The 56,016-nt window shown below is 62.6% G+C and carries 53 protein-coding genes (2 of these 53 only partly in view); 25 read left to right on the plus strand and 28 right to left on the minus strand.

What is annotated here, in order from left to right; genetic code table 11:
- Together QMA15_RS20565 and QMA15_RS20570 are read right to left on the minus strand one after the other, a co-directional pair.
- Window positions 1-933, minus strand: partial view of a hypothetical protein gene (locus QMA15_RS20565; RefSeq protein WP_290286182.1) — the 5' portion only. It extends 219 nt beyond the left edge of the window; only the first 933 of its 1,152 coding nucleotides appear in the window; its start codon is at window positions 931-933; its stop codon lies beyond the left edge, outside the window.
- A gap of 181 nt (window positions 934-1,114) precedes the next feature.
- Window positions 1,115-2,047 carry a GTPase domain-containing protein gene (locus tag QMA15_RS20570; protein WP_279163140.1) on the minus strand — a complete coding sequence of 311 codons (933 nt, stop codon included), beginning with the start codon at window positions 2,045-2,047 and terminating at the stop codon, window positions 1,115-1,117.
- Between the two features lie 163 nt (window positions 2,048-2,210).
- Here QMA15_RS20570 and trmB point away from each other — a divergent pair, with 163 nt between their 5' ends.
- From trmB to QMA15_RS20585, 3 genes are read left to right on the plus strand one after another with little or no spacing between them, the layout of a single operon-like run.
- Window positions 2,211-2,969: a tRNA (guanosine(46)-N7)-methyltransferase TrmB gene (gene trmB, locus QMA15_RS20575; protein WP_019747110.1), complete on the plus strand. Its 759-nt coding sequence runs from the start codon at window positions 2,211-2,213 to the stop codon at window positions 2,967-2,969.
- On the plus strand, window positions 2,966-3,673 hold the full coding sequence (locus QMA15_RS20580) for an NYN domain-containing protein (protein ID WP_003945733.1): 708 nt from the start codon (window positions 2,966-2,968) through the stop codon (window positions 3,671-3,673). Before trmB ends, QMA15_RS20580 begins: the two co-directional genes overlap by 4 nt.
- A gap of 10 nt (window positions 3,674-3,683) precedes the next feature.
- A complete protein-coding gene (locus QMA15_RS20585) occupies window positions 3,684-6,590 on the plus strand; it encodes an MMPL family transporter (RefSeq protein WP_020906407.1) in 2,907 nt (968 codons plus the stop codon).
- A 1-nt stretch (window position 6,591) separates the two neighbouring features.
- Here QMA15_RS20585 and QMA15_RS20590 read toward each other — a convergent pair whose 3' ends face one another.
- Both QMA15_RS20590 and QMA15_RS20595 read right to left on the minus strand, forming a co-directional pair.
- Window positions 6,592-8,436, minus strand: coding sequence for a DUF2339 domain-containing protein (locus tag QMA15_RS20590; RefSeq protein WP_279163139.1), 1,845 nt, complete (start codon window positions 8,434-8,436; stop codon window positions 6,592-6,594).
- A 169-nt stretch (window positions 8,437-8,605) separates the two neighbouring features.
- Window positions 8,606-9,178: a TetR/AcrR family transcriptional regulator gene (locus tag QMA15_RS20595; protein WP_019747106.1), complete on the minus strand. Its 573-nt coding sequence runs from the start codon at window positions 9,176-9,178 to the stop codon at window positions 8,606-8,608.
- A gap of 150 nt (window positions 9,179-9,328) precedes the next feature.
- Between QMA15_RS20595 and QMA15_RS20600 the strand changes: the two genes are divergently transcribed.
- Window positions 9,329-9,856, plus strand: a complete 528-nt coding sequence (locus QMA15_RS20600; protein ID WP_020968577.1) for a cupin domain-containing protein — start codon at window positions 9,329-9,331, stop codon at window positions 9,854-9,856.
- A gap of 35 nt (window positions 9,857-9,891) precedes the next feature.
- Window positions 9,892-10,344, plus strand: a complete 453-nt coding sequence (locus QMA15_RS20605; RefSeq protein WP_019747104.1) for a MaoC family dehydratase — start codon at window positions 9,892-9,894, stop codon at window positions 10,342-10,344.
- Window positions 10,345-10,348: 4 nt separating this feature from the next.
- On the opposite strand, the gene QMA15_RS20610 is transcribed toward QMA15_RS20605, so the two are convergent.
- Genes QMA15_RS20610 through QMA15_RS20625 form a run of 4 tightly spaced genes read right to left on the minus strand, consistent with a single transcriptional unit; the run spans window position 10,349 to window position 14,141 of the window.
- Window positions 10,349-11,068, minus strand: coding sequence for a DUF1707 domain-containing protein (locus QMA15_RS20610; RefSeq protein WP_029254571.1), 720 nt, complete (start codon window positions 11,066-11,068; stop codon window positions 10,349-10,351).
- Window positions 11,069-11,085: 17 nt separating this feature from the next.
- The gene (locus QMA15_RS20615) at window positions 11,086-11,718 is read right to left on the minus strand and encodes a response regulator transcription factor (protein WP_047269712.1); all 633 of its coding nucleotides are present in this window, start codon (window positions 11,716-11,718) and stop codon (window positions 11,086-11,088) included.
- 28 nt (window positions 11,719-11,746) lie between these two features.
- Window positions 11,747-12,970: a DUF5931 domain-containing protein gene (locus QMA15_RS20620; protein WP_003945490.1), complete on the minus strand. Its 1,224-nt coding sequence runs from the start codon at window positions 12,968-12,970 to the stop codon at window positions 11,747-11,749.
- A complete protein-coding gene (locus tag QMA15_RS20625; RefSeq protein ID WP_019747101.1) occupies window positions 12,963-14,141 on the minus strand; it encodes an AI-2E family transporter in 1,179 nt (392 codons plus the stop codon). Before QMA15_RS20625 ends, QMA15_RS20620 begins: the two co-directional genes overlap by 8 nt.
- Window positions 14,142-14,333: 192 nt before the next feature.
- Between QMA15_RS20625 and QMA15_RS20630 the strand changes: the two genes are divergently transcribed.
- Together QMA15_RS20630 and QMA15_RS20635 are read left to right on the plus strand one after the other, a co-directional pair.
- Window positions 14,334-15,812 (plus strand): adenylate/guanylate cyclase domain-containing protein, encoded by a 1,479-nt coding sequence (locus tag QMA15_RS20630; RefSeq protein ID WP_021343017.1) that lies wholly within the window; start codon window positions 14,334-14,336, stop codon window positions 15,810-15,812.
- Between the two features lie 9 nt (window positions 15,813-15,821).
- Window positions 15,822-16,928: a TIGR00374 family protein gene (locus QMA15_RS20635; protein WP_069147045.1), complete on the plus strand. Its 1,107-nt coding sequence runs from the start codon at window positions 15,822-15,824 to the stop codon at window positions 16,926-16,928.
- Here the strand turns inward: QMA15_RS20635 and QMA15_RS20640 are convergent.
- A complete protein-coding gene (locus QMA15_RS20640; RefSeq protein ID WP_007734477.1) occupies window positions 16,925-17,605 on the minus strand; it encodes a FadR/GntR family transcriptional regulator in 681 nt (226 codons plus the stop codon). The genes QMA15_RS20635 and QMA15_RS20640 overlap by 4 nt on opposite strands.
- Window positions 17,606-17,768: 163 nt before the next feature.
- On the opposite strand from QMA15_RS20640, the gene QMA15_RS20645 reads away from it, so the two are divergent.
- The 4 genes from QMA15_RS20645 (at window position 17,769) to QMA15_RS20660 (ending at window position 22,104) form a co-directional block, all read left to right on the plus strand.
- Window positions 17,769-19,505: a 2-isopropylmalate synthase gene (locus QMA15_RS20645; RefSeq protein ID WP_269577657.1), complete on the plus strand. Its 1,737-nt coding sequence runs from the start codon at window positions 17,769-17,771 to the stop codon at window positions 19,503-19,505.
- Between the two features lie 78 nt (window positions 19,506-19,583).
- Window positions 19,584-20,132, plus strand: a complete 549-nt coding sequence (locus QMA15_RS20650; protein ID WP_019747097.1) for a YceI family protein — start codon at window positions 19,584-19,586, stop codon at window positions 20,130-20,132.
- A 64-nt stretch (window positions 20,133-20,196) separates the two neighbouring features.
- Complete coding sequence (locus QMA15_RS20655) at window positions 20,197-20,574, plus strand: DUF3054 domain-containing protein (protein WP_030534655.1); 378 nt, start codon at window positions 20,197-20,199, stop codon at window positions 20,572-20,574.
- Between the two features lie 57 nt (window positions 20,575-20,631).
- Window positions 20,632-22,104, plus strand: a complete 1,473-nt coding sequence (locus QMA15_RS20660; RefSeq protein ID WP_019747095.1) for an oligopeptide:H+ symporter — start codon at window positions 20,632-20,634, stop codon at window positions 22,102-22,104.
- A gap of 6 nt (window positions 22,105-22,110) precedes the next feature.
- Here QMA15_RS20660 and QMA15_RS20665 read toward each other — a convergent pair whose 3' ends face one another.
- The 3 genes from QMA15_RS20665 to QMA15_RS20675 all read right to left on the minus strand — a co-directional run bounded on the left by QMA15_RS20665 (window position 22,111) and on the right by QMA15_RS20675 (window position 26,483).
- Window positions 22,111-22,848, minus strand: a complete 738-nt coding sequence (locus QMA15_RS20665) for a sulfite exporter TauE/SafE family protein (RefSeq protein WP_279163137.1) — start codon at window positions 22,846-22,848, stop codon at window positions 22,111-22,113.
- Between the two features lie 30 nt (window positions 22,849-22,878).
- Window positions 22,879-24,558 (minus strand): NTF2-like N-terminal transpeptidase domain-containing protein, encoded by a 1,680-nt coding sequence (locus QMA15_RS20670; protein WP_279163136.1) that lies wholly within the window; start codon window positions 24,556-24,558, stop codon window positions 22,879-22,881.
- Between the two features lie 107 nt (window positions 24,559-24,665).
- Window positions 24,666-26,483 carry a penicillin-binding transpeptidase domain-containing protein gene (locus QMA15_RS20675; protein WP_060938347.1) on the minus strand — a complete coding sequence of 606 codons (1,818 nt, stop codon included), beginning with the start codon at window positions 26,481-26,483 and terminating at the stop codon, window positions 24,666-24,668.
- A 96-nt stretch (window positions 26,484-26,579) separates the two neighbouring features.
- Here QMA15_RS20675 and QMA15_RS20680 point away from each other — a divergent pair, with 96 nt between their 5' ends.
- Complete coding sequence (locus tag QMA15_RS20680) at window positions 26,580-27,134, plus strand: hypothetical protein (RefSeq protein ID WP_238054137.1); 555 nt, start codon at window positions 26,580-26,582, stop codon at window positions 27,132-27,134.
- A gap of 14 nt (window positions 27,135-27,148) precedes the next feature.
- Here the strand turns inward: QMA15_RS20680 and QMA15_RS20685 are convergent, their stop codons facing one another.
- Together QMA15_RS20685 and hpaH are read right to left on the minus strand one after the other, a co-directional pair.
- Window positions 27,149-27,949, minus strand: a complete 801-nt coding sequence (locus QMA15_RS20685) for an HpcH/HpaI aldolase/citrate lyase family protein (protein WP_290286201.1) — start codon at window positions 27,947-27,949, stop codon at window positions 27,149-27,151.
- Window positions 27,946-28,770, minus strand: coding sequence for a 2-oxo-hept-4-ene-1,7-dioate hydratase (hpaH, locus tag QMA15_RS20690; RefSeq protein WP_279163135.1), 825 nt, complete (start codon window positions 28,768-28,770; stop codon window positions 27,946-27,948). Before hpaH ends, QMA15_RS20685 begins: the two co-directional genes overlap by 4 nt.
- A gap of 107 nt (window positions 28,771-28,877) precedes the next feature.
- Here hpaH and QMA15_RS20695 point away from each other — a divergent pair, with 107 nt between their 5' ends.
- A complete protein-coding gene (locus QMA15_RS20695) occupies window positions 28,878-29,474 on the plus strand; it encodes a MarR family transcriptional regulator (RefSeq protein WP_097387812.1) in 597 nt (198 codons plus the stop codon).
- Here the strand turns inward: QMA15_RS20695 and QMA15_RS20700 are convergent.
- Window positions 29,441-30,076: a flavin reductase family protein gene (locus QMA15_RS20700; RefSeq protein WP_070386319.1), complete on the minus strand. Its 636-nt coding sequence runs from the start codon at window positions 30,074-30,076 to the stop codon at window positions 29,441-29,443. The genes QMA15_RS20695 and QMA15_RS20700 overlap by 34 nt on opposite strands.
- Entirely contained in the window at window positions 30,073-30,528 is a 456-nt protein-coding gene (locus QMA15_RS20705; protein ID WP_019747088.1) for a VOC family protein, read from the minus strand. Before QMA15_RS20705 ends, QMA15_RS20700 begins: the two co-directional genes overlap by 4 nt.
- Window positions 30,529-30,809: 281 nt before the next feature.
- Here QMA15_RS20705 and QMA15_RS20710 point away from each other — a divergent pair, with 281 nt between their 5' ends.
- From QMA15_RS20710 to QMA15_RS20720, 3 genes are all read left to right on the plus strand, one after another.
- Window positions 30,810-32,411, plus strand: coding sequence for an ABC-F family ATP-binding cassette domain-containing protein (locus tag QMA15_RS20710; RefSeq protein WP_020968570.1), 1,602 nt, complete (start codon window positions 30,810-30,812; stop codon window positions 32,409-32,411).
- Window positions 32,412-32,462: 51 nt separating this feature from the next.
- Entirely contained in the window at window positions 32,463-33,002 is a 540-nt protein-coding gene (locus QMA15_RS20715) for a hypothetical protein (RefSeq protein WP_020906386.1), read from the plus strand.
- A gap of 143 nt (window positions 33,003-33,145) precedes the next feature.
- The gene (locus QMA15_RS20720) at window positions 33,146-33,916 is read left to right on the plus strand and encodes an alpha/beta fold hydrolase (protein ID WP_024487536.1); all 771 of its coding nucleotides are present in this window, start codon (window positions 33,146-33,148) and stop codon (window positions 33,914-33,916) included.
- An 18-nt stretch (window positions 33,917-33,934) separates the two neighbouring features.
- On the opposite strand, the gene QMA15_RS20725 is transcribed toward QMA15_RS20720, so the two are convergent.
- Both QMA15_RS20725 and QMA15_RS20730 read right to left on the minus strand, forming a co-directional pair.
- Window positions 33,935-35,968 (minus strand): heavy metal translocating P-type ATPase, encoded by a 2,034-nt coding sequence (locus tag QMA15_RS20725; RefSeq protein ID WP_290286207.1) that lies wholly within the window; start codon window positions 35,966-35,968, stop codon window positions 33,935-33,937.
- 157 nt (window positions 35,969-36,125) lie between these two features.
- Complete coding sequence (locus QMA15_RS20730; RefSeq protein ID WP_019747083.1) at window positions 36,126-36,776, minus strand: DUF305 domain-containing protein; 651 nt, start codon at window positions 36,774-36,776, stop codon at window positions 36,126-36,128.
- Window positions 36,777-36,991: 215 nt separating this feature from the next.
- Here QMA15_RS20730 and QMA15_RS20735 point away from each other — a divergent pair, with 215 nt between their 5' ends.
- Together QMA15_RS20735 and QMA15_RS20740 are read left to right on the plus strand one after the other, a co-directional pair.
- Window positions 36,992-37,705, plus strand: a complete 714-nt coding sequence (locus QMA15_RS20735; RefSeq protein WP_030534660.1) for a response regulator transcription factor — start codon at window positions 36,992-36,994, stop codon at window positions 37,703-37,705.
- On the plus strand, window positions 37,702-38,823 hold the full coding sequence (locus QMA15_RS20740; protein ID WP_141487729.1) for an ATP-binding protein: 1,122 nt from the start codon (window positions 37,702-37,704) through the stop codon (window positions 38,821-38,823). The genes QMA15_RS20735 and QMA15_RS20740 overlap by 4 nt, the downstream gene beginning before the upstream one ends.
- Here QMA15_RS20740 and QMA15_RS20745 read toward each other — a convergent pair.
- Complete coding sequence (locus tag QMA15_RS20745) at window positions 38,807-39,097, minus strand: YiaA/YiaB family inner membrane protein (RefSeq protein ID WP_003945505.1); 291 nt, start codon at window positions 39,095-39,097, stop codon at window positions 38,807-38,809. The two genes, QMA15_RS20740 and QMA15_RS20745, sit on opposite strands and share 17 nt — an antisense overlap.
- 180 nt (window positions 39,098-39,277) lie before the next feature.
- Here QMA15_RS20745 and QMA15_RS20750 point away from each other — a divergent pair, with 180 nt between their 5' ends.
- The gene (locus QMA15_RS20750) at window positions 39,278-40,486 is read left to right on the plus strand and encodes a macrolide family glycosyltransferase (RefSeq protein ID WP_290286213.1); all 1,209 of its coding nucleotides are present in this window, start codon (window positions 39,278-39,280) and stop codon (window positions 40,484-40,486) included.
- Window positions 40,487-40,492: 6 nt separating this feature from the next.
- Here the strand turns inward: QMA15_RS20750 and QMA15_RS20755 are convergent, their stop codons facing one another.
- Together QMA15_RS20755 and QMA15_RS20760 are read right to left on the minus strand one after the other, a co-directional pair.
- Entirely contained in the window at window positions 40,493-40,939 is a 447-nt protein-coding gene (locus QMA15_RS20755; protein ID WP_290286215.1) for a hypothetical protein, read from the minus strand.
- Window positions 40,940-40,996: 57 nt separating this feature from the next.
- Complete coding sequence (locus QMA15_RS20760; protein ID WP_019747079.1) at window positions 40,997-42,403, minus strand: PLP-dependent aminotransferase family protein; 1,407 nt, start codon at window positions 42,401-42,403, stop codon at window positions 40,997-40,999.
- A gap of 138 nt (window positions 42,404-42,541) precedes the next feature.
- Between QMA15_RS20760 and QMA15_RS20765 the strand changes: the two genes are divergently transcribed.
- Window positions 42,542-43,762: a pyridoxal phosphate-dependent aminotransferase gene (locus QMA15_RS20765; RefSeq protein WP_290286219.1), complete on the plus strand. Its 1,221-nt coding sequence runs from the start codon at window positions 42,542-42,544 to the stop codon at window positions 43,760-43,762.
- 83 nt (window positions 43,763-43,845) lie between these two features.
- On the opposite strand, the gene purQ is transcribed toward QMA15_RS20765, so the two are convergent.
- Both purQ and purS read right to left on the minus strand, forming a co-directional pair.
- Window positions 43,846-44,523 (minus strand): phosphoribosylformylglycinamidine synthase subunit PurQ, encoded by a 678-nt coding sequence (gene purQ / locus QMA15_RS20770; protein WP_019747077.1) that lies wholly within the window; start codon window positions 44,521-44,523, stop codon window positions 43,846-43,848.
- Window positions 44,520-44,759, minus strand: a complete 240-nt coding sequence (gene purS, locus QMA15_RS20775) for a phosphoribosylformylglycinamidine synthase subunit PurS (protein WP_003945817.1) — start codon at window positions 44,757-44,759, stop codon at window positions 44,520-44,522. Before purS ends, purQ begins: the two co-directional genes overlap by 4 nt.
- 165 nt (window positions 44,760-44,924) lie before the next feature.
- Between purS and QMA15_RS20780 the strand changes: the two genes are divergently transcribed.
- Window positions 44,925-45,572, plus strand: coding sequence for an MBL fold metallo-hydrolase (locus QMA15_RS20780; RefSeq protein ID WP_029537604.1), 648 nt, complete (start codon window positions 44,925-44,927; stop codon window positions 45,570-45,572).
- An 8-nt stretch (window positions 45,573-45,580) separates the two neighbouring features.
- On the opposite strand, the gene QMA15_RS20785 is transcribed toward QMA15_RS20780, so the two are convergent.
- From QMA15_RS20785 to QMA15_RS20800, 4 genes are all read right to left on the minus strand, one after another.
- Window positions 45,581-46,942 (minus strand): Ig-like domain-containing protein, encoded by a 1,362-nt coding sequence (locus tag QMA15_RS20785; protein WP_290286223.1) that lies wholly within the window; start codon window positions 46,940-46,942, stop codon window positions 45,581-45,583.
- A gap of 226 nt (window positions 46,943-47,168) precedes the next feature.
- On the minus strand, window positions 47,169-47,873 hold the full coding sequence (locus QMA15_RS20790; RefSeq protein WP_019747074.1) for a DUF2334 domain-containing protein: 705 nt from the start codon (window positions 47,871-47,873) through the stop codon (window positions 47,169-47,171).
- A gap of 100 nt (window positions 47,874-47,973) precedes the next feature.
- A complete protein-coding gene (locus tag QMA15_RS20795) occupies window positions 47,974-48,471 on the minus strand; it encodes a glutathione peroxidase (protein WP_003945816.1) in 498 nt (165 codons plus the stop codon).
- Between the two features lie 63 nt (window positions 48,472-48,534).
- On the minus strand, window positions 48,535-49,473 hold the full coding sequence (locus QMA15_RS20800; protein WP_020906375.1) for an iron-siderophore ABC transporter substrate-binding protein: 939 nt from the start codon (window positions 49,471-49,473) through the stop codon (window positions 48,535-48,537).
- 122 nt (window positions 49,474-49,595) lie between these two features.
- On the opposite strand from QMA15_RS20800, the gene QMA15_RS20805 reads away from it, so the two are divergent.
- The 3 genes from QMA15_RS20805 to QMA15_RS20815 all read left to right on the plus strand — a co-directional run bounded on the left by QMA15_RS20805 (window position 49,596) and on the right by QMA15_RS20815 (window position 53,205).
- On the plus strand, window positions 49,596-50,582 hold the full coding sequence (locus QMA15_RS20805) for a sucrase ferredoxin (protein WP_250885132.1): 987 nt from the start codon (window positions 49,596-49,598) through the stop codon (window positions 50,580-50,582).
- A 125-nt stretch (window positions 50,583-50,707) separates the two neighbouring features.
- On the plus strand, window positions 50,708-51,985 hold the full coding sequence (locus QMA15_RS20810) for an acyl-CoA dehydrogenase family protein (protein ID WP_020968556.1): 1,278 nt from the start codon (window positions 50,708-50,710) through the stop codon (window positions 51,983-51,985).
- The gene (locus tag QMA15_RS20815) at window positions 51,982-53,205 is read left to right on the plus strand and encodes an acyl-CoA dehydrogenase family protein (protein ID WP_029254554.1); all 1,224 of its coding nucleotides are present in this window, start codon (window positions 51,982-51,984) and stop codon (window positions 53,203-53,205) included. Before QMA15_RS20810 ends, QMA15_RS20815 begins: the two co-directional genes overlap by 4 nt.
- A 131-nt stretch (window positions 53,206-53,336) precedes the next feature.
- Here QMA15_RS20815 and QMA15_RS20820 read toward each other — a convergent pair whose 3' ends face one another.
- The gene (locus QMA15_RS20820; RefSeq protein WP_003945501.1) at window positions 53,337-54,749 is read right to left on the minus strand and encodes a C4-dicarboxylate transporter DctA; all 1,413 of its coding nucleotides are present in this window, start codon (window positions 54,747-54,749) and stop codon (window positions 53,337-53,339) included.
- Window positions 54,750-54,868: 119 nt separating this feature from the next.
- Here QMA15_RS20820 and QMA15_RS20825 point away from each other — a divergent pair, with 119 nt between their 5' ends.
- Window positions 54,869-56,016, plus strand: partial view of a sensor histidine kinase gene (locus QMA15_RS20825; protein WP_019747069.1) — the 5' portion only. Its footprint extends 439 nt past the window's final position; 1,148 of the gene's 1,587 nt are visible here — the first part of the coding sequence; it begins with the start codon at window positions 54,869-54,871; its stop codon lies off the right edge, out of view.

Genomic DNA, 56,016 nt, shown 5'->3' on the forward strand with positions numbered 1-56,016 from the left:
CGACATCGATTCGACGATCCACGACCTGGAGTAGGCACGATCCGCCGTCAGCCCGCGAGTTCGCGCCAACCACCAGGCCGCGGCGCCACCCAGAACCAACGTCACGGGGATACTTGCGAACTCCAAGGCCGGAATCATTTCCAGCGGAGTCACCGCGATACGGCCGAGGCCGAGACCCGCGGACGCGCCGACAAGAATTGTCACCCGGTCCTCGTTTCCGCGCTGGCGGCCCGGCGGGCCCTCCGGAATCCGTGGGGAAGGCATGTATCCGGTCGTGCCCGCCACTTCCACCGCTGCCGCCGTCGCGGCATCGAACACCCGGGTGTGATGGTCGACTTCGTGCTGCAGTCGCGTCGGCACGCTGCCCAATTCGGCTCGCGAGGCCGCATCGACCCAGGCACGTGCCCCGGCGACCGTCGCCCGGGTTGCCTCGGCGATTTGTTGTGACAGATCCCCGCGCGCTCGTTGCAGTCGGCTTCGCACCTGCACCAGGCGTTCGCCTCGCCGGCCGTCGCGGTCTGCGAGCAACTGTGATCGCTCGGCCCGCAGTTCGGCACCAGAAACGCTGTCACGCAGATTCCGGATCTCTATCTCGATCATCCGGCGCGTCTGCGCGATGACACCGGAATCCGAACCGCCTGCTTCCCTCTCCCGTGCCGCCCGGCTCACGACCGCAACGAGCGACTGCTCTTGACCAGGCGCAATCGGGACCACCGAGGCCTGAGCAAAAGCGGTGCAGTGCGAAGCAAGAATCTCGGCATCACGCCGGCGCACCGCCTGCCAGTCTCGGTAGACGTCGACGCGGGTCAGCGCGACCACCACCGGGATTCCGCTCTCTGCAGCGTCGTCGAGAAGAAGAAGATCCTCGCGTCCGATCACACTGGCGGCGTCGACGACCAGAAGTACGACGTCGGCGTCCACCTCGCGTGTCACTGTCGAACAGTCATCAGAAGCATTGAACATCCGGGCGACGTCTTCCCGTCCACACCTCGGTGGGCCGACAACGTAAATTCTAGTGCCACTGGATGTTTCGGCGGCAACCTGGCGACCCGGATCGGATGCCGGATTCCATCGCTGCACCACGCGCAGCACCGAATCCGGAAGTAACGAAACGCTATCCATCGGTCACCGCCGGAGCGGAGCGATCGCCCCCGAGCTGCGCCCACCGACGCACATACCCGCGGCGAATCAGTGAGACCCTTTGTTGCGGAGCCTGTTCCGACTCGTCCACGAGCTCGCCCCACCACCGGCTGCATGTGCCCGCGTCGTCGGCGGTACGAGGATCGGGAGGCTCGCCTTGACGCAGGGCTCGAATTTCGGGGCTCATCATCGCCGCCGCGGCGCCGAACAGCACCGCGGAGTCCGAACTCAGATACAACTCGATCTCGTCCCTGCCCGCAGCGCTGCGCGAGGCAGACCGCCTCAGCGCCGGGCCGATCTGCTCGACCCGGCCCCACCACTGCGCCTCCAGAACAGGTCCGAGAGCCTCGAACAATTCTTCGACGCCGCGCCCGGTCAGTGTCTCCACCGGAACCGTGGGCACGCCGACGTTCTCGGAGATTTCCGCGGCCCGTCCCAGCGCCTCGTCCCAGCGCGGACCGAACAAGTCAGCCTTGTTCGCAGCGACGACCACACGATCGGAAACTCGGGCAATGGCTCGGCGGTCGACGTCGCGGACCGCGTCGACCACCACGTAGACAACGCAACGACGACCCAGATCGGGGTTCGACGTTCCAGGGACGTCGAACGCGCGCGACTCGGTCACCACAACCGGTGCGCCGACGACTCTGCGCGAGAACCGGTCGTCGCGCCCCAGGATCCGCGCCAACGACGACCGCCCCACCCCGGCTCGCCCGGCGACCACCAATTCGAGCGGCGCGCTCAGCGATCCGAGCACCGAGTGAACCGCCTCTGCGGCTCCCGAATCGATCGACGTCAGCCGATATGCCAGAGCGCGCAAGTGGTCGATCGGCTCCGCGCAGGCGTCGTCGATCGATTCTGCGGGCAACATTCGTGACCAATTACTGCATGCAAATCCTGTGTTCATCCCCACCCCACGTCCCCATCGTGTCGGTGAGATTCTGTCAGGTTCTCGGCAAGGACGGCAGGTGACACCACTCTTTCGCTGACTGTCCGAAGTCGGCTGTTTCAGGACTTTCCGCAGAAAGTCTCAACTCAAACTTCAGACCCGTCTGCGCTAAACGGGGGTCATGCGTGACAATGGGTTCGTGAACGAAGCCGATCAGCATGCACCGCAGACCCCTGACACGGGGCAGACGGACCACGCCAAGGGGTCCCGTCTCCATCCGAGAGTGACCAGCTTTCGCTCTCGCCGGGGTGCGCTGACCGACGCGCAGCAGCAGGCTTGGGACCGTCAGTGGCCGCTCATCGGCGCCGACGTCTCGGACACACCGCTCGACGCGAACGCCTGGTTCGGACGCGAGGCACCCCTGATCATCGAGATCGGTTCGGGTACCGGCACCGCGACGGCCGCTATGGCCAAGGCGGAACCGCACGTGAACCTGATCGCGATCGAGGTGTACCGCCCGGGGCTCGCGCAACTTCTCCAGCAGGTCGAGCGTGAAGAGATTCCCAACGTCCGCGTACTACGCGGTGACGCGATGGACGTACTCGAGAACATGGTCGCCCCCGAGTCCCTGACGGGCGTCCGGGTGTTCTTCCCGGACCCGTGGCCCAAGGCTCGCCATCACAAGCGTCGCCTCCTGCAGGGGCCGACGTTCGCGCTGATCGCCAACCGCCTCAAGCCCGGCGGAGTCCTGCACGTGGCAACCGATCACGCCGAGTACGCCGAATGGATCGAAGAAGCCGGCAATGCCGAGCCACTGCTGACCGCACTCGACTGGGAGTCTCCGATGACCCACGAGCGTCCGGTCACCAAGTTCGAGGACAAAGCCCATAAGGTCGGTAGTGCAATCACCGAGCTTATATGGGGGAAGATCAGAGCATGAGCGTCAGCGAACAGCTATCCGACGACGTGACGTCGTCGGAATCTCCTCTCGACTTCGGTCGTGACTCCCGCCACCCCAAGCGGGTGCTTCTGGTCTGGGACGCCCCCAACCTCGACATGGGCCTCGGCGCCATCCTCGGTGGCCGGCCTACCGCCGCCTACCGGCCACGATTCGACGCTTTGGGTCGTTGGCTGCTCTCTCGCACCGCCGAACTGTCCGCACAGAACAGCGGCACGCTCGAGCCTGAAGCGACCGTCTTCACCAACATCGCTTCCGGCAGCGCCGACGTCGTTCGTCCTTGGGTCGAAGCCTTGCGTAACGTGGGTTTCGCGGTGTTCGCCAAGCCGAAGGTCGATGAAGACAGCGATGTCGATTCGGACATGCTCGAGCACATCGCGCTCCGGTACGGCGAGGGCCTCGCCGGAATCATGGTCGCGTCCGCCGACGGCCAAGCGTTCCGCGAACCTCTCGAGGACATCGCAGCAACCGGTATCCCGGTCCAGGTTCTCGGGTTCCGTGAACACGCCAGCTGGGCTGTGTCGTCCGATATCTTGGACTTCGTCGATCTCGAGGACATCCCAGGTGTCTTCCGTGAGCCTCTGCCACGGGTAAGCCTGGACACCCTGCCCGACGAGGGCGCCTGGTTGCAGCCGTTCCGACCGCTTTCTGCCCTGCTCATCGGGCGAAAAAGTGTTGCCGAGTAGGAGTTGATCAGTGTTCGCCAGCTGGGGAAGCATCGTCTATCGAGCCCGCTTCACCGTCATCGCTGTCATGGTGGCGGGGCTCCTCGGGCTCGCTGCGTACGGCCTGAGCCTGCAGGATCATCTCAGCCAGAGCGGCTGGGACGATCCGGGGTCGGAATCGGTAGAGGCTGCAAAACTCGCTGACGGCACGTTCGGACGCAGCACGACGGGTGACGTTCTGGCGCTGTACACGGCGCCGGAGGGCAAGACCGTCGACGACCCCGAGTTCCAAGCGAAGGTCATCGACAATCTGCAGCGGCTCGTCGCCGACAACCCCGACCAGATCATGAAGATCAACGGCTCGTACTTCAAGGTCGACAACGGTCTCTCGGTGGCGGCCCTGGCGGACAAGACCAAGCAACACGCGGTCACCAGCATCGCGATCGCCGGCGACAACGACACCGCGGTGTCCAACAACTTCCGCGACGTCGAGTCGCAGTTCTACATCGACGGCGTCGACGTGCAACTCGCCGGCCTGCAACCTGTCGCGAATTCGCTCAACGACACGATGGCCAACGACATCAAGCGCATGGAAATGCTCGCAATTCCCGCCGTCGGTGTCCTGCTGTTCTTCGTCTTCGGTGGCGTCGTCGCTGCAGCCCTCCCGTTGATCGTCGGCGGTCTGACCGTCATCGGCGCCAACGGCATCATTCGACTGATCACCAACTTCACCGAGGTCAACGCGTTTGTTGCGCCCGTGGTCTCTCTGGTCGGCCTGGGTCTCGCGATCGACTACGGACTGTTCATCGTCAGCCGTTTCCGAGAAGAGATAGCCGAGGGGTACGACACCCCGACCGCAGTACGCCGAACGGTCATGACGGCGGGTAGAACGGTCATGTTCTCGGCGACCATGGTTGCCGTCAGCCTCGGCGGTCTGCTGTTGTTCCCGCAGGGCTTCCTCAAATCGGTGGCTTACGGCGCCATTGCTGCCGTGATGCTTGCCGCGATCTCGTCCATCACGATTCTTCCCGCTATTCTCGGCATTCTCGGCAAGCGGATCGACGCGCTGACCTTCAAGAAGCTGCGCCAGACCAAGACCAACGAGGAAATCGAGAACGGTTTCTGGGGCAAGCTCACCCGCTGGGTCATGCAGCATCCGCTCAAGGTCGCGGTCCCGATCGTCGCGGCTCTACTGCTGATGATCATTCCGCTGACGGGCATCAAGTTCGGCGGTATCAACGAGACGTACCTGCCCCCGGACAGCCCCACGCGTGTCGCGCAGGCGCAGTTCGACGAACTCTTCCCAGGTAATCGCACCGAGCCCGTTCGACTCGTCATCGAGGGAGCGGACAACACCACTCTCGGTCAGATTTCCAAGACCGCAAACGCTGCGCCGGGTCTGGTCGAGAAGTTCACCCCGGAGGTTGCGACCAAGGACGGGGTCAACGTCCTCAAAGCCGGTCTGACCGAGCGCAACGAGGCACGGCCCACCATCGACTATCTTCGATCCGCGGATTGGCCCGAGGGCACAACTGTGCTCGTCGGCGGTACTCCGGCCATCGAGCAGGACAGCGTCGACGCGTTGCTCGACCGTCTGCCGCTGATGGTCGTATCCGTCATCCTGCTGACGACGCTGCTGATGTTCTTGACGTTCGGTTCGCTCGTCCTGCCCATCAAGGCTGCGTTGATGAGCGCGCTCGGCCTGGGTTCGACGCTCGGAATCTTGACCTGGATCTTCATCGACGGGCACGGTTCCGGTCTCTTGAACTTCACGCCGGGACCGATCATGTCTCCCGTCCTGGTGTTGATCATCGCGATCGTCTACGGCCTGTCGACCGACTACGAAGTGTTCCTGCTCTCCCGCATGGTCGAAGCGCGAGCGCAGGGCGCGAGTACTACCGAATCCATCCGAATCGGCACGGCACATACCGGCCGGATCATCACCGCTGCCGCACTGATTCTGATCGTGGTCACCGGTGCATTCGGCCTGTCCGATCTGGTGATGATGAAGTACATCTCGTACGGCATGATCTCCGCGCTGATCATCGACGCCACGCTGATCCGAATGTTCCTGGTCCCCGCGACCATGAAACTGCTCGGCGACGACTGCTGGTGGGCCCCGGCCTGGATGAAGCGGATCCAGCAGAAGATCGGGCTGGGTGAGCCGATCCTCGACAACGAACTTGTGCTCGCAAACGTCCCGCAGATCGCGCCCGTCGGTGCGATCGCCGGACCGGGTCAGCCGCGCAAGATCGAAGCGGCCTCGCGGGTCATGCCGCCGCCTGCCCCGGCTGCACAGCCGGAAAGCGGACCTCGTGTTCCCGATCCTCTCACCGAGCCCATTCCGCTCAGCGAAATGACGATCAAGGCACCGAACACGGATGCACCTGCCGCGGAGAAGCCGGCACCGCGACGTCGTCTCGATATCGGGAGTGCAGCCAGCGCGCCCCAGAACTTGATCGAGGCACCGGTCCCCAATCCTTCGTACCGACCGCAACCGAACACCACCGACAAGCGGAGAAACCCGACGCCCGCTGCGCCGGCCGAGCGTCCCATCGAGAGTTGGTTGTCGGACCTGCGGGCTCGGGAACAGACTCCCCCGGCCTCACGGCCGCTGCCGGTGGTCCGGACGCCTTCGCGTACTAACGGTTCGGCAAGCAGCGGTTCAGGTACCAACGGCTCGAGCCGGAATGGCTCTGCAAACGGTGCTACCAACGGTTCTGCAACAAATGGCGCTGCAACAAACGGCTCGGCCCCGACCTCGGTGGAGGCGACCCCCCAGTCGCCGCCTCCACCGATCGCTCCGGAGCGTCGTCCCACCGAGCCCCGAGTCTCGGATGCCTCTGACGGCGACGACAACGCCACCGGCAGGCACCGACCTGACGACGCAGGCGCCATCAGTGTCAGCGAGCTCATCGCTCGCCAGAAGCGAAGCTGACTCATGATCCAGAAGCGGAGCTGACCTGCTCCTGCTTGGCGAAGGCTCGTGCATAACGAGTCCCGACCAGCAGGAGCAGCAAGCCGACCACCAGGAAGGCAGCGCTGCGCACCAGCCCACTGAGCGTGGCCAGGTCGAAGAGGAACAGCTTGGCCACTGCCGCGCTGGTGAGAGCAAGACCAGCTCCGAGCAAAACGCGAGCATGCTGACGGTTGTTCAGGCCGAGCACCAGCGCTGACGTGGCGGCAAGCATCCAGACGATGGTTGCAACGCTGTGCCCGGCAACAAATCCGGTTGCACTGTCGAAGATTTCGACGCCGGATGAGACGAGCGCACACGTCACCGCGTAGAGGACACCAAACCCTGCGGCCGCCCATAGAACCGCTGCATTCGAATCGGCGATCAACTTCAGTCGGTGAATCGCCCACACCAGCATCACCAGTGCACCTATCGCCGTCAGGCTCGAGAGTGCCGTGATCGCACCGAGTTGCATGGATGCGGCACGGGCAGTCGTCAACGCTTCCGGCGGAACCGTCGTGAGGTATCCGATCGATCCGATTGCCGCAAAGGCGGTTCCGAGGGCGAAGACGAAGCGCGAACCCGCATACAGCGAGACTCCGAGGAAGATCATGCCGACGGTGAGGACCAGCGGTACGACCAGAGATTCCGTCGCCCCGGACAAGCAGCACAGCAACAATGCAAGAGCGCCGGTTGCGCCCAGTCCGAATCGCAGTTGCGTCGGCAAAGGCTTGGCTGCCGCTGCAGCGGAAAGTAGTAGTAGCGCTGCAATTCCGTACAGCACTGCGGATTCGGTGCGCCCGAGCACGGCCCCGACGCTCATCAGCGGAAGGGACGAGACAACAAAGGTAGCGGTGGACCACGCCCCTGCAACTCCGCCGCGCGAGGGCGAACCCGTCCACTGCATAGCCATCGCGCAGCCCGCGCCCACTATTGCAACCACGCCGGCACTGATCACCAATTGCACTGCACTGTTACCGGATTCGCTGAAGATTGCATTCGACGCTACCGCTACGAGCAGCGCGAGAACCACGGGTACGGTGCGCGCCATACCCAGGTACTTCCAGTCACGACCGAGCTGGGCGGAGAATGTCGCCGACTGGATCGCGAAGAGGAAACCGATGAGGGTCAACGATATTCCCGACGTCAACACGGGAGCCAGCACCGCTGCGCCCAGAACGATCATGAGTGCCAGTGATTCGGAATCCCATTTCACCGCCAAAGCAACCCCGGCCGCGGCAATCCCGAAGGCAATCACCACCGCGAGCGGCGTCGTCACCCAGCCGTAGAGAACCGAGGCCGCGACGACGTCGAGGTACATTCCCGCAAAACCGGTGGCGGCCAGAGCAATCGCTCCCACTTTGCCGCCTGGTCGTCCGTGGACCCGCACCCCGGCAAACACCAAGGCGCCGGAAAGGAGTGCGCCACCGAGCACCCGCAGCGGCGGTCCGAAGAATCCGGCCTGCGCTGCAAGTACCAGCAGCATCACGACGCCGATCAGTGTGACGGCAACACCGGCCGCGGCCAGGAGTCGACTGATGACACCGTCGCGTTGCCACCAGGGCTGGCGAGGTGCGGCAACCGGATACGTCGGCGGCTGCCAGGTGGGCACGTTCTGCTGAGGACGCATTGGCGGCATCTGTGGCGCCGGAGCTGCGGGTGCCGGAACTACCGGCATGGGCGGGGGAACAGTAGCCGAGGCCAGCTGAGTCTGCAGGATCGACAGGTTCTGGCCCATGTGACGCAACTGCCGGCCGATGCTGTCGCACTCGGCCGAGAGGGCGGTCACCAGTCGCGGATCGACGGCGGGAGAGCTCGGTGTGGTCATGGCTACGAGCTTGCTGCGTGGCCGAGCCGATCAGATGAGTAGTACTACTCGATCAGCCTGGGGAGTTCTCGTATTCAACTGAGGACACCTTCGACTGACGGCACCATCGACCGACTGCACCATCGACCGACTGCATCATCGACCGACTGCATCATCGACCGACAGGGAACTATCGCCGAGGCGCTGCATTCCGCAATCGTTCGGAGAGCAACCGACCCGAAGTGTGAAGCGGAGCGGGATCCTGACGCGCCCGAGCGAGGACAAGCGCGCCCTCGAGTGCGGACAAAGCGAGAATTGCCTCGGACTCTGCGTCTTCGCGGGACCAACCGTCGGCTTCGAGGCGCTGAGCCAGCAGCCCCAGCCACGAGTTGTACCCGTCCGCACAAGCACCACGGATGACCTCGGATTCGGTTGCGGCATCCAGTGTTGCCGTAGCCAGGGCGCATCCACGTTCGTAGTCCGAATCCGACAAACGTGCAGCCAGTGCGGCAGCAAATGCGGAGATCGCGGTGGCGGCATCGGGTGAGCTCTCCAGGAGATGCCGGATGAAATCGGCCATTGCCTCACCGCGTCGCCTCAGAGCCTCGCCTGCGAGTTCTTCCTTGCCACCGGGAAAGTGAAAGTACAAGGACCCCTTGGTGGTCGCGCTCGCCGAGAGCACTTCCGACACACCCGTTCCCGCGTACCCCTTCCGCTGCAACAAGTCAGCAGCGGCATCGACCAACAAATCCCTCGTAGACATAAGTTCAACATACCGATCAGTACACATATCAACAACACTTGAAGTGCATAAATCGCCAAAACCTTGCATCACTAGACCGATTGGTACATGATTCGAGAATTGAAACCGGAGCGCAGCCAACGACGCTCACGACGGCAAAGGACCAAATCGATGTCACCGAATTCCGCAAACCACACCACGACGACCGTCCTCGGACCGGACGTAGATCTTGCCGGGACTCTCGCGGCCACCGGCGTCCGGATGATGGTTCGAAGCAAACAAACCGAGGGAGGATTCTCTCTTGTACAACACCGCATCGCTCCGCATTCGATGACCTCACCGGTCCATCGCCACAGCCGCGAAGACGAGTACACGGTGGTTCAAAGTGGCCGCGTCGCAGCGATGGTCGGAGACGAGGTCGTCTACGCGGAGACTGGCGCCATGATCTTCAAACCGCGTGGCCAGTGGCACGCCGTGTGGAATCCCGACGACGCTCCAGCACGGATTCTCGAAATCATCACGCCCGGAGGGATGGAAGACCTGTTCGAACTGATGCCGAAACTACTGGCCGAAGCAGGTTCCGCCGCGGAATCGGTTGCAGCGCGGGTAGAAGCAGATTTCGGGATCGAATTCGATCTCGTTGCCACCGCCGAGATCGCACAGACGCACGGTGTGGGATTCGGCATCGAAAGTCACTGACCGACTGCCAGCACCTACCGATCAAAGGAAGATTCATGCTTGTACTCACCGGAGCAGAAGACCTCAGCGCCAACCTGAACCAAGAGTTGGGCGTCAGCGACTGGCACGATGTCACGCAGGAGTCCATCGACGAGTTCGCCCGGGTCACCGGCGACGATCAGTGGATTCACGTCGATGTGGATCGCGCGAAGGAGTCACCGTTCGGTGGAACGATCGCGCACGGCAACTACACGCTCTCACTCGGCCCCATGTTCTCGTATGCGATGTTCTCGCTCGAGGGTTTTGCGTTTGCTCTCAACTGCGGATTCGACAAGGTCAGGTTGCCTGCTCCGCTTCCGGTTGGCTCTCGCGTTCGCATGCGTGCGACGTTGAGCAAAGTCGAACCGATCAATGGCGGCGTCCAGATCACGGTGACCCAGACATTCGAACGAGAACACGGTGACAAACCCGTGTGCGTCGCCGAGATGTTGACCCGCGCGTATCACTGAAAGGTCAGGAGCCGAACATCTTTCGGATCGTGGTACCGAAGGGATGCTTCGCGGTGACACTGCCGAATCGCACCTTGCCGTGCACCACCAGGTGCAGGGGACCCATCTGCGGGCCGGAACGAACCTTGTTCGACGCGCTTCCCCCGACTGCCTCGACACCGTTCATGTCCACCGTCGCCTCTTCAGGAACGATCAGTGAGATCGAACTGGCGTAGTCGTCGATCGAGATGTTCACGACCTGCGTCTGCATCACAGCGCGCGTGAAATCGATAGTCACACTGGACATTCTGGTATCGACCACGACAGCGGGAGGAACGATCCATGCGCCGTTCCGCGTCACCGTCGCCATTCGTCCACGAATCACGGCAGCATTTGCCGTTCCGTAGTTACCGACAACCGGAGCGCCGACGGGAGCGCGGTAAGGCGGGCTCGGGTGAACCGGCGGCGGTTGGGGTTGGTACGTCGGCGCAGGATACGGCTGGCCTTGGTACATCGGCTGACCTGCATTGGGATACGCGGGTGGGTCGTAGTCGGAGATCAGCGTGATGCCCGGAAGGTCGGCGAGAACCGAGTTGAGCTCACCTCGCGTCTTTGCAGCCAAGGCAGTGTCCATGCGCTCGGTGAACTCACCGAGCGAGAGCATCCCTTGACCGACAGCTTTCTGCAGCAGCTCGCCGACGTGCTCTCGTTCGGCATCGGATACGCGTAGATTCCTGGCCTCCATGATTTCCAGGATAAACGTTATTCGAGACCTTGTTCTATCGCGTATCGCGTGAGCTCGACGCGATTGGCCAACTGAAGTTTCCGCAGCGTCGCCTGGACGTGGTTTTCGACGGTCCGGTGGCTGAGCGAGAGCCTCGTGGCGATCTGTTTTGCGCTCAGCCCCTTGGCGACAAGACGGAGCACTTCGGTCTCACGGTCGGTGAGCCGAGGCAGCTCGGGTGCGCGATCGTCGGCCGGTGCCGTCGACATCCGGCGGTACTCGCCGAGCACCAATCCGGCGAGGCCGGGTGTGAAGACGGCTTGTCCGTCGAAAGTCGCTCGCACGGCCTCGAGAAGTTCCGCCACCGAAGCACTCTTGACCAGGTAACCCGACGCTCCGGCTTTGACCGCGTCGAGGACGTCGTCACGCTCGGCGGAGGCCGAAAGCACCAGTACCTTGCTCTTCGGCGAAACCTCGAGCACCGCGGTGGTGGCGTCGGCACCGTTTCCGTCCGGCAGGTTCATGTCCATCAGAACCACGGCCGGTTGCACGGCGGCGGCTCGGCGGCGCGCACTCTCGACACCCTCCGCCGTGGCGCTCACGGTGAAGCCCGCGGCTTCGAGGTCCCGGGAGACACCGTCGCGCCACATCGGGTGATCGTCGACGACCATCACCGTCACCGGATTCTCGCCCTTTTCGTCAGCCACGCTCACTCTTCCCCTTCGGAACGTTGATCTCCCATTCGGTGCCCTCCCCCGGCCCCGTTTGCAGGACTGCAGTTCCGCCGAGCACCTGTACTCGACCGAGAATGGACTTCGATACTCCCATGCGGCCTTCGGCCTCGGCCTGCGCCAAGCGACCTTCGGGGATTCCGACGCCGTCGTCGCGGACACTGACGATCACCTCGTCCGGCAGATCTTCGAGCAATACGTACGCCTTCGCCGCAGGACCGGCGTGCAGCCCGACATTGGACAGGGCATTGTCGACGATGGCTGCCAGTTCGATGGCTCGATCGCGCTCGATCACGACCGGGTGCGCGGGCGTCGACACCGACACCGACGTGCTGGCCTGCGTGGTCAGCAGCGGACACAGATCCACTGTCTGTCCGCCGACATCTGCCGCGGCACCCGAAACCTGCTCGGAAATCAGCATTCTCAACGCGACCTCCTGCTCGCCGGCCAGCGCGGCCAGCTCAGCTGCCTCGCCGCCGAGTGCGGCTCCTCGCCGGCGCACCATCGCCAGCACCTGCAGAACGCCGTCGTGCACTTCGCGTGCCAATCGTTCGCGCTCTTCGGTAGCCGCCGCCAGACGTACGGCCTGCTCGAGTTGTCGATGCGAGCGCCGAGCGGTGGTGGTGGCCAAGCCCAACGCCAGGCCGACCGATACGAGCACGGGAGCCGTCGCATCGCGCCAGAGGTCCAGGTTGACCTGGTCGCGGATGATCGCGCTGGCCGCCGAGATGACAACTCCGGACGCCATACCGAGCCACGGCCCGCCGAGAATTGCCGCGGAGATTACCGCGTTGGTGGCCCACAGCGTGGTGGGGAGCGTCTGGTGATTCTGATACCACTCGTGGTCGGAGACCAGCCTCGTCGACGCCATCAGCAAGATGACGACAACCTGATCGGCGATCACCACCTGGTACCGCGGCAGCTTCTTCCCGAACAACGCACCGGAGGTCCCGAGCAACAGTGCCGACACCCCGGTCCACACGGCCATCAGAGCGACGAAGAACCAGCTGAGCCGGGAGTTGGTGTAGTCGGAGGCCGAAGCGAACTGGTAGCTGATCGCGTACACCAGCGTGACGAGCCGAAATGCCTGCGCCGCCCGCCACAGCGGGGCATCAGGGTCGGTGTCAACGCCCGACGCCTCGCGAACGGTCGGCTGATAGTGCAGCCGACGACGGCGGGTGGGCTCAGTCATCGGGAGGAGTGGGGTTCACGATGCGAGGCTCGGCGCGCGGCTCGTCGGGTTCGGCGGGGAACAGTGGGGTCTCCGGATCTTCGACGTGCAGTTCGGCGTACGCGATGTCCGGGTCGTCGGCGAGGAGGGAACGAATGGCGGTATTCAGGACCGCGACGATCGGAACAGCCAAGAGCCCGCCGACGATTCCGGCGAGGACGATGCCCGTTGTAATGGCGAGAACGACTGCCAGCGGATGCAGGCGAACAGCGCGACCCAACAACAGCGGTTGCATCACGTGCGCTTCGAGCTGCATGACGCCGATGATGATGCCGAGGACGATCAGTGCCGTCAGGAAACCCTTCGTGACCAGAGCGACAAGCACCGCGAGAAAACCGGTCAGAAATGCACCGACGATCGGGATGAACGCGCCGATGAACACCAACGACGCCAGCGGCAGGGCGAGCGGCACGCCGAGAATCGCCAGGCCTGCACCGATACCGATCGCGTCGGCGGCGGCAACCGCGACCGTGGCGCGCACGTAACCGATCAGCGACCCGAAACCTGCAGAACCGGCGATCCGCACGCGACGACGAGCGTCGGTGGGAACGATCCGGGTGACGAACTGCCAGATCTGGTCGCCGCCGTAGAGGAAGAAGATGAGAGTGAACAGCGTCAGCAATGCCCCGGTGAAAATCTCGCCGATGACCGTCGCCGTGGTCAAGGCGCCGCTGGTCAGGGACTCACGATTGGATTGCACCGACTTGACGACCGAATCACCAGCCTGGCGGATCTGGTCCTCGCTGAAGTGCAGCGGTCCGCTGGTGAGCCAGTTCTGAATCTGCGTGACGCTGGCCGTGAACTGGTCGGTGAGCTGGGGCAACCCGTCGATGAACTGCTCGACGACAAACGTCATGATTCCCGCGACCAGTCCGATCGAGGCAAGCAGAACGACGATCACGGCTGCCGAGCGGGGAACTCCCCACACCTGTAGCCGATCGACAACCGGAATCAGCAGAGCCGATGCCAGTAGAGCCAGCCCCACCGGGATGAGCACGGTCTCGAGGCGCAGAACCACGTATCCGAGAACCAGTAGCCCGGCAAAGATCACGATGAGGCGCCACGACCATTCCGCCGCGATGCGCACGCCCGGGTGCACCGCCCGAGCGTCGGCGGAGATGGGTTTGTTCATCCTCGAAGCTCGCTCCGCACGCCCCCTGTTTGCGTTCACCTCGCGAGCCTAACCGGACCGGCCGACACAGGTGAGCGGACCAATAATCGGACGCGCGTACCAACACTTCGAGCTCTGCCAGCTAAATTGAACCCTGTGCGGGCCTCATACAGAGCAATAGCGGTGACCATCCGCAGCCGGTGGCCCCTCTATATGCTCTCCATGCTCGCAGCCAATCTGATCGGCGCGGTGCTGGTCTTTGCCTTCGTCCGGTACGGCGTTCCGATCCAGGAGTCCGACGCGATAGTTGCCGACCGTGTCCGCAACTTCGCGATCTTCGGCGTTTACCTGGCATTCGCCGGTGCCGTCAGCCTCACCGCGGCGGCCATGATGTTGAAATCGGTCATCCGTTGGCGGCTGCGCGGGGGTCCGCCGACGAGGTCCGAGCAGATGGCGGCACTTCACGCGCCGCTTCGCCAGGCCATCGTTCACCTGGTGCTGTGGATTCTGGGCGGCATCATCTTCGTGTTCCTGACCATCACCGAGATGCCCGGACTCGCGATCGCGGTGATCGTGACGGTCTGTATGGCCGCGACCACGACCTTCGGGTTCACCTACATGCTCGGTGAGCGCATTTTGCGTCCGGTCGCCGCCCAGGCCTTGAGTGAGGGCGAATTCGATCGGACCATGGCGCCGGGCGTCGGAACCCGGCTGGCGATGACCTGGGGTCTCGGCACGCTGATGCCCGTCGCCGGCATCATCTTGCTGTGCTCGACGCAGCTCACGACGAATCTCGAGTTCTCCCCCGACTCGCTCGCGTGGGCGATCCTGCTCATCTCGATCATGGCGATCGTGCAGGCCTTTGCACTGTCGATGCTGACGGCTACTCAGATCTCCGATCCGATCCGACAACTGCGACGCGCCATCGAGCGAGTGCAGCGCGGCGCCACCGACGTACGCGTCGAGGTGTTCGACGGCAGTGAGATCGGCCGGCTGCAGGTCGGCTTCAACCGCATGATGAAAGAGTCCGACGAGCGTCGCTTGCTGCGTGAGCTCTTCGGCCAGCACGTCGGCGAGGACGTGGCCCGCCGCGCGCTGAAGTTCGGTACCGAACTGGGCGGCGAAACTCGATTCGTGGCAGTTCTGTTCGTCGACATGGTCGGATCAACCGGTGCCGCGGCCGAGCGCCCGCCGGGCGAAGTGGTCGAGCTGCTCAACGAGTTCTTCCGTGTGGTCGTCGACGTCATCGATCGCCACCACGGTTTTGTCAACAAGTTCATGGGTGATGCGGCGCTCGCCATCTTCGGTGCACCACTCGATCGACCCGACGCTCCGACGGCAGCCCTCGCTGCGGCTCGCGAGCTGCGGTTCAAGCTCAACGACATCACCGGCCTCGACGTCGGAATCGGTGTGAGCGCGGGGCTCGCGGTCGCCGGCAACATCGGTGCTGCCGAACGTTTCGAGTACACCGTGATCGGCGATCCGGTCAACGAAGCATCACGGCTCACCGAGCTCGCGAAACTTCGGCCCAGCCGGGTGCTGGCGTCGACGAGCGCGCTGTATTTCGCCGACGAAGAGGAACAGGCCGAGTGGGAACTCGGCGAGCAAGTCCAACTGCGTGGACGCCGACGACTGACGCATCTGGCGTGGCCCGAAAAGTATCCAGAGGTCGATCCGGATCAAATTGGTTAGGGTGAGTCGATGGCTCAGCCTGGAAACACCCCACGGCGACTGAGACGACCACGCTCGCCCGTGGCCGAGACCAGTCGGGCCAGAGGGCGCTACTGGTGGCTGAAGTGGGTGCTCGGGATAGCGCTCATCGCCCTCCTGATAGCCGAAGGCGCATATCTCTGGCCCAGGCTAAGTGAGGCCTGGCGGGTCCTGACCGAAATCCATTGGGGTTGGGTGGCCGCGTGCGTCGCGGCCCAACTCATTTCACTCAGCGGTTACGCGTCCGTTCAACAACGTCTGCTCAACGCCGCTGGTGTAGTTGCCGGTCACCTCAAGAACCTCTCGGTCATCTATGCCAGTACGGCAATGGCGCTGACGTTGCCTGCCGGCCAGGTCTTCTCCACTGCATTCACGTACAAACAGACTCGAAAGTGGGGCGCTACCCCGGTTGTCGCATCCTGGCAGTTGGCGATGTGCGGTGTCATCGCCGCCGCGACGCTGGCACTACTCGGCGCTACCGGCGCAGCGGCGTTCGGCACCAAGGTCAGCCCGGTGACGCTCACAATTTCGATCGTGGGCATGGCAGCACTGTTTCTGGCGTTGCGATACATAGCCCAGAATCCCGGCAGCATCGAGCGCATCGGACACCGAGTTCTGGCGCTGTACAACCGTTCTCGCAATAACCCGACCGGACGCGGTATGCACCGTTGGTCCGAAATCCTCAAGCAACTGGATTCGGTCGAGCTCAGCCGCACCGACTCGGTCATCGCATTCGGGTGGTCGGCCATCCATCGTGTCGCCGATGTCGCTTGTTTGGGTTTCGCATGCTGGGCGGTGGGCGCGGAACCCTCCTTCGCGGGGCTCCTGATTGCCTTTACCGCCGCCAAAGCAGTCGGCAGCATTCCGCTGCTTCCCGGCGGGCTGGGCTACGTGGACACCGCACTGATCACCGCGCTGACGATCGCCGGTGCCAGTGGACCGCAGGCGATTGCGGCATGGCTTGTATATCGGTTGGTCAGCTTCATCATGGTCGCTGTCGCCGGTTGGATCGTCTTCTTGATCACGTTCCGTGCAACCCACCACGAAGACCTCGAGATGGACCTCGAGTTCGAACGCCGCGAACAACCCGGCGTCTAGCGTCGCAACGCTGCCGCCATGTCGTCGAGGTGTGCCCGGCTGATCCGTACCGCTGCCTCCGCGTCGCCGGCTTCGATGGCGTCCACCAACATTCGATGCTCGTCCGCATCCGGCTGACTGTGTGGATGCAGGTCCAGAACCGCGATCAACTCGATCAACGCGGCCCGCAGACGCGGCACAAAAGTCTCGAAGAGTTCCGACAGCACGGGATTGTGGGCCGCATCCACCACTGCCCGGTGGACGGCGATATCGGCGTCGACAAACGCTGCGTCTCCAGAGTGCGCGGCGGCAGTTCTACCGTCCAACGCCTGCCGCAGAGCCGCGACGTCAACGGCATCGCGGCGCTGCGCCGCCAGCCGAGCCGCTTCGATCTCGACCGCATTTCGCACCTCGACGACATGAAGAATCGCCTCGGCTTCGAGCACGCGCGGCCACTGATCCGGAGGCGTCGTACTCCGTAGGAAGACGCCGGCACCCTGTCTCGATTCGAGCATGCCGAGGCCCGCGAGGGTCCGCACCGCTTCCCTGATGGTGGACCGACCGATACCCAACTGCGCAGCCAAAGTGGTTTCACCTGGAAGTTTGGCGCCGACTTCCCATTCACCGCTCACGATCCGCGCTCGCAGCAACTCCGCAGCCTGGTCGGTGAGCAGCCGACGCTCGACGATCGGTGACACGTGAACTCCTCAGGTTGTCTGATAAGTGATTTCGTTCTAGTGTAGCCCGCATGGCTACAGGAGCACTCCTTCTCGACTGCCGCGGCGGGGCCTGACAGACCGGCACCCCTCCGCGGGGTTTCGCCATGCCGGTCTCTCGACTCGACCGCAGGAGAAACCGAAGATGAGTACTACCCGCGCCAACCGCTGGAACAACCAGAAGCCGTCACCCATGCCGTCCGAGCGCTATCGCGCCGCGTGGGATCGCGTCGACATTCCGACCTTCGACCGAACGTGGCCGTCCAATCGCACCACCGCGGCGCCCCTGTGGGTGCCCGTCGATCTGCGTGACGGCAATCAAGCCCTCGCAGAACCGATGGACCCCGAACGCAAGCGCCGAATGTTCGAACTGATGGTGGCGATCGGCTACAAGGAAATCGAGGTCGGCTACCCCTCTGCGAGCCAGACCGATTTCGATTTCGTTCGCGACCTGGTGCGGTTCGATCTCGTTCCCGACGACGTCACCATCGTCGTATTCACCGCCGCGCGTACGGATTTGATCGAACGGACGTACCAGTCGATCGAGGGACTGCCGAACGCGGTCGTCCACATGTACACCGCGACTGCGCCGACGTGGCGAAACGTGGTTCTCGGCAAAGAGCGAGAAGAGTTGCACGACATGATTTTCCGCGCGGCACAGGACGTGGCCCGTGGCGGCGAAGGCCACGACGGGTGGCGATTCGAGTTCTCCCCCGAGGTCTTCAACCTCACCGAACCCGATTACATCCTGCAGGTCTGCAACAGCCTCACCGAACTCTGGGACGCCAGTCCCGATCGCCCGGTCATCCACAACCTGCCTGCCACAGTCGAAATCGCCACCCCAAACATCTATGCCGACCAGATCGAATACATGCACCAGAACCTGGCCCGACGCGATTCGGTGATTCTCTCGGTCCACCCGCACAACGACCGCGGCACCGGGGTTGCATGTGCCGAACTGGCAGTACTGGCCGGCGCGCAGCGCGTCGAGGGATGCCTGTTCGGCAACGGCGAGCGCACGGGCAACGTCGACCTGGTCACACTGGGGCTGAATCTGCATGCACAGGGCGTCGATCCGGAAATCGACTTCTCCGACATCGACAAGATCCGTCGAACGGTGGAGTACTGCAACCGAATTCCCGTCCACGAGCGCCACCCGTACGGCGGAGATCTCGTGTACACGGCATTTTCCGGAACCCACCAGGATGCGATCAAGAAGGGCTTCGCCCATCACTACGAGAGTGCGGAGGCTGCCGGCGTCGATCCGGGATCGGCGCCGTGGGCAGTCCCCTATCTGCCGATCGACCCCGCCGACGTCGGCCGCGATTACCAGGCGGTGATTCGTGTGAACAGCCAGTCGGGCAAAGGCGGAATCGCTTATCTGTTGCAGACCGAGTACGGGGTCGAACTCCCCCGGCGCCTGCAAATCGACTTCGCCTCGCGGGTGCAGCTCGAAACCGACGACTCGGGCACCGAAATGACCGCCGACCAGCTGTGGAAACTGCTGCTGCGCGAGTACGGGTACAACGGAGGAGTGCGTCGGTACTCACTGGAACACACCGCCGACGGTGATCAGTTGTTCGTCGCCATTGATCGCGACGGACGCGAGGTCACCGCCGCCGCGAGTGCGTCCGGGCCGGTCGAGGCATTGAGCAAGATCCTGACGGAACAGGGCTCGGCCGTCGAGGTCGTCTCGCTCACCCAGCATTCACTGCCCCGCAACCCGGAGTCTTCCGGTAGTGCGAATTCGGCAGTCACCATCGCAGAATGCGTGGTGAACAGCGAAGGGCGCTGGGGCATTGCGGTGCATCAGTCGGTGACAGCGTCGGCGCTTCACGCCGTCTATGCCGCAAGCACAAACACTGTGATGCAGCTCACATGATCTTGCGGAAGGATTTCCTGGGGTCCATAGTTGAAGCTACAAGAACTTGAACATTCAACTACTTATTCAGGAGCTTCCATGACCACCGCAACCTTGCCCACATTGACCGCCGGAACCTGGGTCATCGACACCGTCCACTCCACTGTCGGATTCTCGGTTCGCCACCTCATGGTTTCCAAGGTTCGTGGAACGTTCGACGAGTTCTCGGGAACGATCACCGTTGCCGAAGACGGAACCCCCGCCGTCGAGGCCGAGATCTCCGTGGACTCCATCAACACCAAGAACGAGCAGCGCGACGGCCACATCAAGTCCGCTGACTTCTTCGACGTCGAGAAGTTCCCGAAGGCCACCTTCAAGTCCACCGCAGTGCGCTCCAAGGGCAGCGACTTCGTCCTCGCCGGCGACTTCACGCTCCACGGCGTCACCCGCGAGGTCGAGCTGAACCTCGAGTTCAACGGCGTCAACCCGGGCATGGGCCAGGGCCCCGTCGCCGGATTCGAAGCCACCACCGTCATCAACCGCAAGGACTTCGACATCTCCATCGAGATGCCCCTCGAAGGCGGCGGAGCAGTTGTCGGCGACAAGATCACGATCACCCTCGAGATCGAAGCCGGCCTCCAGGCCTAACAGCACTGTGCGCCCTTATTAACCGCCCGCGGTTAATAAAGGCGCACAGTCGTATGGTGTGAGCGTGAAGAAGTACGCACCATTCCTGCTGATCGACGCCATTCTTGTCATAATCTTCTGCGCGATAGGGCGCCGTACCCACGAAGAAGCCAATGCGCTCGCCGGTCTGGCGAAGACATCGTGGCCCTTCCTGACCGGCCTGGTGATCGGATGGGCTGCCACGTTCGCGCTGTACCGCGACAAGTTCAACGCCGTTCTCCTTCTTCCCACCGGCATTGTCGTTTGGCTCGGCGCCGTCGTCATCGGCATGATCCTGCGAGTGTTGAGCGGCCAGGGCACCCAGTTCAGCTTCATCGTCGTCGCGACGCTGGTCCTCGGCGCGTTCCTTCTCGGTTGGCGCGCACTCGCTCCGCTGGTAGCGAGGATCCGCACCAAGTCGTAACCAAACTCCACGGCTCGGAACCACCCGAAATGCCCGAGCACGTAGGACACTTTTCGAATGAGCAACACTACGGAGCCCGTCGAACGTAGCGAGAAAGAAGACCGGGGGTTCTTCGGCCAACCCTTTGCGCTGGCGAACCTGTTCGGCGTCGAGATGTGGGAGAGATTCTCCTTCTACGGGATGCAAGGCATCCTCATCTACTACCTGTACTACAGCGTCAGCGACGGCGGCCTCGGCATCAGTCAGGCGGCAGCGACCAGCATCGTCGGCGCATACGGCGGCACCGTCTATCTGTCGACGATTCTCGGCGCGTGGGTGGCCGACCGACTTCTCGGCTCCGAGCGCACGCTCTTCTACAGCGCTTCGCTGGTGATGGCCGGCCACATCGCCTTGTCGGTTCTTCCTGGCATGTGGGGTGTGGGTGTCGGCCTGGTCATGGTCGCCTTCGGCAGCGGCGGCTTGAAGGCCAATGCGACCTCTCTGGTCGGAGACCTATATTCCGAACAGGACAATCGCCGCGACGCCGGATTCTCCATCTTCTACATGGGCATCAACATCGGCGGTCTTGTCGGTCCACTGCTCACCGGAGCCGTCCAGGACGCCTGGGGATTCCACGCCGGTTTTGCTCTCGCCGCCGTCGGCATGGCTCTCGGCCTGATCCAGTACACGCTGGGTCGGAAGCATCTTCATGGAATCGGAGCCGAGCCCGGCAACCCGTTGCCTGCAGACAAGCGCGCGCTCTACATCGGGATCGGCATTGCCGCGATCGTCGTAGTCGCAGTTGCCTCGATCACCGGTTTGATCACCGCGGACAACATGTCCGACGTCGTTGTCGGACTCACGATCGTCGCTTCGGTCGGTTACTTCCTCCTCATGCTCACCAGCAAGAAGGTAACCAAGGTCGAACGCAGTCGAGTCTTTGCATTCATCCCGATGTTCATTGCGAGCGCGGCCTTCTGGTCGCTGTTTCAGCAGCAGTTCACCACCGTGCCGGTGATCTCCGACAAACTCCTGGACCGCAATCTCTTCGGTTGGGACTTCCCGCCGACGTGGGTGCAGTCGATCAATCCGGTGTTCATCATCATCTTTGCCGGTGTGTTTGCAGCGATGTGGACAAAACTCGGTGACCGTCAGCCGTCGTCGCCGATCAAGTTCGCGCTCGGTACCGGCACGATGGGTCTGGCGTTCCTGGCATTCATCCCGATCACCGGTGGCGGACCGAACAGTGCACCGCTCCTCGGCCTTGCCGGAGTGCTTCTGCTCTTCACCTTCGCGGAACTCTTCCTGTCCCCCGTCGGCCTTTCCCTTGCAACCAAACTCGCGCCCGAGCATTTCCACACCCAGATGGTGGCGTTGTTCTTCTTGTCCGTTGCATTGGGTTCTTCGATGGCGGGAACCTTGGCCGGTTACTTCGACATCGACGACAGTCGTCCGTTCTTCCTGATCATCGGTTTCTCGTCAATCGGAATCGGAGTACTTCTTGCTCTTGCCTCGCCCTGGATCAAGAAGCTGATGCAGGGCGTGAAGTAGGCGGTCTCACTTCACCCACAACCACAGAGCCAGCACGAATCCCGCTATCGCTACTGCCACACGCAGTACCGATGGCGGGATTTTCTTGACTACGGGCGGGCCACACCAACCTCCGGCCAACGCTCCGAGCGCCATCGCCAACGCGGCCACCCAATGCACCTGTCCGGAGAAGGCGAAGATGAGTGCAGCCACAAGATTGGCAATGCCGAGAAAGAAGCTCTTCAGGATCGTTGCACGCCACACCGTTTCGGAAGTGAGGATGAGCGTCGCGGCCAGGAAGATGACGCCGGCACCAGCACCGAAATAGCCGCCGTAGACCGCGACGGCAAACAGTGCGGCCGAGTAGATTCCGGGACGGTCACCGCCGCCGGACAACTCACGAATCTTCGGTTGCAGTAGCAGCGCGAGCGAGGCGAACACAACCATCGCCGGCACAACGGATTCGAACGAACCTTCCGGTGCCAGCCACAGAATCAGGGCACCGGTGATGCCACCGGCAGCCGAATAGAGAGACCAGCGAACAAGTTTCGGACCGGTGTCGGCAACTTCACGGGACGAGTTCGCCAATGCGCCGACGCCGACGGCCACCAACGCGACGGTATTGGTCATGTTCGCGCTGACCGGCGAAAGCCCGACGCTCAGCAGCGCCGGATACGAAACAATCGATGCGAGACCGGTAACAAAACCGACTAGACCGCTGAAGAATCCCGCTACGACGAGGAAAAGGAAATCGAGCAGGTTCACGAACCAGGAATCTACCCGCGGTGCCTGGTACTACTTGTCGGCAGGCTTGCCGAGTTCCTGGAAGAGCTTGTCCGTCATCTGCATTGCTCGATCGCCGCCGTCGGCGTCTGCGACGAACACTGCAAACGCGAAGTCTCCGCGCGATCCGTAGAACCAGCGATCGTCACCGCTCGCTGCACCGGCCGCCATCATGTCCGGGTACCCAGCCAGTCCGCCGGCCCCTCGCATGGCGTCGCGCAGACGATTGTTGACGTCGCCGGGCAATGCCGTCGGCGTGACGTCGGCGGTAGCCGGTTGTCCGAAGACCATCATCGGCAGCGGGGCACTGCCGCGGGCGATCGATGCCGCGAGCATCGCCATTCCGAACGGAGTCACTGTCGGCGCGTCCGAGTCGTTGGACGTCTTGTTGGCCATGACGTTGTTCATCGCCTGGTCCACGCCGGGGCGGTTCGCGGCAAGTACTGCCGTCTGCTGATCGAGTCCCTGAATGTGGAAGCCGTTGCCGAGTCCGAGTTGCTGCCCGGTGTCGGCCAACTGTTCGGGGGACACAGATCCGGGGTCGACGCCGTTCTGCATCGACGATGCGAGGCGGACCAGATCGAGGGCGCCGCCGGCCGGGCGCAACCCGGTGAATGCGATCGGGCCCTGTTCGATGGCCTGATTGTTCTGTGCTGCAGCCAGAATGGCGCCGTCCGACGGGCGGATCGCGACGATGGCGGCGGGAGTACCTGCACTGACGACGGCTTCGATCGCAGCGAGTTGAGCGTGCGAGTCGAGGGTTGCGGCGACGTCGGGGCCGGGAGGTCCTTGGAAGCCGGCTTGTTTGATCGGGAATCCGTTGGACTCCACCAGGTTGACCGCCCAGCCGGCGGTGGCGTCGCGATTGGCCTGCCACACGGCCCGCAGCGGGTCCAGGAGCGGCGAGTTGATACGACGATCGGAGGCGATCAGCTTGGGTGTCTTGACCACGACGACGCCGGGGATCGCAAAATCGCTTTCCAGGTACGCGTAGTCGGGATCGCGGAGCAGTACGGCGGTGACGGGCTTGCCCGGGTTGGCCGCGAGGTCGGCCAGCATCGACTCCGAGGTCACCAACGGTGCGACGGGCTCGAGAACTGCGGCGAGGCGACGAGTGGTGTCGACGGGGTCCGGCATGGTCGTCGGGTCGAGAGTGATCGCGTTGATGGTCTGCTCGTTCATGAGCAGGGTGCCCGTGCTGTCGACCACCTTCGGGGGCGCTGCGTCGGTGCGGGTGTACGAGACGGTGCGCCCGTTTCCGAGGTCGGGAACCAGGACTGACGGGTCCCAGGACACCCGCCAGCCGACGGAAAGATCGCGAACCTCGCCCTGTGACTGGTAGCTCCAGTCCTTGCCTTCGCCGAAGTTCCAGGACGCGTCGAGTGTGAAGAGTCCGGAGTCGCTACCCAGATCCATGACCTGAGCGACGTCGAAGTCGGTGGACTTGGCGGCCAGTCCGTCGAACATCTGCTGGATCGAGGGGCGGGCTGCGTTGGGGTACGACGTGAGCGCCGCAGCAGCTTCGGCGTCGTGGTTGTTGAGGGCGGTGACGAAGTCTTCCACCACCGAAGCGGCGTCGGTTTTCTTCTCCCCACCGATGACACATGACGCGAGCGCCACTGTCAGAATGACAGCAGTTATCGAAGCAACGACATATTTTCCACGACGGTTGTGCTGTCCTCCGGGCCCCATGCATGTAACTCTTTACTTCTGTCACACGAGTAACAAGCACGGGATGCCTACGAACGTGTCACGGTTGAGCTACGACGGCGTGATCCAACTGCAACGGAAAACAGGTTTCAGCGCAGAAAAGTGCCCGCTACCTGCACCGCAGGCGAAGAGCTGTCCGCGCCGGCAATGAACACCGCAAATGCGAGATCTCCCTTGATTCCGACAAACCACCCGTGTGCTGGACCACCTTCGGTTTCGGCCGTACCGGTCTTGCCCAGAAGCCCCGGAATGTCCTGCAACGACGTTGCCGTACCGCCTGTGACGGTCTCGCGCATCATCACCCGCAACTGTTCGGTCACCTCGGTGGGCGCCGGTGCCACGGTCTGATCTGCCACGCCGGGCTGTCCCTTGACCAACATCGGCGCGGGTGTCGTCCCGTTGGCGATCGAGGCCGCCACGAGAGCCATCCCGAAAGGCGTGGCGGTCACCGTGCCCTGTCCGATCGCGGACTCGACGCGTTCGGCGGGCGTGTTCGCGTCGGGGACGTTGCCCGTCACCGTCGTGAGGCCCGGGGTGACGTAGTCGACGCCCAGCCCGAACTGCAGAGCCGCGTTGTGCAGAGCATCGGCAGGCAGACCCACGGCCATCCTGGCCATGGTGGTGTTGCACGACTTCGCGAACGCGGTGTGCAGCGGAACCGATCCGAGGTCGAACTCGTCGTCGTTGGGGATCTGACGGCCCTCGATGTTCTCGGTACCCGGGCACGCCAGAACGGTGTCCGGTGTAGCGACGCCGGCTTGCAGCGCCGCGGAGGTCGTCACGGTCTTGAACGTGGACCCCGGTGGGTACAGGCCGGTCAACGCAATGGGGCCCTGTGCGTCGGCGGGGGCATTCTGGGCCACCGCCAACACCGCTCCGGTCGACGGCTGTAGCGCTACGATCGCCGCCTGTTGCGTCACCCCGGCGAGCGCGTTCTCGGCGGCGAGTTGCAGTGGTCGGTCGATGGTGGTCGCGATGTTCGGAGCGACCGGCCCGTCTTGGCCGGCGACGGTGGTGACGGTTCCGTTCTGCTTCACCTGCTGCACCGCCCAGCCTGCGGATTTGTCCTGCCCCTCCTGCCACAGATCGGACAGCCCACTGAACGTCGGCGACGCCAAAGTTTTGTCCACCGAGAGCAACCGCGCTTGCGGCGCCAAGCTCACTCCGGGAATCGCCGCCAACCGCTCTTCGATCGGTGCAAGATCCTCGGCACGCAAAGTGATTGCGGTGACCGGCTTCCCGTTCGCCGACGCAAGGTCGCCGCTGAGCGATGTCGCCGTGATCGTCGGCGCGACGGGCGAGAGCAGGGCGGCCACGGCTGCCGTGTCCACCGGAGGAACCGCAGCGGAATCCAGATTGACCAGCGTCACCACCTGCTGCTCCATGATCGGCTGACCCGCCGCGTCCAGCACGGACGGCGGCGCACCGGTCGTGGGCGTGTAGCGCAGAGTGGTCGAGGAGGTCAGGTCCGGGGCCAGCAGCGCCGGGTCCCACTGGATCAGCCAGTTGTCCCCGCTTTTCGACGCGTTTCCCTGCGTCGAGTAGTTCCAGTCCTGACCTTCACCGAACTTCCACGCCGCATCGAGTGTGAACGTCCCCGCAGAATCACCGGACTCGGTGGCGTCGGAGACGGTGAATGTTCCCTCGTCCTTGCCCAGCCCGTCGATCAGAGCCGAAATCGCAGTCGAGGCCGCCGCCGGATCGGTGGTCAGGGCTGCCGCCGCTTGCACGTCATCCGACGTGAGCGCGGAGGCGAACTCCTCTGCCACTGATTTCGGCTGGTCAGGGCCAGAACTGCAGGCAACTACCGATCCTGCGGCCAATACCCCCAGAGCCACGGCAGCCACGGGACGACGGAAAGTTCGGAAGCTCTGACGAGCGTGTGAAAGGCGCACGACTCCGATCATGCCCGAATTTGTGGCGCCGGTTCGACTAACGGTGTAATCATGTAATCAGTGCAATAAACGCAAGTCATGCTCCACCAGGTTTCCGAGGAGAACGCCATGAAGAACTCACAAAGCTCCGGCGACCGCAGGTTCGGCCGTCCCGGAGGTTGGCAACAAGCATCGGTTCCCGACGCGAGTGATGCGTCCGACTGGTTTGCCGGTCGACTTCCAGATGACTGGTTCACCGGGACCGCCGACGTCCAGGTCGACCGCGAAGAAATCGTCGTGATCGGCGAACTCCCGGCAGTCGACGGTGGCGAGGCCGCCGCGGACGGAAGGATCTCGCGCTTTCGCGAAACCACGCGCGCCGACCGGATGCGCATCGCCGACGAGGCCGAGGCTCGCTACGGACGCAAGGTCGCCTGGGGTGTACGCCTGGACGAAAAGACCGTCCTGTTCACACATCTCTCAGTTCCGGTGATGACACGACTACGTCAGCCCGAACGCAAGGTTCTCGACACCTTGGTGGACGCGGGAGTTGCTCGCTCGCGAGCGGACGCTCTCATGTGGACAGTCCGGTTGGCGGGCAAGCACAGCGAACAATGGCTCACGGAACTCCGCGAAGCAATGTCGAAGGTCGACGATCTTCGGTCCGAAGGCCCGAAAATCTGAGGACCGTGTGATTTTCAGTAGACCGAGACTTCAACTCCACGAGTAGCTTTCGGAGCACGATACCTTTCCAACAAGGTCTCACAGCCTCGAACCAGCACCGCGACGTCGGTCCCGATTGCCACGAATCGACAACCGAGACCGATCGCGAAGTCGGCCACGGCGTCCGACCCCGCCAAAGTTCCCACCGGAACTCCGATTCGTGTGCACTCGTCCACCACGAATCGAAATGCCTCCTGCACCTGCGGATGCAGCGGCTGTCCGAGATGACCCGACGTCGCAGCGAGGTCCGACAAGCCCACAAAGACAGCGTCGATACCGGCTGTGCCCGCAATATCGCCGATGTTCGCCACAGCGCCGGGGGTTTCGATCTGCGCGACGAGAGTTATTCCGTCCGCGGAATTTTCGAGGTAGTCGACATCTCTGTTCCATCGTGAGGCGCGAGCGAGGGCGCTACCGACGCCGCGGTTCCCGAACGGCGGATATCGTGTTGCGGCAACGGCATCCCTCGCCGCTGAACCGGATTCGACCATCGGCAGCAGTAGCGTTCTCACGCCGATGTCCAGAAGTCTCTTGATATCAACGGCGTCGGTGCTCGGCGGGCGCACGATCGGTTCGACCGCATCAGCTGCAACAGCTCGCAACTGATCCGCCACCGACCGGAGGTCGTTCGGACCGTGCTCGGAGTCGATCAACACCCAGTCGAATCCGGCCCCGGCGCATATCTCGGCAGTGACCGCTTCACCGAGCCCGAGCCACAAACCGAGGGCGGGAGCAGTATCGGACCGAAGCGCGACCTTGAACGGCTTGGTTGTCATTGTTCCCCTTGTCCGGTCTCGGCGAACCGACACGAGACGGTGCCGAGCGAGCCGTAGTCGATGTGAAAGGTGTCCCCCGGCTGCGCCTGGATCGGACGGGTGAACGAGCCGGCAAGAATCACGTGGCCGGCTTTCAGTCCGACACCGAGACGTCCGAGTTTGTTCGCGAGCCACGCAACACCGATTGCCGGATGATTCAGGACCGCGGCAGCTACTCCGCTTTCCTCGACAACTGCGTTTCGATAACAGAGCGCTGACACCCAGCGCAGATCGGTCTCGCTCGGTACCACCGGACGCCCACCGAGAATGATTCCGGCGTTCGCTGCATTGTCCGAGATGGTGTCGAACACTGTTCGTGTTCGACCTGATCCCGGGTCGACCTGCACGATCCGCGCGTCGATGATCTCCACCGCCGGAACGACATACCGCGTCGCGTCGAGTACGTCGTACAGTGTGACGCCGGGGCCACTGAGGTCCCGATCGAGGACAAACGCCAGCTCCACCTCCACCCGCGGAACAATGAAGCGCCCATGCGGTATCTCGGAACCGTCGGCAAAGAGCATGTCGTCGAGCAGTACCCCGTGGTCCGGTTCGGTGATGTTCGACGCCCGCTGCATCACCTTCGAAGTCAACCCGATCTTGTGGCCGATGATCGTCCTGCCCCTGGCAAGCTTTCTCGCGACCCATGCGGTCTGAATTGCATAGGCGTCGTCGAGGTCCATCTTCGGATATCCGAGTGAGAGCTGTCCGACCTGCACACCGGACAGCTCTGCTTGGTCGAGTTCTTCGGCGGCGGTCCGTATTTGACGTTCAGTCAGCATGACGCTCCTGCTGTCGAGATTTCTGGGGGAGGTGAGTGCAGCGATCCGCGCGCGAGACGCTTCCGCCGCATTGCCGCGGTCGGCCTGCAGACTTGTAAGCTCGATTCGTGGAAGCGACGGGAACAAATGCCGATCGGCGCGGCGCGACAGGAACAAATGCCGAGCGCAGCAAACGGACCGCTGATGAAGCTATGGAACCCGTCCTGGCAATGTTCGACCAGTACGGATCTGCCGACGACCCTGCCGCTGCTCGACTGGGGCTGCTCGCGCTGTGGCTGGCCGACGACATCATCGGTTCGGTGAACCGAAGCCTCGAACCGTTCGAGATTTCCGAACGAAAGCTCGACGTTCTGCTCATCTTTGCCGCTCAGGCGATCAGCGACACAGACGAGCCATACATGCGGCAGACACCGAGCGGCATCTCGGATTACTTCGGGATCTCCCGTGCCAGTGCAACCGGCGTCCTCGACTGGCTCGAGAAGCGCGAATTTGTCGAGCGCACTCGGACCGGGACCGACCGCCGGTCCACTCCCATCCAGATCACGGAAATCGGGAAAGGCACTGTCGCGGAGACGGTTCCTGCCTTCGAAGAGGCTTGCCGTGACCTCCTCGCTCCTCTGTCCGATCGAGACCGAAAAGACCTCGGCCGAATCCTCGGCAAGTGGTGGACTCATTTCAAAGATCCGGACACGACTGAAGGCTGATCGACCCGAGCGAGTCTGAACGGGTCGGAAGTGGTTGTGTACCAACCGCCACCGTGCATTCGCCCCACGAGATCGAGCGAAGCACCGTCGATGTGGCCTCGGCTCGGATCCAACACATGCTCGTCGTCGACATGTGCGGTCGTGATCTCGCCGACCACGATCGATCGCCCGTAGCCGATCGACAACGTCTGTTGTTCCACGCATTCCAACGAAACTGGTGCTCTTGCCAACCGAGGGGGCGCAATGCTCTGTGAAGCAACCAGTTCCAGACCCGCGACAGCCGTTTCGTCGACTGCGGCTGGATAGTCTCCGGCGGTGATATTCATACTCTCGACAGACTCGAGATCTACAAGATTGATCACGAACTCACCTGTGTCGCCGATATTTCGAGCAGTATCCTTCGGAATTCCCTCACGAGCGCCGATCCCGATGCACACGAGCGGTGGCGTTCCCGACATCAGATTGAAGAACGAGAACGGGGCGGCGTTCACCAAGCCCCTGACGTCCACCGTCGTGATCCAGGCTATCGGTCTCGGAACGATGAGGGAGGCGAGGAGGTTGTAGCGAGACTTCGGTGCCATCTCCCCCACGTCGAAAATCATTCGTTCGCACCGGCCGCAGGCTGGGCGCGCAGGCTCTTACGGCATCTGCACAATCCGACCTGGTGGAGTTCGACGAGGTTGCCGGCCGGGTCACGCACGAACAACTGCTTGAGGTCGGGCGAGGCGACGTTGTCCAGAGCAAAGTATTCAACACCGAGCTTGTCCAGTTCACGTTCGGCGGCCCCGATGTCAGCGACCGCGAGCGCTATGTGGTTTTCCACCGGATCCTTGCCCGGCCCCTTGCTGTAGGGCGAAGGTCCGTCGCTACCGAGAAGATGAATCTGCACGTCACTCGGAATATCGAGGAAGTAGCCATGAATACCGGGAATGTGCCAGCGTCCCGCATCCTGGGTCAAATTGAGAACGTCCCGGTAGTAGTCGCGGGTTCGGTCGGCGATGTCATTCCCCATTCCCAACCCGATGTGATGCAACTCGAGTACCTCTACGGCCATGATTTCCTCCCTGATACTTGCTCGAATATTTAGTATGGCAGCCATACCATCTGGCAGGCGTAACAATGCCGATGCGTTTGCCCATTGTCAAGATCACAAGGAGCCGGACTCGAATAACCCATTGCACCGCCAGGTCGACCGCGTTAGCCTGGAACACGAATCATTCCCGACAGAACAGGAAACGGGCCGTTGCTCCTCTAGAGGTTCATCACGCGAAGGCACTCGCACCCATCAGCAATTGCTGAGCCGGGCGCACAGTCCAAGCACCCTCTGGAGTACTCATGACCCAATCCCATCCTTCTCTGTCGCTCTCGGATCTCACCTTCATCTGGCCGGACGGCGAATCAGTCTTTTCCCGCACCAATTTTGTATTCCCCAGTGGCCGTGTCGGTCTCGTGGGACTTAACGGATCGGGAAAGTCGACTCTGCTGCGATTGATCGCGGGAGAGCTCTCACCGGAATCCGGATCCGTGACCGCTTCCGGCGAGGTCGGCTACCTCCGCCAAGACATCACACTCGATCCGAGTGTTCGGGTGGACGGCATCCTCGGTATCCACGAACTACGAAACGCATTGCACCGCATCGAAACCGGCGACGGATCCGAGTCCGATTTTGCACTCGTCGACAACAACTGGGATATCGAGGAGAGCGCTCTCTCCACCTTGCATCGACTCGGCCTCGAGAAGGTAGTTCCGGATACCGCAGCATTGAGCCGAACCGTCGGCACCCTCTCCGGCGGGGAGACCGTCCTACTCGGCCTGACCGCAACACTGCTGAAGAATCCGCAGGTGCTACTCCTCGACGAGCCGACCAACAACCTGGACCGCGACGCTCGATCACGAGTTCATGCTGCAGTCCAACAGTTTCCGGGAACCGTACTGATCGTCAGCCACGACCGGGAACTGCTCGACACCGCGGAGTACACGGTCGAACTACGTCGGGGGGATCTACGCGTGTTCGGCGGCAACTACTCGCACTACCAGGAGGTCGTGACCGCTGAGCAGGAAAACGCACTCGCCACTGTTCGCGACGCCAAGGCCGATCTGGCGAAGCAGAGCCGCGAGCTGATCGACGCTCGAACAAAACTGGACCGACGTAAGCGCTATGGGCAGAAGATGTTCGAGAACAAGCGGGTGCCACTGATTATCGCGCAGGAACGAAAACGCCAAGCCCAAGTTTCGGCCGGAAAGCTGGCCCTCAACCATATCGGGAAGGTGGACGAGGCCAAGTCCGCCCTGTCGGAGGCAGAGGAACTCCTTCGAGACGATCGCGAGATTCGCCTGGACCTTCCTGCTACAGAGGTTCATCCGGGGCAGCAGGTTGCGCGGCTCGCCGAGGTTACGTTGCGGAGCGGCCAAGGGGTATCGCTCCAGATCACCGGGCCGGAGCGGATTGCGCTACTGGGACGCAACGGAATCGGCAAGACAACATTGCTCGATGCACTCGCTGCGTCGACTCCGTTCGTAGCCTCTCGTGCGCTCCCCCAACGTCTCGACGTGTTCGACGAGAATCTCTCGGTGGCGGACAACGTCGCTTTGGCCGCGCCACACGCGACAGCCGAGGAAATTCGTGGGCAGTTGGCACGGTTCCTTTTCCGGGGAACGGATTCCGACGTGTTGGCTTCTGCGCTCTCCGGCGGTGAACGATTGCGCGCGGCGTTAGCGACGATCCTTCTGGCCGAACCCGCGCCCCAGCTGCTTCTTCTCGACGAGCCGACAAACAACCTGGACCTACCGAGTCTCGCTCACCTCACGCAGGCACTTTCCGATTTCCGCGGTGCCATGGTGGTGGTGAGTCACGATCTGCCGTTCCTGCGCGACATCGGCATAACGCGATGGATCAGCATGGACGAGAATGGTATTCAGGACATCGATCCCGAGTAGGCCGACGGTTGACGCTATCGGTGCGAGACGGTCTGGCCTTACTGTGGGGCGATGTGCCTTCACCTCGACGCAACCGCCGCGCTGTCGATCGCAGGTTGGGTTCGCGAAGAACCTACTCGATCGGCCTCTGCCCCAGTTCCGCAACCGCTGGTCGGCGTTTGTGATCAACTCATCGTGTGGGCGAGTTCGTTCTCCGTACTTGCCAGTTCCGACGACCAGGTGTGGTTTCTCTCGGCGGAGAACTATGCCGGTGGAGTCGGCGTCAGTGATGAGGCGTTTCCTTGGAATGCGTTCCGGCACGAGAGCCTGGCGGTCGCTTCCGGGCCGGCTGAGCGCGCGGCGATCAACGCCTTCTGGTCCACTCACCTCCCGGTTCTGCTGTCGGTACGCAATGGGTACGAGTACCTGGCGCTCGCACCGGACGGTCAGGTTGTCCGTGGGGGAGAGCCTGAGTTCGAGGAGGTCACCGTAGTTGCCACTGATTTCGAGGCTCTGCTTCGGGGCATAGCCGCAGGCGTCAGCACGGCAGACCCCTTCACCGATGCACTGCTTGGAACGGTGGGTACTACCCGGCCGGGCAGTGACCGGTAGCTCTGAGGGAGGCCGAGTTGATTGCTCGACTGGTCGTGAAAGTTCACGGCATCCGTCGGAATGGCTCCGGACGACTACTCGAGTTCGTGTGCGCAGTAGCTGGCACCCATACTGGACGGGTGTTGCACGACGTGAGAAATCCGGTGGACGGTGCGCGGATCGCCTATCAGATCGTGGGCGATGGCCCACCCCTGTTGATGGTGCACGGCACAGCGTTGTCGCGCTCCATCTGGCGTGGCTTCGGGTACGTCAAGGCGCTCCAGGAACAGTATCGTCTGATCCTCGTCGACATGCGGGGTCACGGACGCAGTGACAAACCACACGACTCCGATTCGTATGCAATGGATCTGGTGGTCGGCGACCTCCTGGAGATCCTCGACACGGAGTCTCCGTTCGAACCGGCTCACGTCCTCGGATACTCGTTCGGCGGGCGCTCGGTGATGTCGCTGACTGTCGAGCACTCCGAACGGGTGCGATCGCTGACCGTCGGGGGCGGTAGTAGCCGGCCGATGACGGGGGCGTTCGACGCATTGTTCTTCCCAGGCTGCATCGACGCACTCGAAAGCGGCGGTATCGAGGGGTTTCTGAGCGGTTGGGGCGCGAGGCGCGGCAAACCGGTGGATCCACAGACTGCGACTGCCTTTCGAATCAACGATGCCCTCGCACTCGCGGCCTACATGCGCCGGGCCGAGAAGGAGCAGGGCATCGACGACGCCGTGCTTCAACGGATCACCACACCGGCGTTGTTGTTCGTCGGATCGAGAGATCGCGAGCGCCTGCCGGATACCGAGCATCTCGCGTCGCTGATCCCGGACAGTGCCTTGACTGTGATCGAGGGGGCTGATCATGCGAGCGCAGTCGCGGACTCCGAAGCTGTGCTGCGTGCGCTCGTTCCGTTCCTGAGCCGACAGTAGTCCCCCTTCCTCCGCTCACTACTGCGGTGTGAGCACTCTCGACTCGAACGCGGTCACCGGTGGTTGCCGCAAGTCCAAGCGTCGCAGCAACTGGGCATTCGCGGCAACGACCACAGTGGATACCGACATCAGGATTGCTCCGACCTCCATCGGCAGCACAAACCCGACGGGCGCCAGTACTCCCGCAGCGAGGGGAACCGAGATCGCGTTGTATCCCGCTGCCCACCAGAGGTTCTGAACCATCTTGCGGTAGGTGGCGCGGGACAGCTCGATGACCGAGCTCACCGAACGCGGATCATCGCTGGCCAGAACAACTCCCGCCGATGCGATCGCCACGTCGGTTCCGGCACCGATCGCGATACCCACATCCGCCTGGGCGAGTGCCGGCGCATCGTTGACCCCGTCACCGACCATCGCCACGCGGTGGCCCGCAGCCTGAAGCCGAGATACCTGCGCTCCCTTGTCCTGCGGAAGCACCTCGGCGAAGACCTCGTCAATTCCGAGTCTGCGGGCGACCGAATGAGCCACGGCCTCCGCGTCTCCGGTGACCATGGCCACTCGAACACCGCGAGCGTGGAGGGCGTCGACGGCCAATGCTGATTCCGGGCGAATCTCGTCGGCCAATGCCAATGCGCCGATTACCTTCTCGTCACGCACTACATGCAGGACCGTCGACCCGTCACTGAGCCACCTTTCGGTCCCCGGGATCGCTGTGGCCCCGACCGATCTCAACATCCCCGGTCCGCCGACACCGACGCGTGCGCCGCCGACGTCCGCAGCAACCCCGATTCCGTTGTGCGCCTGAAAGTCGGAACCCGAAGTGAATTCGAGCGACAAGTCCCGCGCTGCTGCGACGACGGCGCGCCCGAGTGGATGTTCGCTGTCGAATTCGACGGCAGCTGCTGCGCTGAGAACTTCGTCGTCGGAGTACCCGTCGACGCCGCGCACACCGACCACTGCGGGCTCCCCCTTGGTGAGAGTGCCGGTCTTGTCGAAGAGAACGGTGTCTACGTTGCGCATCGCCTCGAGGGCCATGCGGTCGGTGATCAGAATCCCAGCCCGAGCTGCCCGTTCCGTCGCGATGGAGACGACCAGCGGAATCGCCAACCCGAGCGCGTGCGGGCAGGCGATCACCAGAACGGTGATCGTCCGGGTGACTGCGCTCTCGGGTGTGCCCCAGATACTCCAGGCGATCGCGGTCAGCACTGCCGCGCCCAGTGCGTACCAGAACAGCAGAGCAGCGGCCTTGTCCGCCAACACCTGAGCACGGCTCGACGAGTTCTGGGCCTGTTCGACCAGGCGCCGGATACCGGCGAGCGCGGTGTCTTCTCCCACAGCGGTGACTCGAAGCCGAAGTGCCGAGTCGGTGGCTACGGTGCCGGCCACCACCTGATCTCCGACAGTCCGCCGGACGGTCTTCGACTCACCCGTGATCATGGATTCGTCCATGTCGGCACTGCCCTCGACGACCGTTCCGTCCGAGGGAACGCGGGCGCCGGGACGAACTATCACCAGGTCGCCGGCGGCCAGAGCTGCGGTGGGCACGGTTTCCACCGACTCCCCCATCACCCGTTCGGCCTCGTCGGGCAGCAATGCGGCAAGCGAATCCAAGGCGCTCGATGTCTGACTGAGCGAACGCATCTCGATCCAGTGACCCAACAACATGATCACGATCAGAAGCGCGAGCTCCCACCAGAAATCAAGAGTGTGATCCACCCAGTGCAGACTTGCAGCCCAAGAAGCGAAGAAGGCAACGGTGATGGCAAGTGCGATCAGAAGCATCATTCCGGGTTGCCGAGAACGTATTTCGGCGACAGCGCCGGTGAGGAACGGCTTGCCTCCCCAGAGGTACATCACGGTGCCGAGCACCGGTGAGATCCATTCCACCAGAGAGTTTTCCGGCAATGTGTACCCGACCAGATCAGCGAACATCGCATCTGCCGCAACAACCGGAACTGCGATTACCAACATGACTGCGAACAACGTCCGGAACTGTGCGACATGATCCGCGTGACCACCGTGTGCACCGTGCTCCATCTGGCTATGGTCCATCGCGCTATGGTCCGTCTCGCTATGGTCCATCTGACTGTGATCCATGTGGCGGTCATCCCCTCGCGTGTGATTCCGGCACTGCAGCGGTCAAACCATCAGCCTCGAACGTATGCCCGACTCGGCCACCGAGCAAGGTCACGCGGCCGAGGTCAACCGTTCATTTCTCCTTCAACATCGCTTCCATCTGAGTGATTTCCGCCTGCTGACCGGCAATGATCGCTTCTGCCATCTTTTCCGCCGATGGATCGAGCCCGTTGTCGAGTTCGGTCTGGGACATGGTGATGGCACCCTTGTGGTGCTCGATCATCATCGTCAGCCACAACTTGTCGAACTCCGCGCCACTGGCGTCGGTGAGGGCGGTCATGTCGTCGGCCGACATCATGCCCGGCATCTCGGCCATCCCGACGCCGTGTCCCGCGTGCGCCGAATCATCCATGCCCTCCATCGAACTCGACGAAGGGTCGGGGCGTCCCCACTTCGTCAGCAATTCCGTCATCTGAGCCATTTCCGGGCCTTGCGCTGCCTCTATCTGCGCTGCAAGAGAGAGAAGTTCGGCATTGTCGGTTCGACCGTCGACCATTCTGGCCATGTCCAATGCCTGCGCGTGATGCGGGTACATCCCTTCGAGAAACTCGATGTCGGCAGCATTGACACCCGCAGGAATCTCCGACTGTGCTGCGACGCTGGTTGTTTCGGAAGAATGGTTGACGCTCTCCCCGGAGTTGTCCGAGCATCCGGCAATCAACAGTGCTGCCGCTGCCACAACCGGTACGAACCGTGCGGCGCTCTTCCTGACCGTCAAAGACATGTTTCACTCCCGAAAATTGATTCTGTTCGATATGCACTGCACCACAATTGATTTGACAACAATGCTGCACATGCACAGTTGCCACGTTACCGGCGAAAATCCGCCTCGAAGCCCGATAACCGGCCCAAACAGGCTTCCTTCATCGAATCTTCACAGTCGAGCGGAAACCACCACACGACAGCAATGCAGACACGCAGTCGACTAACCTCGGTTTGATGAGCGCCGAACTACGACCTGGTGAGGAACCGGGGCGTGTTCTTGTCGTCGACGACGAGACTGCCCTCGCGAAGGTTGTCGCCAACTATCTGACACGCGAAGGATTCACCGTGCGCCTCGCCCACGACGGGCCGAGCGCAGTACGTTCGGTGCGCGAATTCGAGCCCGCGCTGATCGTGCTCGATCTGATGCTCCCGGGCTTCGACGGCATGGAAGTCTGCCGACGAATCCGCACCTTCTCGGACGCGTACATCCTGATGCTCTCCGCCCGCGGTGAAGAGTCGGACAAGGTGACGGGTCTGGCGGCCGGCGCGGATGACTACGTGGTCAAACCCTTCGGCCCCCGCGAGTTGGTTGCGCGAGTGAAAGCTCTGCTCAGACGGCCACGCGCGTCGAGTTTGCTGCCGAAAGTGCTGCCAACGCCTCCCGGACTCGACATCGACGTCCTGGCCCGCACGGTCCGTGTCGACGACAACCTGGTCGATCTGACCCCCACCGAGTTCACCCTGTTGTCCGCGCTCGCATCCCGACCCGACGCAGCCTGGAGTCGGGCCGAGATCATCGCCTCGGTGTGGGGGTCGCCCTGGTTCGGGGACCAGCACATCGTCGACGTCCATGTCCGTGCATTACGCCGCAAACTCGGCGACGACGCGACCGATCCGCGGTTCATCAGAACCGTCAGGGGCGTCGGATACTCCCTGAGGTCGTCATGAACACGGTCGTCATGAACGCGGTCGTCATGAAAAGACTCGGGCTACGCGGAAAACTACTGCTCGCGCAGCTCGCCGTCCTGTTCGTCGCCTGCCTCGTCATCGCCGCCGTTGCCATCGCCGTCGCTGCCCCGCTCTTTCACAACCACCTCATGATGGCCGGCATCGAAGACTCGAATGTCCGTACCCACACCGAAGAAGCATTCGCTCAGACCATGACCATTGCTCTGTTGTGCGGGATCGCGGTCGCGCTGGTGGGCGCAGGCATCGCCGCGGTCTACATCGTCCGACGCGTCACGGCACCGATCACCATGCTGGCAGAGGCGGCGCAAAGCGTCGCCGACGGGAACTTCGACGTGACTATCGGCAGGTCCGACGTAGATGCCGATTTCACGCGTCTCGAAACGGCATTCGCCGACATGGCTGCACGCCTTGATCATTCGGATCGGGTCCGCAAACGACTGCTTGCCGACCTTGCCCACGAATTGCGCACTCCGGTATCGACTTTGGCTGCGTACGTGGACGGTATCGAGGACGGAGTTGTGCCGACAGATCCTTCGTCGTGGTCGGTGATGCGCGATCAACTCGAACGTCTGCGTCGGCTGTCGTGCGATCTGGCGGACGTCTCCGCTGCCGACGAACACGCTCTCGAACTCGATCGCCGGACCGAGAATCTCGACGACATCGTCTGCAGCGCAACGGCAGCAGCGGGGCCACGTTTTGCCGATCGTGGAGTCGAATTGACAACCGCCCTGCCTCCGCAACCGGTCACGGCCGAGGTCGATCGCCAACGAATCGAACAGATCCTCGCCAACCTGCTCGAAAACGCGTTGCGGCACACTCCAACCGGAGGTTCGGTGAAGGTGACACTCGCACGGGAAGGTGATCACCTCACGGTGTCCGTCACCGATACCGGTGACGGAATTCCCGCAGACCAACTCGAATCCGTCTTCGACCGTTTCCATCGCGGTGATCGATCCGACGGCTCTGGTTTGGGACTCACCATTGCGAGGAGCCTCGCGCTGGCGCATGGCGGCAACCTGACGGCCCGCCGCAACGAGCAGCCGCTCGGCAGCACCCTCGTCCTCACTTTGCCGATGGGACTCAGGCAGCTGCCTTGAACGGATCGTGCTCGGCGATCAACTTCTCGAGTCGAGCCTCGTCCACTCGAACCCTGACGGTAGACGCCTCCTGCTGATCACGAATCACCTTGGCCAACGTGAACGTACTGGTGACCAAGAACAGCAAGGACATTCCGAGAAATCCGCGTTGCCACGCATCGATCGGAAGATACGCAATTCCGAGGAGGGTGCCGACAAAACTGACGGCAAAGGCTATTCCGGCCTGCAGATAGAAGGCTGCGGTGGTCTTCGAAGGTGTTGTCGGTGTGCTCATGCTTCGAAGTCTGCTCGCCCATCCCGGCACTCGGATGCGTAGTCCTACTCGAGTGCGCACGGTACTTCCCCGGCAAAAATCAGATGCCGTTACCCATCCTGGTGGATAGTCTCGGTCCGGTATCCGGAGTTGTTCCAGAACAGTTGTTGTTCGACAACAGTCAGACGGCAGGAGTGATCGATGACCCGCAGACATATCGCCATGGTGAGCATTCCGGCACCTGGCCACGTCAATCCAAGCCTGGCGATCATCGCGCGTCTCGTCGCCGCCGGTCACCGCGTCACCTACGCCAACGACGAGTCGATGCGCGAGGTCATCGAGGCGACCGGGGCTGAATTCGCACCGTACGTCTCCACGCTGCCCAGCCTCGTTCCTTCCCCTGACGGCGCCGAACCGGAGAAGAGTTGGGATGGGGATCTGATCGATCAGTTGACGATTTTCCAGGACGACTACGAGGCGATGCTGCCGCAGCTGCGCCAAATCTACGACGACGACCGTCCCGACCTCTTTCTCTACGACATCGCCGGGATCCCCGCGCGAATACTGGCTCAGCAGTGGAACATTCCCATCATCCAGTTGTCGCCGACGTATGTTGCCTGGGACGGCTACGAAGACGACGCCGCACCGATGTACGACGAGATTCGTTCCGATCCGAGAGGCGTCGACCTGCTCGATCGGGAGGCCCGGTTCTTCCGCGCCGAAGGCGTCGAGGTCGATCCGCGTGAGTTCACCGGACGCCCACCCCGTGCAATCGTGCTGATCGCAGAATCGATGCAGCCCAACGCCGATCGAGTGAACCGCGACGTCTACACGTTTGTCGGCCCCGCACTCGAACCGAGCAACCAACCCTGGGTGAACCCGGATCCCGAACGCAAGCTTGTGTTGATTTCGCTGGGTTCAGCCTTCACCGATCATCCGGATTTCTATCGCACCTGCGTCGAGGCTTTCGGCCAGACGGACGGCTGGCACGTCGTCCTCCAGATCGGAAAGCAGGTGCAGATCTCGGATCTCGGACCACTGCCCGCCAACGTCGAAATACACCGCTGGGTACCGCAGTTCGCGATTCTGCAGCAGGCCGACGCATTCGTGACCCACGCGGGTATGGGCGGATCCAGCGAGGGGCTCGTGACCGGCACGCCCATGATCGCGGTGCCGCAAGCCGTCGATCAGTTCGGCAACGCCGACTCGCTCGTCGACGCCGGTGTCGCAGTACGCGTCGACGGCGCCACCGTCACGGCAGTAGAGCTTCGTGAGGCGCTGACTCGGGTGAGCTCGGACGAGTTCCGCCGACGCAGTGCAGAGTTGGCAAAAGAACTCGCAGCGGCGGGCGGTGTATCTCGTGCCGTCGAGTTGATCGAGTCCGCCCTGCCAGACAGCGGGCGGCGGTAGTGGTGGCTACCAGTGCCAGGCGTCGCCGCCCACGTTCTTGATGGTTCGCTGCAGAACCGTGATGGTGGTGACGAATTCTTCTTCGCTGATTCCCTGCATCCGCTCTTCCTGCAGCATCTGCTGTACCCGCGCGGCGCGATCGAACTGCTGGGTGCCCGCATCAGTAGGGAGAAGGACAGACTCGTCGTCACGCGCCCAGCCCAGGTCGAGAGCAGAGTCGACGGCCGCGTCGATCACGTCGGTTGATTCGTTCGGACCGATCGTTCGCAGGAGGACAGCTCGCTCCACCCCTTCAGGGTGCAGCGAAAGTTGGTGCAGGACCCACCACCCCGGCTGGGTCACGCCGATTGCTTCGAGCGCTCCGCGCGTGCGCGCGCGAATCGCTTCACCGGCGCGCGCTGTCCAGAATCCGATCGGCTGATTGGCCGGTGGCTGCATCGCTTGTTTGTTCATGGACACGACGATAAAACCTCAACGGAAGTTCAGGTCAACCACCAGCGAGGTGAAGTTCTACATATGTTGTGTGATTGCTCGGCCGATGATGCGGGCGGCGTCGGGGAACTCACCCGGGTTCGGTCCGGCGTAGTTGAGCCGCAAGAACTTTCCGGTCGGTTCTGCCGGGAACCAATCGTCACCGGCCCCGACGATGACGCCGGCCGACCGGCAGTCCTGCACGACACGTTCGAGATTCGTGGTGTCCGGGAGCCGAAGCCAGAGGTTGAGTCCGCCTTGCGGTACAGCGTCGAGGTGAGCGTCCGGCGCATGCTCGCGCAGACTCGACACGAGGAGGTCGCGTCTGGCCTCGAGTTGGTGACGAAGCCGGCGCAAGTGCGTGCGCCAGGCCGGCTGAGTCACGACGTCGAGCGCTACCGCTTGCAGCATCCCACTGACATACATCGAATCTGCCTGTGTATCAGCAAGAATCCGCTCGTAGGCCGGGCCTCGGGCGATCAATCCGGCAACTCGCACCGATGGCGACACGCTCTTGGTCAGTGCACGAAGGTAAACGACGTGTCCGCTGTCGTCGCGTGCAGCAATGGGGCTGGGATCTGCGGTGATTCCGAAGTCGAGCGCCGAACTGTCCTCGATGAGGAAGGCGCCGTGCCGACGGACGGTGTCGAGAACCTTGTCAGCCAACGACGGCGACCACAGTGCTCCCGTCGGGCTCGCGAAGCTCGGTTGTGCGTAGAACGCCCGGGCACCGGTCTGTTCGAATGCACGCGAAAGCTCTTCGGGATCAGGGCCGTTGGCGCCGCTGGAGATCGGAATGACCGTGACTCCGGCCTGGGCGGCAGCCAGGATCGCACCCCAGTAGGTCGGCGATTCCATGAGCAACGGACGCCCCTCCCCCACCAGCGCACGGAAGGACGTCGCAAGCCCACCCTGACTGCCGGGAAGTACAACCACGTCGTTCGGCCCCGGCGGAGTGATCCCGGCAGGAGTTGCGGAACCCAATTCGGAGGCAAACCAGGACTGCAGTTCCGGAAGCCCGGCAGCGAGGGGCCGATTGAACACGGCGTCGGTTCGCGTCGCTCTGGTGAATGCTGCACGAACCAGCCCTTCGGGCAACAGCTCTCGGGCCGGATAGCCGGAATGCAGTGCGATCACGTCGTTGGAGGTGGACTGCAGCGCAATAGGCAGCTGCAGACGATAGTTCGGCGATCCGAGCGCCGCGGTCTGCCAACCGTAATCGTTGGGTCGCACGACGCGTGCGGCGCGTACGAAGGTCCCCACACCGGGACGAGCCTCCACAACCCCCTGAGATACCAGCGTTCGCAGCGCCTTCTGCACGGTGACCGGGCTCGCCCCGTGCAGGCTCACGAGCGACCGAGTGGACGGAAGCTTCGCGCCTGGAGGTGCCGTCGCGATCCATTCGCGCAAGGCTGCGACAATCCTCGAACTGCTATCATTGGACATGTCGAATCATAGTAGCGCTACTCCCCTCTCGCCGCTAGCGCTATCGCGAATCAATGTCCGTTTCCAGACCGAACCCTGAGGCGCCCTTCTCATCTGAAACACAACTCGCTTACCCGAACCGGAGAGGTACGTAACCGCGTGAACACACCCATCGATCAGGCCCGCAAGCTCGAGAATGTCAGGTACGACATCAGAGGGCGAATTCTCGACAAGACCGAAGAACTCGAGGATCAGGGACACACGATCCTGCGACTCAACGTCGGTAATCCGGCCCCCTTCGGATTCGAAGCACCGGACGAAATCATGATGGCCATGATCCGCAATCTCCCTACCGCCCAGGGATATTGCGATTCTCGCGGACTGTATTCGGCGCGCACCGCGGTGGTCCAGCACTACCAGACGCGGGGTATCACCGACGTCACCGTCGACGAGATCTATCTCGGAAACGGCGTCTCCGAACTGATCACGCTGACGATGCAGGCGCTCTGCAATCCCGAGGACGAGATCCTGATTCCCGCTCCCGACTACCCCTTGTGGACGGCTTCGGTTTCACTTGCCGGCGGCACGCCGGTTCACTACCTCACCGATGAAAGCCAGGGCTGGGCACCGGACTTCGACGATCTGGAAGCCCGGATCTCCCCGCGCACCCGAGGGATTGTCGTCATCAATCCCAACAATCCGACGGGCGCCGTCTACTCGACGGAGGTGCTGCAACGCTTCGTCGACATTGCCCGCAAGCATGACCTGATGCTCTTCGCCGACGAGATCTACGAGAAGATCGTCTACGACGGCCGATCCATGACAAACCTTGCGTCGATGACCGGGCGAGACGTTTTGTGTCTGACATACTCGGGGCTGTCCAAGGCCTACCGCGTCTGCGGGTTCCGAGCCGGATGGCTGGCCATCACCGGACCACTCGAGCGGGCGTCGAGTTTCATCGAAGGCATCAAACTGCTGGCCAACATGCGAATGTGTGCCAATGTGCCGGCGCAGCACGCGATCCAGACCGCACTCGGCGGACGCCAGTCCATCGAGGACCTCCTGCTCCCGCAAGGTCGACTGACAGCACAGCGCGATCTCGCGCACAGCACGCTCAACAGCATCGACGGGATCAGCTGTCAGCAGGCCGACGGCGCGCTGTATCTGTTCCCGAAGCTCGACGTCGACAAGTTCGGCATCGTCGACGACGAGAGGTTCGTTCTCGATCTACTGGAATCGGAGAAGATTCTGGTCAGTCACGGCCGCGCGTTCAATTGGATCGAACCCGACCACTTTCGGTTGGTGACCCTGCCGAACACCGACGACCTCGCGACCGCCCTCGAGCGTCTCGGCAACTTCCTCAGTTCCTACAGCCAGTAACCCGAGAACCGGGACGCCCCCACAAACGACTGAACGCCGACCGGATTTCCGGTCGGCGTTCAGTGGTGAAAATCAGCAGGCGATCAGGCAGTGACGATCGCGTCGAGTGCCGAGTAGAACAAGCCGAGTCCGTCGTCACTCGGTCCGGTGAGAGCCTCGGTGGCGTGCTCGGGGTGCGGCATCAAACCGACGACGCGGCCGTTGGCCGAAGAGATACCGGCGATACGACGCTGCGAACCGTTGGGGTTCTCCTCCGAGTAGCGAAAGACGACGCGGCCTTCACCCTCGAGTTCGTCGAGAACATTTTCGGAAGCCTGGAATCGACCTTCACCCGACTTGAGCGGGATGAGGATCTGGGCGCCGGCCTCGTAACGCGAGGACCAAGCCGTGTTGTTGGCTTCGACCGTCAACCACTCGTCGCGGCAGATGAAGTGCAGACCCTGGTTACGGGTCAGGGCACCGGGGAGCAAACCTGCTTCGCAGAGGATCTGGAAACCGTTGCAGATGCCCAGGACCGGCATGCCGCCCTTGGCTGCTTCGACAACCTTGCCCATCGCGGGAGCAAAACGTGCGATCGCGCCGCAACGAAGGTAGTCGCCGTAGGAGAATCCGCCGGGAACGACAACCGCGTCGACACCCTTGAGGTCTGCGTCGCCGTGCCAGAGTTCGACAGCTTCACCGCCGGCCAGGTTGATGGCCCGAGCAGCATCGATGTCGTCGAGCGTGCCCGGGAACGTGATAACCCCGATACGTGCGCTCATGCCTCGACTCGCCTGACGGTCCAATCCTCGATCACCGTGTTGGCCAGCAGGCCTTCGGCGATCTTCTCGAGTTCGGCGTCTTCGACACTGCCGTCGATCTCCAACTCGAACCGCTTGCCCTGACGGACATCGGATACTCCTGCAAAGCCCAGGCGAGACAGTGCCCCGACAATTGCCTGTCCCTGGGGGTCGAGAATCTCGGCCTTGGGCATGACTTCGACGACGACACGGGCCACGTGCTGCTCCTCGGTACTAGTGCGCGAACCCGGAGTGAAACGCTCGGGTGATGGCCAGTTTACCGGGCGCACCCGAGATGGTTCGCATCGAGTGATCGGGGCGTGACGGCCAACACCCGCGAAACCCGCCTGCGAGTCACTCCAGGGCGGCGCATACTCGAAATCATGCGACTGACACATTTTGGCCATTCCTGTGTGCTCGTGGAGTTGAACGGATCGAAAATCCTCTTCGATCCCGGCAACTTCTCGCACGGATTCGAAGGCATCACCGGCCTCGACGCCATCCTCGTGACACATCAACACCCCGATCACGCCGACCCGACGCGGCTACCCGAACTGGCCGAAGCGAACCCCGACGCGGTGCTGTACAGCGATCCGCAGACGGCTGAGAAGCTCGGTGGGCGCTGGACGGGAGTCCGGCCGGGCGACCGGTTCAGCATCGGCGACGTCGAGGTGACCGGAACCGGCGGAGAGCACGCGATCATCCATCCGGACCTACCGATGATCGACAACACCGCGTTCCTCCTCGGCGACGCCACCAACCCGGCGCAGTTCATGCATCCCGGCGATTCCCTCTACATCCCCGAACAGAAGGTCGACGTTCTTGCCCTTCCCGCCGCCGCACCGTGGCTCAAGATCTCGGAAGCCATCGACTACCTTCGCGCGGTAGCGCCGCGCGTCGCGGTTCCCATCCATCAAGCGATCATCCGCGACGAAGCCACAGGCATCTTCTACGGTCGCTACTCGGAAATGGCTGCCGACGGTACCGAGTTCCGAGTTCTCGGTGAGGAGTCGAGCGTCGAAGTCGCCTGATTCAGTCCTCACGCACTCACATCGACGATGATCCAGCCGGTGCTCGTCCCACCGGCTGCGTCGGTGAGTGTGTAGAGAATCCTGTCGGTGCCTGTCTTCGTTCCGGCCTCGAACACCACTTCGCCGTTTTCGAGCTTTACGGTGCCACCGAGAAGTGACGTCGCCTCGACCCCGGTTACCTTGATCGAATCTCCGTTGCTGTCATGATCATTCGCGACGGCGTCGACGGTGACTGTGCCACCTGAGCGGACCTGCGCGGTGTCGAGTGCGGCGTACGGCGGGATCGGGCTTGCCGTGTACCGACCGACGTCGTCGAGTCGATCCGAGGCCACGTCGGCGGCATCGACGATGGCAGCAAATTCGGTGCCGTCGAAGCGCGAGAGGTCGTTGCCGTTCATGATGGTCGATCCCTCGGCGCCGCCGCCGTGATAGTCGTCGGCGTAGAAGTTGTGGCCCAACTCGTGGCGGAGGACGCGGCTGAAGTTGCCATCGGGCTCGGCACCGACCTGCGCGTAGCTGTGATCGAGTTCGAACCTCGAGTAGTAGGCATTGCCGCCACCGGAAGCGCAGACGACAGTCGCCTGGTCGACGCTCGTCCCGACCTGATCGGACCACAGACCTTCCAACTGGTCGAGGTCTTCACAACTGCTCGAATACGGGTCACTCGCGGCATCGGCCCGAAGGACAACCCGACCCAGGATCGGCCGAATTCCGACGTCTCTGATCCAGATGGCAGCGGTTCGGGCCATTGATTCCTCGGCCCGATCCAGAGCGACGGCGGGACTACCTGCGCCGTGCGCGGAGTACCACTCGCCACTCAGATCCAATCCCACCACGAACTGCTTCACCGTCTTGCCGACGCTTGCGGCCGAGGCCGACGCGATAGAGGCGGTCGGCCACTTGGGTTTTGCGTCGATCGGCGCCGTGCTGCGACCGACCACGTCGGATCCCACGAACTCGATCGAAGCACCACGATCGAAAATCACCTGCCCGCGCAGTGTTCCGGCGGAGTCGACGATGGCCGAGACGATTGCGTCCGGTTGCCCTTCCACACTGCCGATGTACGAACGGGGCGCCGGGATCACCACATCGGTCAGCTCGCCGCCGCTTTCCTGTACGGCCATCGAGAAGTCGGATCCCCGCAGATTCATCTTGTGAAGCCGCAGTGTGAGTTGCTCACCTTCGTCGTCGACAGTTGCGGTGCGGGTACCTTCGCTCGCACCGCCGTCGACACCGCCCGTCGGCAGCGTGTGAACCACGCCGGTCGGAGCGGCAGACGCAACTGCCGGGACGATTGCAGCACAGACGACTGCGCCCACAGCCAGAGCGACAAGACCTTCGGCCGACTTGGAGAACCCTCGTGCGCGCATGGTGAACCTCAACTTCGTCTACTAGCGGCAGATTAACTGCACGCACTGTAGCAGCGAAAAGGTTGGGCGACGCCATACTCGAATTCAACGTCCACTTTATGCGACTTTGACCTAATCGGCCCTACTGCCTGCAAGGAACGGGATAAATGCGAAGAGTCTGCCTGCTCGGGAAACCCGGACACACGACACCATCTCGCAGCTATCGAATAGTTGCCAATGACCGAATTCAGGCAGCGCCGAGTTCCTGCGACGGGGAGTTCCATCGGTATACCTGCGAGGTGGCCTCATGAAAAAGCGCGAGGTCCACAGCGTCGAGAACAGCCTGACGTGGGCCCTCGTTTCCCAACTGCTTGGCAGTAATCGACAATCTGACCAGTCCCCCACGCTTGGCGGCGCGCCCGGCTCCGAGAACCAATGCGCGACACCACCACGGCTCGGCCTTGAAGCCCTCGCCGATACCGAAAACCCTTCCCCGCTGCAAGGTTCCACGGGTCAGATCGTGTACTGCGCCGAGGCCTGCCATCGTCCGAAAGCCGGTCTCCGGCAACACCGACATGGCACCAGGCGACGCCACCCAGCGCGGCGGTGCGAACACCCGGGTCCGAAGGCCTGCATGCTCGAGAACCCGATCCGCAGCGAGTAGTCGCAGTTTTGCTTCGTGCTTCGACAGAGTGGCGAACTCGGCTCGACGACGCTTGGTCGCGGCCTGGTCGTAGCCGTGCAGAACGATGGCGTCGCCGTGCTCACGACGCTCACGCAGCCAGGCCGTCGTCACCGCGTCGTCGGCCAGTCGATATTTGTCCTTCAGTCGCGGCGCCACCAGGAGCGACAGGCGGACACCCCGAGCGTCCATCTCGTCTGCGAATCCGGCAGCGAGATAACATGTCTCGTCTCTGATTCCGGATACCGACACGATCAGTTCTGCGGACATACTCCGATACTGGCAGCTGTGGGTGAACAGCACACTGCCGCCGGATGATCATCCGGCGGCAGTTTTCAGCACAGCTACTAATTCTTCGGAAGCGCGGCTACTAATTCTTGGGAAGCGCGGCTTCGATGGCGGCGACAACCTCGGGAGCGTCAGGCTCGGTCCGCGGACGGAAGCGGTTGACGACGGTGCCGTCCGGTCCGATCAAGAACTTCTCGAAGTTCCACTGGATGTCGCCCGCAGCGCCTTCGGCGTCGGCAGCCTTGGTGAGTTCGGCGTACAGCGGATGCTGGTTCTCGCCGTTCACCTCGATCTTCTCGAGGAGCGGGAACGTGACGCCGTAGGTAGTGGAGCAGAACGTCTCGATCTCTTCGGCGGTACCCGGTTCCTGCCCCATGAACTGGTTGCACGGGATGCCGATCACGGTCAGACCGCGATCGGCGTACTCGCTGGCCAGCTTCTCGAGCGCCGAGTACTGCGGGGTCAGTCCACACTTGGATGCCACGTTGACCACGAGCACGGCACGGCCGTCGTATTCACCCAACGAGGTGGGCACGCCACCGAGGGTGTTGATCGCGATGTTCTGTACTGGAGTTGTCATAGGTCCAACTTAGCGACTCTTGCCGACTGCCAGTTCTCGCCCACTGCTACTTCTCGTCCACTGCTACTTCGATGCTCCGAGAATGCGATCGAGGTCGTCCAGAACGGTGAGGCCGCCGAGCGGTCCGACGCCCGTGATCCAGTAGGACATGTCGACCAGATGTGGGTTCGGGAAGAATCCGGCGTTGTCCGCCACGGCCTTCGGCATCGTGCTGGCATCGGCCGGTTTCGCGGAGGTGACCAGGATGAGGTCGGCGTTGGCTCCGGAGACGAATTCCGGGGAGAGGTCGACGGAGATCGAGTTCTCCCAGTCGCGTGCGGGAATCGTGAGTCCCGCGCATTCGAGAGTGCTTCCGGCAAACGACGTGGGTCCGTACAGCGTCAGAACGTCGTCGCGTGGGCGGATGAGCTGAGCGGTCTTGCCCTCGGTGCTGTGCTTGCTCGCCACTTCCTCGCAGCGTGCCGTGTAGTCACCGAGCAGTTCGCCTGCCTGATCGGTCTTGTTCAACGCCTCTGCGACGAACTGGACGTTGTCCTGCCACGGATCGGTCTGGGTCGCCATGTAGACGGTCGGCGCGATGGCAGCGAGTTGCTCGTACAGATCACCGTGCCGCGATTCCGTTCCGATGATCAGGTCCGGGCTCAGTGCGACGATCTTCTCGAGGTTCGGCGCCGCGACGGTGCCGACCATCTCGATCTCCGCGGCCTTCTCACCGAGGTACGCCGGAACACCGGTCGTCTCGCTGAGGACCGCGGTGCCCACGGGAATCACGCCCAGCGCTACCGACGTGTCGAGCTGAACCGGCTCGAGCACGACAACTCTCTGCGGATCCATCGGTACGTCCGTGGTTCCGCGGGCATGGGTGACCGCGTGCACGGTGTCGGCGGACTGACTGTCGGTATCCGTCTTGTCGTCACTGCCACACGCCGTTGTCGTTGCCACGATGGCGGCGAGGACAAAACCACCCAGCACGTACTTCGCCCGCGAGTTACTGCGTTTCATTCCCGACACTCCTGTTACCGACTGCTTTCGACCGTCACAGCCACGCGTATTCACCACGGCTGAGCAAAGGATTCACCATCCAATAGTCTGGTGAGCCTAACCTACGAGACTGGAGCCTCATCATGTCTTCCCTTCCCTGCCACACCTGCAGCGACGGTGTCCTGGGGAAGGCATCTATGCAGTGCTTTCCGGAATTTGTCGCCAATCCGCAAACCAGTCGACGCCCTCACGCCTGTACACGGCAGTCGTCGACCGCCGGCGAACCGATGGTCGGTCGCGCCGGAATGACACATCTGTGGGTGTTGATCGAGCACCCCGGCCCCTGGCCGGCGTCCGCTCCTGACGACGTTCTCCCAGTCGCACTCACCGAAAAAATCTACGCAGCGCAGGGTCGTATTCGCCTCGTGGTGATCCGGCGGCCCCGCAACCGCCGAGTCCTCACCCCGATGTGCGTACTCGCCTGGACGGACGGCACACGTCAGTGGATGCGGGAAGGGTCGGTCGACCGATACGAGGACCTGTCGGTACTGCCGTTCGAATCGATGGCCACCGGAGTGGAACCCGACTTCGGCCGCTCCCGCACGGAACCGCTCTTCGCAGTCTGCACACATGGAAAGAAGGATGCGTGCTGCGCGGAACTCGGTCGCCCGGTCGTGTCGGCGCTGAACGCGGCACAGATCGCAGATGTGTGGGAATGCAGTCACATCGGCGGAGATCGATTCGCGGCCAACATGATTGCGTGGCCCGCCGCAGTCTATTTCAGCCGACTGGACGGCAACTCCGCGATCGATGCAGCCGAAAAATACCAAGCCGGAGAATTGGAGCTGCTGCACCTGCGCGGCCGAGCGGCACTGTCACAGGCAGCTCAGGCCGCCGAACACGCAGTCCGACGCGTTACCGGCATCGTCGCGACGGACGCACTCGAGAGTGTCGCCGAGAGCGTCGACGGAGAACATACGACTGTCGATCTTCGATTGGAGGCGAGAGACTTTCGCGTGGTCGTTCGACCCGGCTCTCCAGGACAGCCGTTCCGACACGATTGCGGTTCCGGAGGAACTGTCGAATGGAACGGATGGATCGTAGAACACCTTCACGAGCAATCGCACTGACCACTCGATTCCGGTAGAACTGCCCGGCAGGCCATCGAACCGAGATTTGCGCGGACTGACAACACTTCGAATCAGGTCGCGATGAAGGATCGACGCCCCTGGTGATTACAGCTTGCATTCTTCCCATGACCACCGCACTGACGCCGAATGCCGTTTCCCGGTCTGCAGATCCGATCAAGAGTGAGGTCGACTACGAAACACTGGCAGCAAAATTCCGTCCGATCTTCGCGGACATCGCACAAGCCGTCGTCGAACGCGAACGCGATCACGTGCTTCCCTTCCAACAGATCGACGCACTCAAGAAAGCAGGCTTCGGCGCCGTTCGGGTGCCGACAACACACGGTGGATCCGGCGCGAGCATCCCGCAATTGATCCGGTTACTAGTCGAGTTGTCGAGCGCCGATTCCAACATCACCCAGGCACTGCGCGGTCATTTCGCGTTTGTCGAAGACCGACTGGTCGCCGACCCCGGACCTGAGCGCGACACCTGGCTCCGACGCTTCGCGGAGGGACAGTTGGTCGGCAACGCGTGGACCGAAATCGGCGACGTTGCATTGGGCGAAGCCAACACCAAGGTCTCGCCCGCACCCGATTCCGACCATTTCTTGGCGAACGGGGCAAAGTTCTACAGCACGGGTTCCATTTTCGCCGACTGGATCGACCTGTACTCGCAGCGCACCGACACCGGCGCATTCGTGATCGCCGCAGTCGAAGCGAGACAACCCGGTGTCACACACAGTGACGACTGGAACGGGTTCGGCCAGCAGACGACTGGCTCCGGCTCGTCCGTCTACGAGAACGCAATAGTCCAGCCGGAGAACATCTTCGACTTCTCGACGCGCTTCAAATACCAGACCGCGTTCTACCAACTGTTCCATCTCGCCACTCTCGCCGGCATCGCCAAGGCTGCGACAACCGAGATCTCTCGTCGAGTCGCCTCTCGTACTCGAACCTTCAGTCACGGCAACGCTCCGAGATACGCGCAGGATTCGCAGATCCAGCAAGTTGTCGGCGAGGTGTCCTCGGCTGCCTTTGCAGCCGAGGCCGTGGCGCTGCACGCAGCACAGTCGTCCCAATGGGCATACGAAGCCGCATTCTCCGGCTCGCCGGAGGAAGAGAAAGCCGCCAACATCGCAGCCGAAATCGATTCGGGGCGAGGGCAGGTCGCCTCGATCGGACTCGTCGTTCCAGCCACGGCCAAGATCTTCGACGCACTCGGCGCTTCCGGAGTGAGCCGCGACCTCGATCTCGATCGGTTCTGGCGCAACGCGCGCACCGTGGCCAGTCATAATCCGGTCGTCTTCAAATCCAAAGTTGTCGGCGACTACGAAATCAACGGAACCGAACCGATTTACGTGTGGGCCATCGGGACTGCACCGACCGAAAAGGATGTACAGGCATGACCGTGACCAGTGAAACCGAAGTCTTCGTCGGCGTTCCCGACACATCCGAAGGCTGGATCGACCGCGCTCGCGAGGTGAGCAACATCCTTGCCGCCGACGCACTCGCCCGCGACCGAGCCGGCGAACCACCGTTCCGAGAAGTTCAGCTGCTCAAGGACAGTGGTCTGGTGACACTGCTGGGTCCGATCGAGTTCGGCGGCGGTGGGCAGCGATGGGAGACCGCCTACAAGGTGGTTCGGGAGATCGCGCGCGCCGACGGCTCGATCGGGCAACTGCTCGGGTACCACTACCTGTGGGCATGGGCAGCCAGATTGGTCGGAACCGATCCGCAGATCTCCGCTGTCGAGGAGCTGTACACGAGCAACCGATTCTTCTTCGGCGGCGCGGTGAACCCTCGAGACACCGACCTCACCGTCGTGGATCGCGGAGACACCCTGGTATTCAACGGTGTGAAGTCGTTTTCCACCGGCGGACGAGTCACCGACCTCACGGTGCTCGAAGGAATCATCGACGGAACTGCGACGCATGTGTTCGCTATCGTGCCGACTGCTCAGGACGGCATAGTCTTCCGCGGCGATTGGGACAACCTCGGGCAGCGCCTCACCGATTCGGGCAGTGTCGAGATCAACGACGTCGAGGTCGACTGGGCAAGTGCGGCAGGCTTTGTCGACAAGGAATTCCAACCTCTGGTCTACAACACGCTGAACTTCCCCGCGATCGAGATCGTGTTCGCGAACTTCTACCTCGGGATCGCCCGTGGCGCACTGGACACTGCGGCCGAGTACACCCGAACCCGTACGCGTCCATGGCCGTACGGCGGTGACAACCGCGAAATCGCAACCGACGAGTGGTACCTCCGTGAGGGCTACGGCGACTTGCAATCGAAGCTGTGGGCAGCGGAGGCCTTCGTGGATCAGGTCAGCCGTGAGGCCGACGCCGTGCTCCACGACGCTCGCGAAAACCTCACCGAGCAGGCTCGCGGCGACCTCGCCGTACGCATTGCGGCCGCAAAACTTCGCGCCGCCGACGTCTCCTTGGAGATCAGCAACAAGATCTTCGAACTGACCGGTGCCAGAGCCACGTCCAACGATGTCGGCCTGGATATCTACTGGCGCAACATCCGGACGCATACCCTTCACGATCCGCTCGCGTACAAGCGCCGTGAAGTCGGTAGTCGTTTTCTGACCGGCGAGATTCCCGAACCCACCTGGTACACATAGCACCCACGAACAGAAAGAGACCGTCGCACGGTTAGTGCGGCGGTCTCTTTCATCGTTACGACCAGGATCACTGATCGTAGATCGGGTTCCGCGCCTGCTGTGCGGTCAAACGTTCAGCAGAGCGGAAGTATCTAGTGATGGCTCACAAATGACTGCTTGGTGCCGGTCGGAGCCGTTTCGAGTTTGTGCTGCTCTTCTTCGTCCTCGTCGTCGAGCATCGTGGCTTCGTTGAACGGAATCTTCCCGTCGAGCACCTCGATGACGCGTTCCTTGTCGATCGTCTTGGTCCACGCGCCGACCAGGAGAGTCGCGACCGCATTGCCCGAGAAGTTGGTGATCGCTCGCGCTTCCGACATGAAGCGGTCGATTCCGACGATGAGTCCGACGCCGTCGAGCAGCTCGGGGCGATGGCTCTGCAGTCCGCCTGCCAGCGTGGCCAGACCGGCGCCGCTGACTCCCGCAGCGCCCTTGGAGGCGATGATCATGAACACCAGCAGCGAGAGCTGTTCACCGAAGGCGAGCGGCTGTCCCATGGCGTCGGCGATGAAGATCGAGGCCATCGTCAGGTAGATCGCGGTGCCGTCGAGGTTGAACGAGTAGCCGGTGGGAACGACGATGCCCACCGTGGTGCGCTCGACGCCGACGTGCTCCATCTTGGCGATCAGACGCGGCAGTGCCGATTCGGAGGACGACGTGGCGAAGATGAGCAGGTACTCACGGGCCAAGTACTTGACCAGCTTGAAGATGTTGAATCCGGTGACCGCGCGCAGCAGCGTTCCGAGAACACCGAAGACGAAGATCAGGCAGGTCAGGTAGAAGCCGATCATCAGGGTTCCGAGCTGGACGACGGCGTTCAAACCGGTCTGGCCGACGACGCTGGCGATGGCGCCGAAAGCACCGATCGGGGCGAGCCAGAGAATCATCGTCAGGATCTTGAACACGAGCTTCTGGATGTAGCCGACGGCCTTGAGAATCGGCTCACCCGACTTGCCGAGCGACTGGATCGCGAAGCCGACCAGAAGGGCGACGAACAGAGTCTGCAGCACGCTGCCGGCGGTGAGGGAGGACAGCATCGACGTCGGAATGATGGACGCGATGAAGTCCCAGGTACCGCCCGCGCTGTGGGCCTGATCTGCAAGCTTGGCCACGGAGGCCGCGTTGGGCGTGATGTTCAGGCCGCTGCCCGGGTTGAGCAGGTTGCCGACGCCCAGGCCGATCGCGAGTGCGATGGTGGACATCCCGATGAAGTAGGCGAGTGCGAGGCCGCCGACCTTGCCGACCTTGGCCGCAGCTCGAACCGAGCCGATGCCGAGCACGATGGTGCAGAAGATGACCGGGCTGATCATCATCTTGATCAGGCTGACGAACAACGTGCCGAGTACACCGACGGACTTACCGAACTCGGGTGCGAGCCAACCGACGAGGATGCCGCCGATAACCGCGACGATGACGCTCATGTAGAGCCAATGCGTCTTGTCGCGCTTTGCCTTGGTGCCCTCGGGCTGTGGGGAACCGTCTACTGTCCCTGTTGCCGTGCTGCTCATGGGGTGTCCTTTGGATCGGATATCTGTGAAGTGATCGGGATCACTTCGAGTCGTGGAGAATTCTTGTTGCAAACAGGTGGGCCCGGAAGTTTGTGTTCATTACGTTCAGGAGGCGCTCGATGGTCGAACGAAAGACCGGCCGACGTATGAGCGTCGCCAGGCAGATCCTGCTCCTGCAATTGGCGTTGTTGGCGCTGGTCATCGGCGTGGGGGCCGCGCTCGCAGTTGTCGACGAACGCCGAGACAGCGACGACGCGATCCGCAGGCAGGTGAGCTCGATAGCGCAGACTCTCGCCCTGTCGGATTCGACGGCGGCAGCCCTGACGAGCCCGGACCCGACCGCGATTCTGCAACCACAGACCGAGAAAATACGACAGGCAACCGGCGTCGATTTCATCGTGGTGATGGCGCCGGATCGCACTCGATTCACCCACACGAGCCCGGAGCTGATCGGTCAACTGTTCAACGGAAACATTGACCGCGCACTCGCCGGCGTGACCTTCACGGAGACGTACGCCGGGTCGCTGGGGCCGTCGATCCGCGCAGTCACTCCTGTCTACGATTCCGGCGGAACCCTGGTCGGTCTGGTTTCTGCCGGTGTCACCCGCGAGCAGATCAGCAAGCAGTTCGCCCAAAGTGTTCCGGTCATCCTGTTCGTTGCCGGCGGCGGTCTTCTTGCCGCCCTCCTGAGTTCACTTCTGGTGAGCCGACGCATCAGGCGACAGACCCTGGGAATGGCTCCGGACGAACTGCGCACCATGTACGAGCACCACGACGCCGTACTGCACAGCATCGGTGAGGGTTTGGTGGTGATCGGGCAAGGCCGAAGCAAAGACGCGAGAGTGGACATCGTCAACGACGAAGCACGTCGCCTCCTCGATCTACCGGACGGGCCCGTGCCACTTTCATCCATCCCCGAGACCATGCGGGTCGACGACGCCTCTCCCGCGAAGGATCAAGTGCACCTCACCGACAAGCGTGTGCTGGTGGTCAACCAACACCCGGTTGAGTGGGAGGGCAACAGAATTGGCACTGTGCTGACAATTCGCGATCACACCGAACTTCAAAACGTACTCGGGGAATTGGATTCGGTACGAAGTTTTGCCGAGTCGCTTCGATCGCAAGCCCACGAGAGTGCAAATCGTCTGCACACGATCATCACGATGGTCGAGTTGGGGCGAAACGAGGACGCAGTGGCCTTCGCCACCAACGAATTGCGGGTGTCCCAACAGCTGATCGATCGTCTGATGAATGCGGTCCACGAGCC

Origin of the sequence: Rhodococcus sp. APC 3903 (genome assembly GCF_030407755.1) — a bacterium.
GTDB classification, from domain to species: Bacteria; Actinomycetota; Actinomycetes; order Mycobacteriales; family Mycobacteriaceae; genus Rhodococcus_F; species Rhodococcus_F erythropolis.

What these genes read in the sequence shown, in the direction of transcription:
- QMA15_RS20570 (WP_279163140.1), bottom strand. Translation starts at nt 2,047, where the DNA reads ATGAACACAGGATTTGCATGCAGTAATTGGTCACGAATGTTGCCCGCA.
- trmB (WP_019747110.1), top strand. Translation starts at nt 2,211, where the DNA reads ATGCGTGACAATGGGTTCGTGAACGAAGCCGATCAGCATGCACCGCAG.
- QMA15_RS20580 (WP_003945733.1), top strand. Translation starts at nt 2,966, where the DNA reads ATGAGCGTCAGCGAACAGCTATCCGACGACGTGACGTCGTCGGAATCT.
- QMA15_RS20590 (WP_279163139.1), bottom strand. Translation starts at nt 8,436, where the DNA reads ATGACCACACCGAGCTCTCCCGCCGTCGATCCGCGACTGGTGACCGCC.
- QMA15_RS20595 (WP_019747106.1), bottom strand. Translation starts at nt 9,178, where the DNA reads ATGTCTACGAGGGATTTGTTGGTCGATGCCGCTGCTGACTTGTTGCAG.
- QMA15_RS20600 (WP_020968577.1), top strand. Translation starts at nt 9,329, where the DNA reads ATGTCACCGAATTCCGCAAACCACACCACGACGACCGTCCTCGGACCG.
- QMA15_RS20605 (WP_019747104.1), top strand. Translation starts at nt 9,892, where the DNA reads ATGCTTGTACTCACCGGAGCAGAAGACCTCAGCGCCAACCTGAACCAA.
- QMA15_RS20610 (WP_029254571.1), bottom strand. Translation starts at nt 11,068, where the DNA reads ATGGAGGCCAGGAATCTACGCGTATCCGATGCCGAACGAGAGCACGTC.
- QMA15_RS20615 (WP_047269712.1), bottom strand. Translation starts at nt 11,718, where the DNA reads ATGGTCGTCGACGATCACCCGATGTGGCGCGACGGTGTCTCCCGGGAC.
- QMA15_RS20620 (WP_003945490.1), bottom strand. Translation starts at nt 12,970, where the DNA reads ATGACTGAGCCCACCCGCCGTCGTCGGCTGCACTATCAGCCGACCGTT.
- QMA15_RS20625 (WP_019747101.1), bottom strand. Translation starts at nt 14,141, where the DNA reads ATGAACAAACCCATCTCCGCCGACGCTCGGGCGGTGCACCCGGGCGTG.
- QMA15_RS20630 (WP_021343017.1), top strand. Translation starts at nt 14,334, where the DNA reads ATGCTCTCCATGCTCGCAGCCAATCTGATCGGCGCGGTGCTGGTCTTT.
- QMA15_RS20635 (WP_069147045.1), top strand. Translation starts at nt 15,822, where the DNA reads ATGGCTCAGCCTGGAAACACCCCACGGCGACTGAGACGACCACGCTCG.
- QMA15_RS20645 (WP_269577657.1), top strand. Translation starts at nt 17,769, where the DNA reads ATGAGTACTACCCGCGCCAACCGCTGGAACAACCAGAAGCCGTCACCC.
- QMA15_RS20650 (WP_019747097.1), top strand. Translation starts at nt 19,584, where the DNA reads ATGACCACCGCAACCTTGCCCACATTGACCGCCGGAACCTGGGTCATC.
- QMA15_RS20660 (WP_019747095.1), top strand. Translation starts at nt 20,632, where the DNA reads ATGAGCAACACTACGGAGCCCGTCGAACGTAGCGAGAAAGAAGACCGG.
- QMA15_RS20670 (WP_279163136.1), bottom strand. Translation starts at nt 24,558, where the DNA reads ATGGGGCCCGGAGGACAGCACAACCGTCGTGGAAAATATGTCGTTGCT.
- QMA15_RS20675 (WP_060938347.1), bottom strand. Translation starts at nt 26,483, where the DNA reads ATGATCGGAGTCGTGCGCCTTTCACACGCTCGTCAGAGCTTCCGAACT.
- QMA15_RS20680 (WP_238054137.1), top strand. Translation starts at nt 26,580, where the DNA reads ATGAAGAACTCACAAAGCTCCGGCGACCGCAGGTTCGGCCGTCCCGGA.
- QMA15_RS20685 (WP_290286201.1), bottom strand. Translation starts at nt 27,949, where the DNA reads ATGACAACCAAGCCGTTCAAGGTCGCGCTTCGGTCCGATACTGCTCCC.
- hpaH (WP_279163135.1), bottom strand. Translation starts at nt 28,770, where the DNA reads ATGCTGACTGAACGTCAAATACGGACCGCCGCCGAAGAACTCGACCAA.
- QMA15_RS20700 (WP_070386319.1), bottom strand. Translation starts at nt 30,076, where the DNA reads ATGATTTTCGACGTGGGGGAGATGGCACCGAAGTCTCGCTACAACCTC.
- QMA15_RS20705 (WP_019747088.1), bottom strand. Translation starts at nt 30,528, where the DNA reads ATGGCCGTAGAGGTACTCGAGTTGCATCACATCGGGTTGGGAATGGGG.
- QMA15_RS20710 (WP_020968570.1), top strand. Translation starts at nt 30,810, where the DNA reads ATGACCCAATCCCATCCTTCTCTGTCGCTCTCGGATCTCACCTTCATC.
- QMA15_RS20715 (WP_020906386.1), top strand. Translation starts at nt 32,463, where the DNA reads ATGTGCCTTCACCTCGACGCAACCGCCGCGCTGTCGATCGCAGGTTGG.
- QMA15_RS20725 (WP_290286207.1), bottom strand. Translation starts at nt 35,968, where the DNA reads ATGGACCATAGCCAGATGGAGCACGGTGCACACGGTGGTCACGCGGAT.
- QMA15_RS20730 (WP_019747083.1), bottom strand. Translation starts at nt 36,776, where the DNA reads ATGTCTTTGACGGTCAGGAAGAGCGCCGCACGGTTCGTACCGGTTGTG.
- QMA15_RS20735 (WP_030534660.1), top strand. Translation starts at nt 36,992, where the DNA reads ATGAGCGCCGAACTACGACCTGGTGAGGAACCGGGGCGTGTTCTTGTC.
- QMA15_RS20740 (WP_141487729.1), top strand. Translation starts at nt 37,702, where the DNA reads ATGAACACGGTCGTCATGAACGCGGTCGTCATGAAAAGACTCGGGCTA.
- QMA15_RS20745 (WP_003945505.1), bottom strand. Translation starts at nt 39,097, where the DNA reads ATGAGCACACCGACAACACCTTCGAAGACCACCGCAGCCTTCTATCTG.
- QMA15_RS20750 (WP_290286213.1), top strand. Translation starts at nt 39,278, where the DNA reads ATGACCCGCAGACATATCGCCATGGTGAGCATTCCGGCACCTGGCCAC.
- QMA15_RS20755 (WP_290286215.1), bottom strand. Translation starts at nt 40,939, where the DNA reads ATGAACAAACAAGCGATGCAGCCACCGGCCAATCAGCCGATCGGATTC.
- QMA15_RS20760 (WP_019747079.1), bottom strand. Translation starts at nt 42,403, where the DNA reads ATGTCCAATGATAGCAGTTCGAGGATTGTCGCAGCCTTGCGCGAATGG.
- purQ (WP_019747077.1), bottom strand. Translation starts at nt 44,523, where the DNA reads ATGAGCGCACGTATCGGGGTTATCACGTTCCCGGGCACGCTCGACGAC.
- QMA15_RS20780 (WP_029537604.1), top strand. Translation starts at nt 44,925, where the DNA reads ATGCGACTGACACATTTTGGCCATTCCTGTGTGCTCGTGGAGTTGAAC.
- QMA15_RS20785 (WP_290286223.1), bottom strand. Translation starts at nt 46,942, where the DNA reads ATGCGCGCACGAGGGTTCTCCAAGTCGGCCGAAGGTCTTGTCGCTCTG.
- QMA15_RS20790 (WP_019747074.1), bottom strand. Translation starts at nt 47,873, where the DNA reads ATGTCCGCAGAACTGATCGTGTCGGTATCCGGAATCAGAGACGAGACA.
- QMA15_RS20795 (WP_003945816.1), bottom strand. Translation starts at nt 48,471, where the DNA reads ATGACAACTCCAGTACAGAACATCGCGATCAACACCCTCGGTGGCGTG.
- QMA15_RS20800 (WP_020906375.1), bottom strand. Translation starts at nt 49,473, where the DNA reads ATGAAACGCAGTAACTCGCGGGCGAAGTACGTGCTGGGTGGTTTTGTC.
- QMA15_RS20805 (WP_250885132.1), top strand. Translation starts at nt 49,596, where the DNA reads ATGTCTTCCCTTCCCTGCCACACCTGCAGCGACGGTGTCCTGGGGAAG.
- QMA15_RS20810 (WP_020968556.1), top strand. Translation starts at nt 50,708, where the DNA reads ATGACCACCGCACTGACGCCGAATGCCGTTTCCCGGTCTGCAGATCCG.
- QMA15_RS20815 (WP_029254554.1), top strand. Translation starts at nt 51,982, where the DNA reads ATGACCGTGACCAGTGAAACCGAAGTCTTCGTCGGCGTTCCCGACACA.
- QMA15_RS20820 (WP_003945501.1), bottom strand. Translation starts at nt 54,749, where the DNA reads ATGAGCAGCACGGCAACAGGGACAGTAGACGGTTCCCCACAGCCCGAG.